This window comes from Natrarchaeobius chitinivorans (assembly GCF_003841505.1).
Taxonomy (GTDB): Archaea; Halobacteriota; Halobacteria; order Halobacteriales; family Natrialbaceae; genus Natrarchaeobius; species Natrarchaeobius chitinivorans.
This window is the reverse complement of sequence record NZ_REGA01000016.1, coordinates 1-55,218: the sequence shown is the minus strand read 5'-3', so window position 1 is coordinate 55,218 and position 55,218 is coordinate 1. Positions and strand designations below refer to the sequence as shown.

At 63.4% G+C, this 55,218-nt stretch carries 59 protein-coding genes and 2 pseudogenes (1 of these 61 only partly in view); 31 read left to right on the top strand and 30 right to left on the bottom strand.

Translation table 11 applies throughout. The features are described from left to right. Positions 1-170 carry the final stretch of a DUF7097 family protein gene (locus EA473_RS16270; protein WP_124196707.1) on the top strand. The gene continues 418 nt to the left of window position 1, outside the view, so the window shows 170 of its 588 coding nt (coding positions 419-588); the start codon falls outside the window, past its left edge; it ends in the stop codon at positions 168-170. A gap of 112 nt (positions 171-282) precedes the next feature. Next, positions 283-845 (top strand): annotated as a pseudogene (locus tag EA473_RS16265) (saccharopine dehydrogenase family protein); the annotation flags it as partial. Between the two features lie 36 nt (positions 846-881). Here EA473_RS16265 and EA473_RS16260 read toward each other — a convergent pair. After that, the gene (locus tag EA473_RS16260; protein ID WP_124196706.1) at positions 882-1,079 is read right to left on the bottom strand and encodes a DUF5800 family protein; all 198 of its coding nucleotides are present in this window, start codon (positions 1,077-1,079) and stop codon (positions 882-884) included. A 242-nt stretch (positions 1,080-1,321) separates the two neighbouring features. Between EA473_RS16260 and EA473_RS16255 the strand changes: the two genes are divergently transcribed. Continuing rightward, positions 1,322-2,179, top strand: coding sequence for a polymer-forming cytoskeletal protein (locus EA473_RS16255; protein ID WP_124196705.1), 858 nt, complete (start codon positions 1,322-1,324; stop codon positions 2,177-2,179). Positions 2,180-2,410: 231 nt separating this feature from the next. Here the strand turns inward: EA473_RS16255 and EA473_RS16250 are convergent, their stop codons facing one another. After that, positions 2,411-3,565 carry a mechanosensitive ion channel family protein gene (locus EA473_RS16250; RefSeq protein ID WP_124196762.1) on the bottom strand — a complete coding sequence of 385 codons (1,155 nt, stop codon included), beginning with the start codon at positions 3,563-3,565 and terminating at the stop codon, positions 2,411-2,413. A gap of 246 nt (positions 3,566-3,811) precedes the next feature. Between EA473_RS16250 and EA473_RS16245 the strand changes: the two genes are divergently transcribed. From EA473_RS16245 to EA473_RS16220, 6 genes are all read left to right on the top strand, one after another. After that, positions 3,812-4,678, top strand: a complete 867-nt coding sequence (locus EA473_RS16245) for an electron transfer flavoprotein subunit beta/FixA family protein (RefSeq protein WP_124196704.1) — start codon at positions 3,812-3,814, stop codon at positions 4,676-4,678. Between the two features lie 2 nt (positions 4,679-4,680). Next, entirely contained in the window at positions 4,681-6,321 is a 1,641-nt protein-coding gene (locus EA473_RS16240; protein ID WP_124196703.1) for an electron transfer flavoprotein subunit alpha/FixB family protein, read from the top strand. After that, a complete protein-coding gene (locus tag EA473_RS16235) occupies positions 6,318-7,997 on the top strand; it encodes an FAD-dependent monooxygenase (RefSeq protein WP_124196702.1) in 1,680 nt (559 codons plus the stop codon). The genes EA473_RS16240 and EA473_RS16235 overlap by 4 nt, the downstream gene beginning before the upstream one ends. A 15-nt stretch (positions 7,998-8,012) precedes the next feature. Next, positions 8,013-8,375 (top strand): hypothetical protein, encoded by a 363-nt coding sequence (locus EA473_RS16230; RefSeq protein WP_124196701.1) that lies wholly within the window; start codon positions 8,013-8,015, stop codon positions 8,373-8,375. An 81-nt stretch (positions 8,376-8,456) separates the two neighbouring features. Then, entirely contained in the window at positions 8,457-9,101 is a 645-nt protein-coding gene (locus tag EA473_RS16225; protein WP_124196700.1) for a helix-turn-helix domain-containing protein, read from the top strand. A gap of 107 nt (positions 9,102-9,208) precedes the next feature. Further along, positions 9,209-9,568 carry a HalOD1 output domain-containing protein gene (locus EA473_RS16220; protein ID WP_124196699.1) on the top strand — a complete coding sequence of 120 codons (360 nt, stop codon included), beginning with the start codon at positions 9,209-9,211 and terminating at the stop codon, positions 9,566-9,568. A 67-nt stretch (positions 9,569-9,635) separates the two neighbouring features. Here EA473_RS16220 and phoU read toward each other — a convergent pair whose 3' ends face one another. From phoU to EA473_RS16190, 6 genes are all read right to left on the bottom strand, one after another. After that, on the bottom strand, positions 9,636-10,307 hold the full coding sequence (gene phoU, locus EA473_RS16215) for a phosphate signaling complex protein PhoU (protein WP_124196698.1): 672 nt from the start codon (positions 10,305-10,307) through the stop codon (positions 9,636-9,638). Between the two features lie 109 nt (positions 10,308-10,416). After that, the gene (locus tag EA473_RS16210) at positions 10,417-11,934 is read right to left on the bottom strand and encodes a replication factor C large subunit (protein WP_124196697.1); all 1,518 of its coding nucleotides are present in this window, start codon (positions 11,932-11,934) and stop codon (positions 10,417-10,419) included. 43 nt (positions 11,935-11,977) lie between these two features. Continuing rightward, entirely contained in the window at positions 11,978-12,352 is a 375-nt protein-coding gene (locus EA473_RS16205; protein WP_124196696.1) for a type II toxin-antitoxin system VapC family toxin, read from the bottom strand. Then, positions 12,353-12,583 carry an AbrB/MazE/SpoVT family DNA-binding domain-containing protein gene (locus EA473_RS16200; protein ID WP_124196695.1) on the bottom strand — a complete coding sequence of 77 codons (231 nt, stop codon included), beginning with the start codon at positions 12,581-12,583 and terminating at the stop codon, positions 12,353-12,355. A 202-nt stretch (positions 12,584-12,785) separates the two neighbouring features. Further along, the gene (locus tag EA473_RS16195) at positions 12,786-13,058 is read right to left on the bottom strand and encodes a DUF7521 family protein (protein WP_124196694.1); all 273 of its coding nucleotides are present in this window, start codon (positions 13,056-13,058) and stop codon (positions 12,786-12,788) included. Positions 13,059-13,091: 33 nt separating this feature from the next. Next, the gene (locus tag EA473_RS16190; RefSeq protein WP_124196693.1) at positions 13,092-13,442 is read right to left on the bottom strand and encodes a winged helix-turn-helix domain-containing protein; all 351 of its coding nucleotides are present in this window, start codon (positions 13,440-13,442) and stop codon (positions 13,092-13,094) included. A 260-nt stretch (positions 13,443-13,702) separates the two neighbouring features. On the opposite strand from EA473_RS16190, the gene EA473_RS16185 reads away from it, so the two are divergent. Then, the gene (locus EA473_RS16185; protein ID WP_124196692.1) at positions 13,703-13,903 is read left to right on the top strand and encodes a DUF7835 family putative zinc beta-ribbon protein; all 201 of its coding nucleotides are present in this window, start codon (positions 13,703-13,705) and stop codon (positions 13,901-13,903) included. 807 nt (positions 13,904-14,710) lie between these two features. Here EA473_RS16185 and EA473_RS16180 read toward each other — a convergent pair. Beyond that, positions 14,711-15,262, bottom strand: a complete 552-nt coding sequence (locus tag EA473_RS16180) for a hypothetical protein (protein ID WP_124196691.1) — start codon at positions 15,260-15,262, stop codon at positions 14,711-14,713. A gap of 131 nt (positions 15,263-15,393) precedes the next feature. Between EA473_RS16180 and EA473_RS16175 the strand changes: the two genes are divergently transcribed. Then, positions 15,394-16,611, top strand: coding sequence for an RNA-guided endonuclease InsQ/TnpB family protein (locus EA473_RS16175; protein ID WP_124196690.1), 1,218 nt, complete (start codon positions 15,394-15,396; stop codon positions 16,609-16,611). Positions 16,612-16,758: 147 nt separating this feature from the next. Here EA473_RS16175 and EA473_RS16170 read toward each other — a convergent pair whose 3' ends face one another. Together EA473_RS16170 and EA473_RS22835 are read right to left on the bottom strand one after the other, a co-directional pair. Further along, complete coding sequence (locus EA473_RS16170) at positions 16,759-17,412, bottom strand: metal-dependent hydrolase (protein WP_124196689.1); 654 nt, start codon at positions 17,410-17,412, stop codon at positions 16,759-16,761. Between the two features lie 252 nt (positions 17,413-17,664). Next, positions 17,665-18,018 carry a hypothetical protein gene (locus EA473_RS22835; protein ID WP_243645281.1) on the bottom strand — a complete coding sequence of 118 codons (354 nt, stop codon included), beginning with the start codon at positions 18,016-18,018 and terminating at the stop codon, positions 17,665-17,667. Between the two features lie 245 nt (positions 18,019-18,263). On the opposite strand from EA473_RS22835, the gene EA473_RS16160 reads away from it, so the two are divergent. Both EA473_RS16160 and EA473_RS16155 read left to right on the top strand, forming a co-directional pair. Further along, positions 18,264-18,974 (top strand): helix-turn-helix domain-containing protein, encoded by a 711-nt coding sequence (locus EA473_RS16160; protein WP_124196688.1) that lies wholly within the window; start codon positions 18,264-18,266, stop codon positions 18,972-18,974. A gap of 27 nt (positions 18,975-19,001) precedes the next feature. After that, entirely contained in the window at positions 19,002-19,199 is a 198-nt protein-coding gene (locus EA473_RS16155) for a hypothetical protein (protein WP_124196687.1), read from the top strand. 114 nt (positions 19,200-19,313) lie between these two features. On the opposite strand, the gene gcvH is transcribed toward EA473_RS16155, so the two are convergent. The 4 genes from gcvH to EA473_RS16135 all read right to left on the bottom strand — a co-directional run bounded on the left by gcvH (position 19,314) and on the right by EA473_RS16135 (position 25,117). Continuing rightward, positions 19,314-19,697, bottom strand: a complete 384-nt coding sequence (gene gcvH, locus EA473_RS16150) for a glycine cleavage system protein GcvH (RefSeq protein ID WP_124196686.1) — start codon at positions 19,695-19,697, stop codon at positions 19,314-19,316. 1 nt (position 19,698) lies between these two features. Then, positions 19,699-20,796, bottom strand: a complete 1,098-nt coding sequence (gene gcvT / locus EA473_RS16145) for a glycine cleavage system aminomethyltransferase GcvT (RefSeq protein WP_124196685.1) — start codon at positions 20,794-20,796, stop codon at positions 19,699-19,701. Positions 20,797-21,085: 289 nt separating this feature from the next. Beyond that, positions 21,086-23,488, bottom strand: a complete 2,403-nt coding sequence (locus EA473_RS16140; RefSeq protein ID WP_165875306.1) for a S8 family peptidase — start codon at positions 23,486-23,488, stop codon at positions 21,086-21,088. A gap of 693 nt (positions 23,489-24,181) precedes the next feature. Beyond that, the gene (locus EA473_RS16135; protein WP_124196684.1) at positions 24,182-25,117 is read right to left on the bottom strand and encodes an isoaspartyl peptidase/L-asparaginase; all 936 of its coding nucleotides are present in this window, start codon (positions 25,115-25,117) and stop codon (positions 24,182-24,184) included. Between the two features lie 102 nt (positions 25,118-25,219). On the opposite strand from EA473_RS16135, the gene EA473_RS16130 reads away from it, so the two are divergent. Beyond that, positions 25,220-25,561, top strand: a complete 342-nt coding sequence (locus tag EA473_RS16130) for a hypothetical protein (RefSeq protein ID WP_207890202.1) — start codon at positions 25,220-25,222, stop codon at positions 25,559-25,561. 226 nt (positions 25,562-25,787) lie between these two features. After that, positions 25,788-27,143, top strand: a complete 1,356-nt coding sequence (locus tag EA473_RS16125) for a TIGR00341 family protein (RefSeq protein WP_124196683.1) — start codon at positions 25,788-25,790, stop codon at positions 27,141-27,143. A 90-nt stretch (positions 27,144-27,233) separates the two neighbouring features. Here the strand turns inward: EA473_RS16125 and EA473_RS16120 are convergent, their stop codons facing one another. Next, complete coding sequence (locus tag EA473_RS16120; RefSeq protein WP_124196682.1) at positions 27,234-27,431, bottom strand: zinc ribbon domain-containing protein; 198 nt, start codon at positions 27,429-27,431, stop codon at positions 27,234-27,236. A gap of 240 nt (positions 27,432-27,671) precedes the next feature. Here EA473_RS16120 and EA473_RS16115 point away from each other — a divergent pair, with 240 nt between their 5' ends. Further along, positions 27,672-29,645: a DUF460 domain-containing protein gene (locus tag EA473_RS16115; protein ID WP_124196681.1), complete on the top strand. Its 1,974-nt coding sequence runs from the start codon at positions 27,672-27,674 to the stop codon at positions 29,643-29,645. A gap of 135 nt (positions 29,646-29,780) precedes the next feature. Here the strand turns inward: EA473_RS16115 and EA473_RS16105 are convergent, their stop codons facing one another. Next, positions 29,781-29,960 (bottom strand): DUF7470 family protein, encoded by a 180-nt coding sequence (locus tag EA473_RS16105; protein ID WP_124196679.1) that lies wholly within the window; start codon positions 29,958-29,960, stop codon positions 29,781-29,783. Between the two features lie 125 nt (positions 29,961-30,085). Here EA473_RS16105 and eif1A point away from each other — a divergent pair, with 125 nt between their 5' ends. Both eif1A and EA473_RS16095 read left to right on the top strand, forming a co-directional pair. Next, positions 30,086-30,376 (top strand): translation initiation factor eIF-1A, encoded by a 291-nt coding sequence (gene eif1A, locus EA473_RS16100; protein WP_124196678.1) that lies wholly within the window; start codon positions 30,086-30,088, stop codon positions 30,374-30,376. Between the two features lie 415 nt (positions 30,377-30,791). Beyond that, positions 30,792-31,037, top strand: a complete 246-nt coding sequence (locus EA473_RS16095; protein ID WP_124196677.1) for a hypothetical protein — start codon at positions 30,792-30,794, stop codon at positions 31,035-31,037. 208 nt (positions 31,038-31,245) lie between these two features. Here the strand turns inward: EA473_RS16095 and EA473_RS16090 are convergent, their stop codons facing one another. Continuing rightward, on the bottom strand, positions 31,246-31,659 hold the full coding sequence (locus tag EA473_RS16090; RefSeq protein WP_124196676.1) for an Lrp/AsnC family transcriptional regulator: 414 nt from the start codon (positions 31,657-31,659) through the stop codon (positions 31,246-31,248). A gap of 102 nt (positions 31,660-31,761) precedes the next feature. On the opposite strand from EA473_RS16090, the gene carA reads away from it, so the two are divergent. Beyond that, complete coding sequence (gene carA / locus EA473_RS16085) at positions 31,762-32,838, top strand: glutamine-hydrolyzing carbamoyl-phosphate synthase small subunit (protein ID WP_124196675.1); 1,077 nt, start codon at positions 31,762-31,764, stop codon at positions 32,836-32,838. Positions 32,839-33,160: 322 nt separating this feature from the next. On the opposite strand, the gene EA473_RS16080 is transcribed toward carA, so the two are convergent. Beyond that, on the bottom strand, positions 33,161-33,928 hold the full coding sequence (locus EA473_RS16080) for an SIMPL domain-containing protein (RefSeq protein ID WP_124196674.1): 768 nt from the start codon (positions 33,926-33,928) through the stop codon (positions 33,161-33,163). Between the two features lie 161 nt (positions 33,929-34,089). Between EA473_RS16080 and EA473_RS16075 the strand changes: the two genes are divergently transcribed. Continuing rightward, positions 34,090-34,962: a universal stress protein gene (locus tag EA473_RS16075; RefSeq protein ID WP_124196673.1), complete on the top strand. Its 873-nt coding sequence runs from the start codon at positions 34,090-34,092 to the stop codon at positions 34,960-34,962. An 80-nt stretch (positions 34,963-35,042) separates the two neighbouring features. Here the strand turns inward: EA473_RS16075 and EA473_RS16070 are convergent, their stop codons facing one another. Beyond that, positions 35,043-36,668 (bottom strand): hydroxysqualene dehydroxylase, encoded by a 1,626-nt coding sequence (locus EA473_RS16070; RefSeq protein WP_124196672.1) that lies wholly within the window; start codon positions 36,666-36,668, stop codon positions 35,043-35,045. A gap of 213 nt (positions 36,669-36,881) precedes the next feature. Between EA473_RS16070 and EA473_RS16065 the strand changes: the two genes are divergently transcribed. Both EA473_RS16065 and EA473_RS22600 read left to right on the top strand, forming a co-directional pair. After that, positions 36,882-37,169, top strand: a complete 288-nt coding sequence (locus tag EA473_RS16065; RefSeq protein WP_124196671.1) for a PadR family transcriptional regulator — start codon at positions 36,882-36,884, stop codon at positions 37,167-37,169. A 212-nt stretch (positions 37,170-37,381) separates the two neighbouring features. Then, on the top strand, positions 37,382-37,789 hold the full coding sequence (locus EA473_RS22600; protein WP_207890201.1) for a hypothetical protein: 408 nt from the start codon (positions 37,382-37,384) through the stop codon (positions 37,787-37,789). 78 nt (positions 37,790-37,867) lie between these two features. Here the strand turns inward: EA473_RS22600 and purH are convergent, their stop codons facing one another. After that, positions 37,868-39,505, bottom strand: coding sequence for a bifunctional phosphoribosylaminoimidazolecarboxamide formyltransferase/IMP cyclohydrolase (purH, locus tag EA473_RS16055; protein ID WP_124196670.1), 1,638 nt, complete (start codon positions 39,503-39,505; stop codon positions 37,868-37,870). Between the two features lie 176 nt (positions 39,506-39,681). On the opposite strand from purH, the gene purB reads away from it, so the two are divergent. After that, the gene (gene purB, locus EA473_RS16050) at positions 39,682-41,067 is read left to right on the top strand and encodes an adenylosuccinate lyase (RefSeq protein ID WP_124196669.1); all 1,386 of its coding nucleotides are present in this window, start codon (positions 39,682-39,684) and stop codon (positions 41,065-41,067) included. A gap of 201 nt (positions 41,068-41,268) precedes the next feature. Here purB and EA473_RS16045 read toward each other — a convergent pair whose 3' ends face one another. The 3 genes from EA473_RS16045 to lysA form a co-directional block, all read right to left on the bottom strand. Next, positions 41,269-41,670 (bottom strand): PPOX class F420-dependent oxidoreductase, encoded by a 402-nt coding sequence (locus EA473_RS16045; protein WP_124196668.1) that lies wholly within the window; start codon positions 41,668-41,670, stop codon positions 41,269-41,271. Between the two features lie 145 nt (positions 41,671-41,815). Beyond that, positions 41,816-42,889 (bottom strand): M20 family metallopeptidase, encoded by a 1,074-nt coding sequence (locus EA473_RS16040; protein ID WP_124196667.1) that lies wholly within the window; start codon positions 42,887-42,889, stop codon positions 41,816-41,818. 4 nt (positions 42,890-42,893) lie between these two features. Then, on the bottom strand, positions 42,894-44,129 hold the full coding sequence (gene lysA, locus EA473_RS16035; protein WP_124196666.1) for a diaminopimelate decarboxylase: 1,236 nt from the start codon (positions 44,127-44,129) through the stop codon (positions 42,894-42,896). A 241-nt stretch (positions 44,130-44,370) separates the two neighbouring features. Here lysA and EA473_RS16030 point away from each other — a divergent pair, with 241 nt between their 5' ends. From EA473_RS16030 to EA473_RS16010, 5 genes are all read left to right on the top strand, one after another. Beyond that, the gene (locus EA473_RS16030) at positions 44,371-44,802 is read left to right on the top strand and encodes a methylated-DNA--[protein]-cysteine S-methyltransferase (RefSeq protein ID WP_124196665.1); all 432 of its coding nucleotides are present in this window, start codon (positions 44,371-44,373) and stop codon (positions 44,800-44,802) included. A gap of 48 nt (positions 44,803-44,850) precedes the next feature. Further along, positions 44,851-45,135 (top strand): hypothetical protein, encoded by a 285-nt coding sequence (locus EA473_RS16025; protein WP_124196664.1) that lies wholly within the window; start codon positions 44,851-44,853, stop codon positions 45,133-45,135. 269 nt (positions 45,136-45,404) lie between these two features. Then, positions 45,405-45,656 carry a transcriptional regulator gene (locus EA473_RS16020; RefSeq protein ID WP_124196761.1) on the top strand — a complete coding sequence of 84 codons (252 nt, stop codon included), beginning with the start codon at positions 45,405-45,407 and terminating at the stop codon, positions 45,654-45,656. Positions 45,657-45,982: 326 nt separating this feature from the next. Beyond that, on the top strand, positions 45,983-46,291 hold the full coding sequence (locus tag EA473_RS16015; protein WP_124196663.1) for an AbrB/MazE/SpoVT family DNA-binding domain-containing protein: 309 nt from the start codon (positions 45,983-45,985) through the stop codon (positions 46,289-46,291). Next, entirely contained in the window at positions 46,288-46,701 is a 414-nt protein-coding gene (locus EA473_RS16010) for a type II toxin-antitoxin system VapC family toxin (RefSeq protein ID WP_124196662.1), read from the top strand. The genes EA473_RS16015 and EA473_RS16010 overlap by 4 nt, the downstream gene beginning before the upstream one ends. A 94-nt stretch (positions 46,702-46,795) precedes the next feature. On the opposite strand, the gene EA473_RS16005 is transcribed toward EA473_RS16010, so the two are convergent. The 3 genes from EA473_RS16005 to dapA all read right to left on the bottom strand — a co-directional run bounded on the left by EA473_RS16005 (position 46,796) and on the right by dapA (position 49,592). After that, positions 46,796-47,632, bottom strand: a complete 837-nt coding sequence (locus tag EA473_RS16005; protein ID WP_124196661.1) for a 2,3,4,5-tetrahydropyridine-2,6-dicarboxylate N-succinyltransferase — start codon at positions 47,630-47,632, stop codon at positions 46,796-46,798. Positions 47,633-47,859: 227 nt separating this feature from the next. Then, positions 47,860-48,627: a 4-hydroxy-tetrahydrodipicolinate reductase gene (dapB, locus tag EA473_RS16000; protein ID WP_124196660.1), complete on the bottom strand. Its 768-nt coding sequence runs from the start codon at positions 48,625-48,627 to the stop codon at positions 47,860-47,862. Continuing rightward, positions 48,624-49,592: a 4-hydroxy-tetrahydrodipicolinate synthase gene (gene dapA / locus EA473_RS15995; RefSeq protein WP_124196659.1), complete on the bottom strand. Its 969-nt coding sequence runs from the start codon at positions 49,590-49,592 to the stop codon at positions 48,624-48,626. The genes dapB and dapA overlap by 4 nt, the downstream gene beginning before the upstream one ends. A gap of 319 nt (positions 49,593-49,911) precedes the next feature. On the opposite strand from dapA, the gene EA473_RS15990 reads away from it, so the two are divergent. Together EA473_RS15990 and EA473_RS15985 are read left to right on the top strand one after the other, a co-directional pair. After that, positions 49,912-50,745: a M48 family metallopeptidase gene (locus EA473_RS15990; protein ID WP_124196658.1), complete on the top strand. Its 834-nt coding sequence runs from the start codon at positions 49,912-49,914 to the stop codon at positions 50,743-50,745. Positions 50,746-50,843: 98 nt separating this feature from the next. Continuing rightward, on the top strand, positions 50,844-51,341 hold the full coding sequence (locus EA473_RS15985; protein ID WP_124196657.1) for a LabA-like NYN domain-containing protein: 498 nt from the start codon (positions 50,844-50,846) through the stop codon (positions 51,339-51,341). A 104-nt stretch (positions 51,342-51,445) separates the two neighbouring features. Here EA473_RS15985 and EA473_RS15980 read toward each other — a convergent pair. Continuing rightward, positions 51,446-52,345, bottom strand: a pseudogene (locus EA473_RS15980) (RNA-guided endonuclease InsQ/TnpB family protein); the annotation flags it as partial. Between the two features lie 120 nt (positions 52,346-52,465). Continuing rightward, on the bottom strand, positions 52,466-53,269 hold the full coding sequence (locus EA473_RS15975; protein ID WP_124196656.1) for an alpha/beta fold hydrolase: 804 nt from the start codon (positions 53,267-53,269) through the stop codon (positions 52,466-52,468). Positions 53,270-53,611: 342 nt separating this feature from the next. Here EA473_RS15975 and EA473_RS15970 point away from each other — a divergent pair, with 342 nt between their 5' ends. After that, positions 53,612-54,421 carry a class I SAM-dependent methyltransferase gene (locus tag EA473_RS15970; RefSeq protein ID WP_124196655.1) on the top strand — a complete coding sequence of 270 codons (810 nt, stop codon included), beginning with the start codon at positions 53,612-53,614 and terminating at the stop codon, positions 54,419-54,421. 556 nt (positions 54,422-54,977) lie between these two features. On the opposite strand, the gene EA473_RS22595 is transcribed toward EA473_RS15970, so the two are convergent. Further along, positions 54,978-55,218: hypothetical protein (locus EA473_RS22595; protein ID WP_207890200.1), on the bottom strand; the 241-nt coding region annotated here is incomplete at its 5' end.

Below are 55,218 nucleotides of genomic sequence, written 5' to 3'. Positions count from 1 at the left end.
TCTACCTCTGTCGGTGGTGTCACGCCAAGGTCCACAACTCGTGGGCCCGGATCACCGACGACGCCGCGCCGGATCCCGAGGCGATCGCCGCGCTCGAGGAGCGACGGGGGCGCGAGTACGACGAACTGGGATTCGAGTCGGCCGCAGACCGCTACGGCGACGATCAGTAACGCGTCGGTCCGAACTCGCGTTCGATCCCGAACGGTCGGGGTCCGGAGTGGCACGCGCTGGGAGTGGAGTGGCACGCGCCGCGACCGGAGTGGCACGCGCTGGCAGGGGTCTTACCGGAACGGCCGCCTCGAGCACGTACCCGCCGCCTGGCAGACGCACTCCATCGACTTCGGCCGCGGCGAGCGACCCGCGGTGACGATGCCGATGGGCGACGTCTCGACGGCCCACTACACGACCGGGGTTCCGGACGTCTCCGTCTACGCCGTGATGCCCCAGCCGGGCGGCTGGCGCTGAAATCCCACCGGTACCTCGCGCCGGTGCTCGAGACGATTCCCGTTCGGCAGGGCCTGAAACGGATCGCGGGCATCGTTCGCGAGGGTCCCGCCTCCTGGTCGCGAAAGCGCGGTTCGGCGTACGTCTGGGGCGAGGCTCGAGCCGACGCCGAGGACGAACGGGTCGTCTCGCGGCTGCAGACCCCCGACCCGTACGTCGTAACCGTCGACGCGGCCGTGGCGGCGACCGAGCGCGTCCTCGAGGGGGAGGCGGGCGACGGGTTCCGGACGCCCGCCGGCGCGCTCGGGAGCGGATTCGTCCTCGACCTCGAGGGGGTCTCCGGCTTCTTCGACGAATCGCGTCCGGACTCCGAGTCCCCCAGAGTCGACGTCGCGTCGTAGGCGCAGTCGCGCGGTCTGCCAATCGGACGACCCTCGTTAATCGAGGATGTCGCCGATGCGCCGCGGTTCGCCCTGCAGGTTCGGCTGTTCGGCGACGATCTTCAGCACCTCGTGGTCGGTCACGTCGTGGTAGGACTTCTCGGTCGCTTCCTCGATGAGGTCCTTCTCGAGGCGGAACTCGGTGCCTTCGTAGACGACGTCGACGCCGTCGTCGTCGAACGCGAGGGTAGTCATGTCCGATCCGTATGCGGTGTGGCCCTAAAAGGGAGACGCTACGCGTCGGGACCCTCTCGAGTCGGGGTGACGGCCGGAACCGTCCGTCATCGATGGTGCTCGGGTGACCGGTGGCCCCGACGATTCACGAAACGCGATCGGAACTCGTCGACAGCCGAACGAGATGCTACCGTCAGACGGGCGACAGACAGCGCAGGGCCAACGACGAAGTTTATTATCAGGGGGTCACATTGGAGCCGAGTGTGGCCGTACGCAGGGATCCGCTCGACGAACTCGTCGTCCCCGACGGGACCGAAGCCAAGGAAGTCGCCCTCGAGACCGACGGAGACGTGCTCGTCGGCGCTCGGTCGTCCATCGAGTTCGGCGTGCGCGGTCGGAACGTCCTCGCCGGCGAGAGCGTCGAGTTCGCGGGCGAGATCGAAGCCGACGGAGACTGTCGACTCGACATGTGGTGTGACGTCGCGAAGAACGTACTGGTCGGCCAGGACGCCTACATCGGCGAACGGGTCCACATCGGCGGGAAACTGAAAGTCGCCGGCGACCTCGACATCGGCGACGACGTCGACATCGAAGAAGGGTTCGAGGCCAACGGCTGGATCGTCATCCGGAACCCGATGCCGACGATCGTCTTCTTGTTCGTCTACCTCAAGCACCTGCTTCTCATCGGCGAGGAGGATACCGCCCAGCGTCTCATCTCCGAACTCGTCGACGAGGAGGACGGGGAACCCGAGACGGAACCGCTCGTTATCCCCCGGAACGCAACGGTGGGCGACGACGCGTGGCGGGTGTCGACGCCCGCGACGATCGGCGACGACTGTCGCCTCCACGGCAACGTGAGAGCCGAGACGATCGACGTCGGCGACGACTGCAACGTCTTCGGGAGTCTCCGCGCTCGAGGCGCGGTCGACGTTGGCGACGGCACCCGGATCCACGGCGATCTGACGACTCGAGACGGGGACGTCGTCGTCGGCGAAGACGCTCGAATCCTCGGCGACGTCTCCTGTAACGACCTCGAGCTCGGGCCGGGTGCGGAGATCGACGGTACGATCCGGGCCGACGGCGAGATCACGATGGGGACGACCGAACGCGAGCGGGAGTGATCGGATTACGGTACAGCGACGACGGCGTATCACGGAGCCGACAGCACGTCACGGAGCCGACGCTCGCTCGAGAGACGCGATCGGCGTCGGCACCGATCGGCGTTTCGAACTACGCCAGCATCGACCGACGTTTCCCACTCCGTCGGCACCGTCAGCGGTTCTACCTACGCCAGACTCATCGGCGTTTCACACTTCGTCGGTGCCGATCGGCCCGTTGCACCTCGAGATTCGTCACTCCGATTCGTCGTAGGTGAGTTCGGCTTCGCCGGCCGTATCCTCGGTGGAACGAGAGCGCTCGCCCGGTTCGACCGTGAACCCGCCGTTCGCTCTCGAGCTGAGCTCTCGTTGTGGGTACGGGATGGCGATACGTTCTCGCTCGAACGCCGTTTTGAGTTCGTAGACGACCGCCCGTATCGTCGTCCACTTCTTGTGGGCGTTCGGCTGTCGGATCCAGAACCGACACTCGAGCGTGATGGCCGAGTCGCCGAACCCGGTCGGGATGATCTGGGGTTTCGGTGCCGGCGCGACGTCGTCGACGTTCTCGATCGCCTCGACTGCGACCGACTCCGCGTGCTCGAGGTCGGTCTCGTAGTCGACGCCGACTTCGAGCGTGAGTCGGAGTCGGTTTCGTTTGCTGCGGTTGACGACCGTGCTGCTCGAGACCTGATCGTTCGGGAGGACGACGGTTTCGCCGTCGAAGCTCCGCAGGTGCGTGTTGACGATGGTGATGTCGACGACCATTCCCTCGTGGTCGCCGACGACGACCCAGTCGCCGATCTCGAACGGTCGGGAGAACATCAGGACGAAACCGGCGATCAGCGAGCCGAGCGTCTGCCGGGCGGCCATCCCAAGGACGATCCCGACGAATCCCGCCCCGACGAGCAACCCGCCGAGTTCGACGTGCCACAAAGACAGCGACGCGAGCCCCGCGGCCACGAAAACCGTCACCTGCAGGACGCGAAAGACGACTCCCTCCTGATGTGCCGTGACGTACTTCGCGTCCGCCAGCCACTCGTCCAGGCGGTGCTCGAGATACCGCGTTCCGACGACCGCCCCGAACAGGAGTCCGACCGTCAGGACGAGTCGAACGGCGTACGGCAGGACGGTCGCGGTCGCCCCGAGGACGTCCGTCGCTAGCTGTGCGTATCCCCAGACGACCAGCAACAGGAGTCCCGTTGTGCCGACGACGACCGTCTGCAACGTCCGGACGACCGCCCGCATCGGGAACGGAACGCCGGTCACCTCGTCGATCGTCTCGAGGAGCGTCCCGGCTTCGCTCTCCTCGAGTTTCCGGTCGGCGAACTCGACCGCTCTCCGGACGGCAAACGGCGCGACGAGAAATCCGATCACCAGCGCCAGAGCCACCGTTCCGGCGCTGATCGCCATTCGCGCCTCGGTCGACGAAATCGTCTCGAGGGCCACTCGAACTGCGTGCGCGCGTTCGAACACTGCCAACGTATCGGTAATTCCGACAGTTAACGGTTGTTGCCGAATCGGTTCGGTTTCCGAGCGTGCGACCCCCGAAGTCGCCGCCGTATGCGACCATCGCCGACCCCTATTCTTAATAGTTCTTGTACGTTAGGGAAAAGCAGGCATGAGAATAAGAGACATAGTTCGACGACGGAGGTGTCCATGCGATCGATCGCTCTGACGAAGGGTGTACCGGACTTCTCGGAGGGGGCGGTCTCGTTCAACGAAGAGGGCCACTTAGAACGGGGGAAGACGCCGACCGTGATGAACCCGAACGACGCGTTCGCCCTCGAGGCCGCACTCCAGACGAGGGTCCGCCACGGCGGCCACGTCAGCGCGATGAGCATGGGGCCGCCCGGCTACGCATCCGTTCTCGAGGAGGCGATGGAGTCGGTGTACGCCGACGACACGTACCTGCTATCAGACCGCGAACTGGCGGCGTCGGACACGTGGGCGACGGCGATCACGCTCAGCGCCGGACTCGAGAAGTACCAGGAGGAAGTCGGCGATATCGACCTCGTCTTCGCCGGCTTCAAGACGGCCGACGGCGAGACGGGCCAGACGGGCCCCCAGACCAGCTGGGCGATGGACTGGCCGATCGTCACGCACGTGATCGCCCTCGACATCGACCCCGACGAACGAATCTTGCGAGCGAAGCGACTGGTCGAAGGGGACGTCGACGAAATCGAGACGGTCGAGGCACCGCTGCCCTGTTTCGTCGTCACGGACCCGGAGTTCGAACCGAGATACCGGAAGGCCTCCCACCGGCTGACACACAAACGACTCCGCGCAGAGACCCAGCGGCGGGCCGACGATCACGAGGAGCAACTGACGACGTGGGATCACGAAGCGCTGAATCTGGATCCCGACTACATCGGGCTCGACGGCTCCCCGACGATCGTCTCCTCGGTCGATCCGATCCCCAAAGCGCCCTCGGAGCGCGAGGCGACGATGATCGATTTCGACGACGGCGAGGCGATGGGCGAGGTACTCGAGGAGATGCAACCGTACGCGGCTGGAGGTGACTGAACGTGTCCGAATTCGATCCAAACGAACACACGGTCGACGAACTGGACGACCACCTCGAGACGGTCGACGACGAGGACGTCCTGCAGACGATCCTCGAGGCCGAACAGGCGGGGCAGGACCGCAAGACCGCCCGCGAGGCGGTCCACCGACGCCTCGAGGCGATCGGCGCGATCGACGACGATCGCGACGGCGTCGAAGAGGGAACCGAGACGGAAGGCGAGTACGAGGCGACGAAAGAAGACGTCGGCGAGGAGGCCGACGGCGAAGACGTGGACGACGTCGAGGCGGGCGACGGTGAGGAGGCAGATGCAGACGACGGGGACGAGGAGGCCGTGAGCGACGAGAGCGAGGATGCGGACGACGGAACCGACGACGACGCGAGCGCCGAGGAAGAAGACGACGGACTCTCCCAGCCCACTCGAGACAAGAAACACGTTCGCGCCCTCGACGGCGGCGACTACGCGGACATGTGGGTCTTCTGTGAGACCCAGCAGGGCGAGTTGCTCGAGGTTTCCCAAGAGATGCTCGGCAAGGCCCGCGAGTTGATGGACGGGTTCGAAGCGGAGTACGGCGACGACGAGCGGGTCGTCGCGTTCCTGATGGGCGACGACTGCGAGGAACTGGCCGAGGAGTGTATCGCTTACGGGGCGGACGTCGCGGTGTACCACGACGACGAACGCCTCGAGCGGTTCCTGCACAAGCCCTACACCGAGATCTCGGCGCACATGGCTCGTGGCCAGGGGACCGTCGAGAGTACGGACTGGCGCGACTACGACGAGCCCCGCTATATTCTGTTCCCGGCGACGAACAACGGCCGGGACCTCTCGGCGAAGGTGCAGGCGGAACTCGACTCCGGGCTGGCCTCTGACTGTTCTGACCTCTTTATCCAGGAAGAGGAGGTGTCGAACCCGGTCAAGACGGGCGAACCCGGCGTCAAGAAGACCTTCGAGAAGGTGTTGCACATGAAGCGGCCGGACTTCTCCGGGTTCGAGTACTCGACGATCCTCTGTCTGGACAACCCCAGTCGGGACTTCCACCCGCAGGGCGCGTCGATCATTCCGGGCAGTTTCGAGCCGATCGAACGCGACGACGACCGGGATGGCCTCGTGATCGAACACGACATGGATCTCGAGGACGACTGGTTCCGCGTCGAGATCACCGAGTACGACCAGCTCGAGGCCGGCATCGATCTGACCGACCACGACGTGATCGTCTGTCTCGGACGCGGTATCGCCGACGATCCGACCGAAGGGATGGAGCTCGGACTCGATCTGGTCGACGCCTTCGAGGACGCCAAACTCGGCATCACGCGGGGGATCGTCACGTCCTCCTACCAGTTCGAGGGACACGTCGAGGAGTACGCGAAAGAGGAGCGCCAGATCGGCGAAACCGGACAGGTCGTCGCTCCCGACCTCTACATCGCCGCGGGCGTCTCCGGAGCGGTCCAGCACAAGGTCGGCATGGACGAATCCGACACGATCGTCGCGATCAACACCGACACGGACGCACGAATTCGGGACTTCTCGGATTACTTCGTCGAAGGGGATCTCTTCGAGGTCTTACCTCGGCTGACCGATGTGGTCGAATCGGGCGAGATGACGCCAGAAGCGATCGCCGACGGCCGCGGAGGTGACGACGAATGAGCGACGAGTCGGAGTACGAACACTACGAGGCGATCGTCGTCGGCTGTGGCCCCGGCGGAGCGGCCGCAGCCGCTCGACTCGCCGACCACGGCGTCGAGACGCTCGTCTTGGAGCGCGGCACGAAATCGGGATCGAAGAACGTCTCCGGCGGGCTGATCTACGCCGAAGAGTCGGCACCCTACACCGTCGACGACCTCTTCGACGGGTTCCGCGAGGAGGCCGCAGAGCGGCCGGTAACCGACTATCGGATCCACAACGTGGCGGGCAACAGCGTCAAGACGTACGACCTCACCGATCTCCACGAACACGACACCGACTGGTGTGACGCCGTGCTCCGCCGGCGCATGGACTCCTGGCTCGAGGACCAGGTCCACGAGAAGACGAGCGAGACCGGCGGCGGCGTGCTGACCGACGTTCGCGTCAACGGCCTTCTCCGGGAGGACGGCGAGATCGTCGGCGTCACCTGCGACGAACTGGATCCGATCACGGCCGACCTCGTCGTCGCCGCGGACGGCGTCAACTCCGAACTCGCCCGCGACGCGGGACTGATGGACTGGGAGGAGCCCGACGAGTGGTTCCAGGGCGTCAAAGCCGTCGTCGACATGGACCCCGACGTGATCGACGACCGGTTCGACCTCGAGCCCGACGAGGGCGTCGCCCACCTCTTTTCGGGCGACCTCTTCTCCGACGTCCGCGGCGGCGGCTTCCTCTATACGAACGAGGATTCGCTGTCGATCGGGACCGTCTTCCACCTGGACAGCCTCGTCGAACAGCAGGCTGAGCCACACCAACTGCTCGACGCCTTGCTCACCCATCCGCTGCTCGCGACGTGGCTCGGCGACGAGTACGACGAACGCGAGTACGCCGCGAAACTCGTCCCCGACTCGAAGAAGGTCGCCCACCGCGAACCGTACGAGGATCGACTCGTTCTCGTCGGCGACGCCGGCGGCCAGATGCAGGCCCAGGGGCCGATCATCAAGGGGATGAACCACGCCGTCACCGCCGGCGCGCTCGCGGCCGACGCCTTCGCCGTCACGAAGGGCAACGCCGATCCCGCCGCGGCCGGTCGCCGGTACGCGAAGATGCTCGAGGACTCCGGTACGATGGACAAACTCAGGCCTCGTCGGTACGACGTCGCACGCGCCGTCGGCGAGCGCGACCTGGTGACGAACGTCGTCGATACGGTCCTCGAGTCGCCGATCGGCTCGGTCGCGGTCGGCAATCCGATCTCGAATCGCTTGCTGCAGCGGGCGTACAACTCGCCGTTTCTCGTCTCGATGCTGCCCGATACGAGTACCGGCTACGTCACGCTGCCCTCCGTCATCGGCGAGACCCACGGCAAGACGATCCACTGGGAAAACGAGATCGAACCGCCGTCGCTCGAGGAGCGGATCGGCGATCTCACCTACGACACCGACGTCGGCAATCCTCACATCGAACTACTCGACGAATCGTTCGACGCCAGCGGGGCGGCGGTCTACGCCTGCCCGGTCAGCGCCGAGGAGTTCGGCGGCGGCTGTTATCGCTCGGAGACCGTCCAGACGAACGGCACCGAGGAGACGCTCGTCAGCCTCGACACCCAGCCCTGCGTCGAGTGTGGCACCTGTGCGATCGTCGCCGACACCGAGTGGGAACACCCCCGCGGCGGCAAGGGCGTCGAGTACCGTGAGGGGTAGCGCGATCGACCGACCGTGAACCGGTACGGTCCGCGCATCGCCGCCTTGCAACGTCGCGCCGAACGCGACCGCGAGCGCATAGAGCGCGGCGACCGGGAGATCGGCCCCGACGACGCTTCCACCTACCTCCGGGAGGGTGTCGGGCCGTCGATCTGGCTCTACGTCGAGGGGCGAACGGGCGGGCGGATGGTGCAGTTCTCGCCCGCGGAACTGGCGGCCTTAGAGCGTGCGATGAACGCCTGGCTCGAGTGTTACACCCGGTGTTACGGCGTCGAACTCGAGGCGAACTTCTCGATTCGCGAGGCGGCCGAACTGTTGCTCGAGACGCGAAACGTAGACGACGTCGGCCAGTTGCTTACCGGTGTCCCCTTGCGGTGATCCACGAAATATCTCTTCGTTCCAGGGCGGGTCACCGTCGATAGGCGAAACAGTCAACGACCTGGCCGAGGTATCAAACCCGTGACTCTCATCGTCGAGTTCGAACTGGATACGCCGATTCTCCGTACCGCCGCAGAGGGGACCGACGAGATCCGGATCGAGGAGGTGTACGAAACCGAATCCGGCGAGTCGAAGCTGTTGTTCTGTGCGTACGGCGACGATTTCGAACGGTTCGAATCGGCACTCGAGGAGGATTCGACCGTCAGCACAGCCACCACACTCGACGACGCCGTCGATCGACGGCTGTACAGCATCGTCCTGTCCGACCGGGCCGCGAGCCGGCTCACGTATCCCATCGCAGCCGAGTACGACGTTTCGGTCCTGGAGATCTCCATCACCGACGAAACCGTCTTACGCGTACGAGTCCCCTCCCGCGAGACGCTCGCCGCGTATCGACAACGGTGTCTCGAGCGCGTTTCCGGATTCCGCGTTCGTAGACTGTACCCCGAACAGAAGTCCGAAACGGGACAGTACGGCGTCACGGAGGCACAGTACGACGCGCTTCTGGCCGCGCTCGAGGCGGGATACTTCGACGTGCCGCGAAAGACGACGCTGTCTTCGGTCGCGACCGACCTCGACGTCTCCGATCAGGCGCTTTCGGCGCGACTCCGCCGTGGGCAGACGAACCTCCTCGAGCACACGCTGGCGGAGGATCAGCCATCTTGACGCGCCAAACACCGGCCTGCCATCCTGACACGTCAAACACCGGCCCCGATGTAAAACGTTGGTCAATCAATGCGGCTCCTTTCCAGGTCGCGAGGCGTCCATTCGGTATGGATACTGAACCAACGACGCCGAGCTTGTCGGCCGACGGGCAGGAACGCGATCATGGCACTGACGGCGGCCCGTTCGTCCACCAGGCCGAACCGGGACAACCGCTCAGTGAAGCCATCACGGTCGCCGTTTCGAAACGGGAAGAACTGGACGATCCCGTCGCCGTCGCTCGCGAGTTCGGACCGCTGTACGAATCGATCGATCCGTCCGCACTCGATGCGCTGTTCGATTCGTCCGGCACCCTCGAGCGCTCCGCCGGGACGGTGTCGTTCGCCTACGCCGGCTATCGCGTGACGGTCGATACGACCGGCCGGGTCGAACTCTCCGACCTCGATCGCCTGGGCTTACGCGAGGGGTAACGCTGCCACCTCGAGACGTCCGGCCGAAAATGAGCCGTTGCGGGTCAGTTTATCAGGTCGTCGCGGATCAGTAGATCAGTTCGTCGTCGTTTTCGACCATGTACAGCGTCCGGGCCGCGATGTTCACGGCGTGATCGCCGACGCGCTCGAGATCCCGGATCGTCAACAGGAGCCGAGAGACGTCCTGTAGCAGTCGCTCGACCTCGTTCGGAGAGTCGAGTTCGCGTTCGATCAGGTCCCGGACGACGATTTCGCTCGCCCGCTCGGCGAAGTGATCGAGGTCGTCGTCGCGAGCCGCGAGTTCTCGACAGGCGTCGACGTCTTCGGTGTCGTAGGCTTGCATCGCGTCGTCGATCATCGCAAGCGTCAACGACCCCATCTCCTGGACGTCGACGTCCGGGAAGCGGTCGTGCTCGGCCTCGAGGGTGTACTCGCCGAGGTTGACCGCGAGGTCGCCGATCCGTTCCAGATCGGTGATGATCTTGAACGAGGCGGCGATAAACCGCAGATCCGAAGCCACGGGCTGTTGGAGCGCGAGCAACTCGATGCAGTCCTGCTCTAAGTCGAGGTACATCTGGTTGATCTCGTCGTCGCTCGTGATGACCTCTCGAGCGAGATTCTGGTCTTTCTGCTCGAGAGCGTCGAGCCCCAGTCGAAGTCGCTCCATCACGACTTCGCTCATGTAGAGGATATCCTCGCGGAGTTCCGCGAGTTTCTCCTGGTAGGATTTCCGCGCCATAGTTCAGCCACCCGTGCGTGCGGGGATATAGCTTGTGCTCACCGTGATTCACACCGACATCGGTACCCCTTCCATCGGTCGAACGACTCCGTAAATACGGTCGCCGACCTCACATGAAGTCGGTCAGCCCGGACTGACCGTCGTCCGTCTCGTCGGTTTCGTCCGCCGACTCCGTCGATCCCGTGCCGTTTTCCTCCTCGCTTCCGTCCGATTCGTCGGCCGCGGAGACGAGCGTTTCCTGTTCGTCCCTCGGCGCTCCGCCCGTGGCGTCGACTTTCTCGTCCGAACTCGAGTCGGTGTCGCCGTCGGTGTCGCTCGTTCCGAAAAACGCGGATCCGGAGTGTTCGACGGTCTGTTCGGTCTGGAGTTCCTCGGCGTCTTCGACGATCGACTGGACCTTGTTGGTGTCTTTGCCGCTTTCAGTGACGAACGAGACCTCCGACTCGTCGAGTTCGTAAGTCGCCGCCATCCGAACGGTGAGGTCCCGATTTCGGCAGTGGTGGGTCATCGCTGAGAGATACGGGAGGATCTCCCGCCGTGCAGTCGAGACGCTCGTCCCCTCGCGTTCGGCCACTCGCTCCGCGATCGAGTCGCGCGTGTTCCGGGTGCCTTTCGTCCGGCCGAGTTTCGACCAGTAACTCGGCGGACCGTAGCGCGTCCAGCCGCCTTTGTCCTCCCGACGCGAGGCTGCGACGCCGGCGGTCATGTTGTCCGTCGCGTACCGCCAGAACGAGTAGTCCTGGGTCGCCCGAACGCGGCCGAGCCACCGATCGGCGTTCGAGAGATAGCCGTAGGCGTCCGCGAGTTCGGCTCCCGCGTAATCTTTCGGCACGTTGTCCTCGATCCAGTTGAGTAACTCGTCGGGCGTCTCGTCGACGTCGTAAGACGCTCGGAGTGCTCCCTCGGCGTCCTCTTCTTTGATGAGCGCGTCGAGAAAGTCGAATATGCCCTCGGTTCGATCGCGTTCGCTCGTGACGACGTCGTCGACGGTCAGCCGTTCGGCCTCCTCGGCGACCGCCTGCAGGTCGTTGACCGCCGAACGAAGGTCGCCGCTGGTCGATTCCGCGATCTTCTCTAAGGCGGTCTCCTCGAATTCGACACCCTCGCGACGACAGATGTCACGCAACACCGGGACGATCGAGCGCTTCGAGACATCACGAAACTCGATCGTCTCGCAGGCGTTTCGAAGCGAGTTGCTCATCTCGTAGAACTCGTTTGCCACGAGGACGACCGGCTGGTTGGCCTCCTTGACGACTCGAGTGACTTCCCGAGAGCCGCCGTAGTCCGCACTGCCGTGGAAGTTGTCCGCCTCGTCGAGGATGACGAGCCGACGGCCACTGCCGCCGGCCGTAAGCGTCCCGCTTTTCGAGGCCTCGCCTGCGACTCGCTGGATCACGTCGGCCTGGCGATCGTCGCTGGCGTTGAGCTCCATCACCGGCCAGCCCATGTCGTTTGCCAGCGCGTGAGCCGCGGACGTCTTTCCCACCCCGGGACTCCCGTGGACGATCACCGATTTCCGGTGGTCGTCCCACGTCTTCGCCCACTCCTCGAGTTTGTCGCGGGCCTTGTTGTTCCCACGTACCTCCGACAGCGTCGTCGGTCGGTACGTTTCGGTCCAGTCGCTCATTGGACACTGGTTGGGGCGAGTCGTGTTTAGGGATTGCGGAGCGTCACTCCTCGGCGACCGTCTTCAGGTCCAGACGGGAGGTGACGTCCGCATACGTCTCGTCACTCGAGACGATGGTATCGCCGTTCGATTCGACGAGGTGAAGTGCATCGAACGGTGTGAACCCGTGGTCTTCCACGTACGTCGCCGCCGTCACGACCGTCTCCACGTCACCGCGTACCTCGACGAGACTGGCGGCGTTCGAGACGACGCGTTCGGTATCACGCTCCTCGCGGTAGGCGACCATCAGGAGTTCGATGAGCGTGAACTGCGACGTCCATAACTCGTCGCGATGCTCTCGGTATACCGTTTCGGCGGTGGTGCCGAGCCAGTCGTCGTCCTTGATTAGTGCGAGAAGGAAATCTGTTTCCGCATACATTTACCGTCCAGCCTCGTCGAGCGCTGCGTCACGCGCTTCTTCACGAAGTTCGTCGGCTGGCGTCTGGACATCCTCGAACTCGTCCCTGAGTGCCTCGAGCGGGTCGTCGGCGACCGGGACCAGTTTAACTCCATCGGGGAGTTGAACGACGTGATATCGGTCCCCGTATCGCTCTCTGACCTCCTTCGGGAGCGTGAGACGGCCACGGTCGTCAAGCGCTACGTCTGCCATACCTCGGTGTACGGTGGGAGAAAGTAAAAGCGTTCCCCGATATATGCGAATACCCACACCCCACGTATCCGAGCGTGGCTCTGCGTTCACGAACGGCCGACGACGCACAGTCGGCGTTCTCGGTACACCGGGTCCACATCGGATTCGTTCGACTGCCCGGACCAGTCGTTCACCGAAAAAGCGTCTCGTCCTGTCGCGCCGGTCACCGGTAGAGCGACAGGTAGAGCATGCCGAACCCGACGATGAACGGGACGGTTTCGGCGATGTAGAAGGCGGTCAACGGCTCGGATAGCTGCGAGACGATCGTGGTAAGCCCCACGCCCATGCTGAGAAACGCGAACCCGATAAACGCGCTTTCCAGGCGCTTCGACGGATTCATTCGGTATGACTGGAAGCTAATGAGGGTAAGCCCCAGCGCGAGGGCGAAGACGACCATCTGCAGTAACATCAGCAATACTTCGAGTAGTTCGTTCATACTGGTGCCCGTTCTCTGGCGTTCGAACCCACTCTACTTAACACCAAGCTCGTCCCAGAGTTGAGTGAACCGGTCCGGCAGGTTTTCCTTTCGAAAGATTCGGACGTCGTATTCGTCGTCCTCGAGGGAGATGACCGTACTATCGAAGTTACACCGATACTCTTTGTAGTGGTTTCCGTCGTCTGCAACCAGCGTCCGTTCTTTGATAAGATCGTGTTCCTGGAGAACGTCGAGTCGTCGATAGATCGTCGGTTGAGAGAGATCAAGCCGGTCGGCCAGCTCCTTTGCGGATCCGGATTTCCGGCTAACCGAGGCGAGTACGGTACGAGCGTGCTCGTCCCCGATTGTGTTGAGGATCTCTTCGATGGGGGTTTCATCCGCCATGTATGTGTGCTACGGGAATCCTCATGCAAAAGGTTTTCTGGGTTAGTGAAATACTCGACCTGTATTGTAATTTTGTTGAATGGTTACGCGCCTATACCTCTCAGAAGAGGTCGTACAGGTCGCGAGTAAATGTAAATAGTACGACTAAAACACGCCGGCGAGACCGGTGTTATCACGACGAGAAAATACCTTTATATACCGATTATCGGGAAACGAGGCTACTGTCGATGATATATGGTATAGAGGTGTGAGAGTCAGGTATGGCAACGACTAATGACGTCTCGAATGGGATGACCGAACCGTGCGAAGAGTGCGAAACGGATACGTTACACGAGGTTTCCGTCCAACTCGTAACCGAGGGCGGTGAAGGCGAAAACGCGCGATACTCTCGAGAACCGTACCGGGTTCGGGAGTGTCAACGCTGTGGGAACCGCGAGAGTCAGCGGATGAACAACGCCTGATACGGACCCCTGTCAGCGTGACGTCGGACAATCCCTGTCGACGGCCCCGTTTCGATACCGTCGGTGCGTCCGAAACGCTCTATTGCATCCATTGGCCGACTCATCTCGTGGGGTTGGCCGTTTTCAAATTCATCGAGAAGAGTCGGTGAAACGGTCTGTGCGGACTGCTGTCGGTCAGTACCGGTCGGACCGCAAACGGTATGTGGGTACACCGGACACCGTGACTGCGGTCCGTGTCGATGTCCGATCCGATCGGATTTGACCGGAACACTGATTCCAGGCTAATCGAAATTTCCACCGGGATTCACCGTGCGGAAATCAACAGCCGACTGGCTGAGAACTGTGGCTCGAGACGCCGCTGGGCGGGTCAGGTCGATGCTGGTAGCGGTGACGCTGGGACTGTTTGCGATCGTCTTCTTCCGAGTCCAACCGGCGTTCTCGCTTCTGGCCGGTGTGGTCGCCGTCCTGTCGGTCGCGACGGCCATATCCGGCCGATTTCGAGCGTTCGTCGACGACAATCGGTGGGCGGTTTTCGGTTCGCTCTTGGTGTTTATGGGGATCGTTCTCGCCGCCTTCGCTATCTCATACGGTTTACTGTCAGTCCTCACCGGCGCACCCGCGACCAGAGCGGCGGGTGCGCCGGTACACAGTGACAGTAATCTGTATCAAACAGTACCGTCTAATCGGGCAGTAACGGCGAGGTGACGACTCGAGGCTCGACCTGTTGAGTATCGACCCGACGACGAATCACCGCGAACAGGACCCGAAGCGCGGAAAAAGATCCAGTGAACGACGCGGGTAACGTCCTCAGCCGTCGCGCTGGTGAATCCAGTACCGGTGGACGACGACCGGAAGACCGGCCGTGTACTGGTTTCCGTCGGACGAGACGGTGACCGTAACGGTCCGCGGAAGCGCCTCGAGAAGCGTCTCGAGGTCGACCGGTTCCGGACGGGTGCGTAACTCACCGTTGGGGCCGTAGACGTACCGCTGGTTGACCACCGTCGCGAGCGGAATCGCTCGTTCGAATTCGTCCGACGCGACGTCGTCGTCGATTCCGTCGGCGGCGATTCGGTCGATCCCGAGGAAAACGCCCGCTCCGAGTAGTTCGCGATCTGCGAGTATCGATCCGATGCGGTCGTGGACGCGAACGTTCGCGCGTCTCGTCGCGTCCTCCTCGAAGTCGCTGGAATCGTCGCTCGAGACGGTTATCTCGTCGGAAAGCGAGACGGAGTCGTCGGTTCCGAGTCGAATCGTCTCGGAAACGTCCGGCTCGAACGGCTCCCCGTCGCTTCCGGTACAGCCGGCGAGCGCGCCGGTACCTGCGCCGGCTACCGCCGCGATCAGTCTCCGTCGGTTCACAGAAGAAGCGAGGCGGATGCCACGGGGCTTGACCCCGTGGAGGAAGCCGACCCTCGATGACACAAACCACGTTCTAGTGATAGGCCGACCCCCAAATGTATAAGTAATACTAACTACATATGTGAAATAAAGTGGGATACCGTCGCACCGCCGTCATCAAACTCGACACTCCTGAAGGGGCCGACGACTCCCTTCGAGAGACTGTCGAGCAGTTCAAACACTGCGCCAACACCGCGAGCGAATGGTGCTGGTACGGCGACGACGGCTACCACGTCACTTCCAAAGCCAAAGCCGAACGCGCCCTCTACGACCGACTCCGCGACGAAACCGACCTTACCGCGAACCTCGTCCAGAAAGGGATTCGCAGAGCGGTCGAAGCCGTGAAAAGCGGCGTCGAACGCCTCAAACGTGGTGAGAACACGTCGAAACCGCACATTTCTGCTGATAGCGCAGCCTACGACAAGCGAAGCGCGACGTTCCACCGCAACCACGTTTCTCTTTCGACCGTAGACGGGCGCGTTGAGTGCGAGTACATCCTTCCCGACGACTCGGAGACACCACCGACAAAGTACGTCTCCGACGAGGATTTCGAGTTTCGGATGGCCCACCTCCAGTATCGCGACGGTGACTGGTACCTCCACGCTTCGATGCGGAAGGTCGAAGCAAACGAGGAATCGCCTGAATCCGAGTCCAAGCACAGAACAGTCCTTGGTGTGGATTTGGGCGTGAACAACCTCGCCGTCGCTTCGACTGGCCGATTCTGGTCGGCAGACGAGTTCAACCACTGGCGTCGAGAGTACGAGAAGCGTCGTGCATCCCTCCAGCAGTGTGGGTCTCGCCACGCCCACGACAACATCGAGAGCGTTGGACAGAAAGAGTGCGGACGGTTCGAGATCTACCTGCACACTGTAGCGAACGAGCTTATCGAAGAGGCTATGGAGAACGACTGTTCGCACATCGTGTTCGAGGACTTGACCCACATTCGGGAGAACATCCCCGAGGCGACGTGGCAACACGTCTGGGCGTTTCGACGCCTCTACGAGTACGTCGAATACAAAGCCGAAGAACACGGCGTCGAAGCCGTACAGGTTGACCCGCGCAACACGTCGAAGCGTTGTTCGACGTGCGGGTTTACCCACGACGATAACCGGAACGGAGAGTCGTTCGAGTGTCAGAAGTGCGGGTACGAGAACCATGCCGACTACAACGCTTCCAAGAACATTGGTTTGCAGTATCTCCGTCGCAGGCAAAATGCAGACGACGGAGGCGCACCCGTAGATGTGCGCTTGAATCGTGGGACGTTGAACGTGAGTGGGGAGTACGTCCCCCCTGCCTCGGTTGAGGCATAGAACGGGAGTCCACGCGAAAGCCTCGGGGTCGTACGGAAATCTTTTATTTCCGTGATGATGAAAGGTCTTCGACCTTTCGAACCACTTGACCCCGAGGCGATTTACATCGCCACTGGATCTGTCATCGACATAAATCTTCTTCGAGCGTTAGTCGTCACTGCGCAGATCTTCGGCGATCCGGAAGAGCACCGTGCCGAAACCGGCGACCGTGAGGACGAACCGCTCGCCGGACCCCGCGATCGGGAAGATGCGCTCGACGTCCGCCGGCGGTTCGTCCCGCGTCGGGTCGAATCCGGTCGAGTAGTGCGTGTCCGCGGTCGTTCCCCGCGTCGTCGACTCGTCGAGTTCGCCAGTGCTCGAGTCGAATTCGACGAACGTCTGGACGAGGCCGCGCTGGTCAGTGACGAGGAGCCGTCCCGAGAGATCGTAGAACCGGTCGTGGACCGGCCAGAAGAGGTTGACGCCGTTGAAGAACGCGTCGAGCAGTATGTGCGCGAACAGGACGGTCACGAGAGTTACCCACGCGACCCGGTAGCCGTACTCGCCCCAGCGGTTCAGGACGTACGACTCCTCGCGAAGCTTGACGTCCCAGACGAGGATCGCTGCCGGAATCAGGACGACCCACACGTTGTGAAGCGCCGCTCGGTGTGTGCCCGGAACGTAGATTCCGATCAGCGTATCGAGGTCGATCAGCGCCGTTGCTCCCATGACGACGAGAATCGCTTTCGTGTCGAACCGATCACCCAGCAGGGCGACCCCCATCATGCCCGCGATCGCGACGTGAACCACAGTCGACGGCATATACGCCGTCTCGAATCGACGCTGCTTGACTGTTGTCCTCACGGGCTCACCGCGCGGCGATCGCACGCCGGGGCCGCCGATCGAGACGGAACTGGACCGGGGATCGAACTCGAGGCGACAGGACGACCGCCGACACAGGAGCCGGCCAACAGTGATGCGAAGAGCGTGGGCTGGCACCGACACAAGCGCTCTACGGCGCGGGGTGGGGAACTGGAGGTGAAGCGTTCGAACGGGACCGGCGATCGGAACCGCTCACAGACACGTCCGGTTTCGACAGGACGGACAGTACATCGAATCGGACTGCTGAATCGTGTACGACGCTTCACACTGCGAACAGAGACAGCCGGTCGAGAAGCCCATCTCGCGTGCGACGCCACGGACCGTCGTTTCGAGCCGCCGTTGGTCCCGTTCGAGATCGTTGAGCCTCGCCTCGAGGTCCCGATCCCGGTCTGAACCGTCTTCGTCTCGGTCAGAACCGTCTTCGTCACGCTCCGAACTGACCTCGTCTCGGTCAGAACCGTCTTTGTCTCGATCCGAACCGACCACGTCTCGGTCCGTACCGTCGTCGCCGCGGCGAACTGTCGGTTCCGCGTTGAGGGGAATCATTGTACGGTTCAGATCGCGAACGGGCAAAAGGACGCTTCCAACGTGTGATGGCCTCGAGAGCGGCGGGTCAACGCAGCGTCACCGCGTCGGGCAAAGACGGCTCCCGAACGGTACTCTCCTCGTCGCGGGAGTCCGGACCGCCCACCGACGGAAACGGACGCGGGACGTGCGGCGATCGTCGAATCGTTCCAGCCGACGGCGAGAGGGTCCGGTAGCTACTTGGGTCGACCGCGTGACCGACGCGTATGGGCGGACGTGGACCGAAACGAGAACTCGCCGAAAAGATCGCCGGCGAGATCACCCTCAGCGACGACCCCGGGGCGACGCTGCGCAAGTGGCGGACCGACTTCGACGTATCACAGACCGACCTCGCGTCGGAACTCGAGGTCTCGTCGTCGGTGATCTCTGACTACGAGAGCGGCCGCCGGGAGAGCCCCGGCATCGTCGTCGTCAAACGGCTCGTCCAGGGATTGCTCTCGATCGACGAACGCCGCGGCGGCGATCGCATTCGCCAGTACGGGCGCGTCCTCTCGGCGGGGTTCGAAAGCGACGTCGTCCTCGACCTGCGCGAGTACGCGACGTCGATCCGTCTCTCGCAGTTGTACGACGAAATCGACGCGACCGAGGTCACCTCCGGGAGCACCGACCGGATCAGCGGCCACACCGTCATCGACAGCATCGAGGCGATCACCCGCCTCTCGAGCGAGGAGTTCTTCCGATTGTACGGCCAGAGTACGAACCGCGTCCTCGTGTTCACCAACGTCACCCGCGGTGAGGGCGTCGGCATCGCGCTTCGGGTTCTCAACCCGACGCCGAACGCCGTGATCCTTCACGGTCTCGAGAAAGAGGAACTGTGGGAACACGCCCGCGATCTCGCGCGAATCGACGACTACTCGCTCGCCGTCACGACCGAACCGCTCGAGGACGTCCTCGAGCAACTCGCCACGCTCGAGTGAGCCGGGCCGCGTCGTGTTTCCAAACCGATGACACCGATCGACACCGTCTCCCGACTGGATCGAACGGAGCGCTTGACGCTCGGATTACTGATCGGTTACGTCGCAACGCTGACGGGCGTCTACGTCGTCGACGATCCGGTCGTCTGGCTCGCGTGGGCGGTCGGTGCGGTCCTCGTCGCCGGATGGACGATGATCGCCTACAACCGGTCGGCGACGGCCGAGTGACGTCTCGCGTCGCGGCGTCGAACGCTACGAGTCACTGTACACGGACAACACCGGTGCAAGCCAGCTCGGAAAACGGCGTGTGAGTACATCGAACCACAGCGACTGCGGTCCGTGTCAGGCGATCTGCTCCTCGTACTCCTCGGGCGAGAGCAGGTCCTCGAGTTGGCTCTCGTCCTCGGGATCGATCTCGATCATCCACCCGTCCTCGAACGGTTCGTCGTTGACGAGTTCCGGCGAGTCGAACAGGTCCTCGTTGACCCCGACAATCTCGCCGCTTACCGGTGCGTAGAGATCCGAGACGGCCTTGATCGACTCGATGACGCCGAACTCGTCGTCCTGGGCGATCGAGTCGCCCTCGTCGGGGAGTTCGACGAACACGACGTCGCCCAGTTCGTCCTGGGCGAAGTCGGAGATACCGACGCGAACACCGTCTTCTGTCTCGAGCGCCCACTCGTGCGATTCCATGTACTGTCTGTCTTCGGGGATGTCGAACGTCATGTTATACTGTGTCGACGAAGGGTGTGGTTTCAACTCTTGCCTTTTTCGATCGGCCGCGGACGACGACCTGCAGCGTCGTTCCGGGTTCTGCGTACTCGACCGGCACGTAGCCGAGGCCGATCGGCTGCTCGAGCGACGGACTCATCGTCCCGCTGGAAACGGTCCCGACGACGCGGCCCTCGGTGTTCGTGATGTCGTAGCCGTGGCGGGGAACGCCGCGGTCGATCAGCTGGAAGCCGACGAGCTGTTCTTCGAGACCGTCGGCTTCGACGCGGGCGAGCGCGTCTCGCCCGACGAACTCGGTGTCGAGGTCGACCGCGAAGTCGATGCCGACCTCGAACGGATTTCGCGGGTTCGACTCGCGGTCGAACTCCTGGCCGGCGAGGACGAAGCCGGCCTCGATCCGGAGGGTGTCCCGAGCACCGAGTCCGCAGGGCTGACAGTCGATGGCCGACCAGATCCGTTCGGCCTCGTCGGCCGGAACGATCAGCTCGAAGCCGTCCTCGCCGGTGTAACCGGTCCGGGCGGTCCAGCACTCCACGCCGTCGACGGTCGCTTCCATCGCTTCGAACCGACCGAGATCCAGGACGTCCTCGCGACAGGCCGCATCGACGAGCTCGGGTGCGTTCGGCCCCTGGACCGCGAACATGGCGTACTCGTCCGTTCGGTTGTCGACGGTCGCCTCGAGGTCCCACTCGTTTCGGTGGTCGACCCAGCGTTCGTGAGTCGCCTCGTCGGTTCCGGCGTTTGGCACGAACAGATACGTGTTGTGCCCGTCCTCGTCGGGCAGCCGGTAGATGACCGTGTCGTCGATGACGAGTCCATCCTCGTCGGTGATCGCCGCGTACTGGGAGCCGCCGACCGCGACCCGACTCACGTCGTTCGTGGTGAGCCGTTGCATCAGCGCCGTCGCGTCCGGGCCGGTGACGTGGATCTGTCCCATGTGGGAGACGTCGAAGATTCCGGCGTCTTCACGGACGGCCATGTGCTCCGTCTGGATCGAGTCGAACTCGACGGGCATATCCCAGCCACCGAACTCGGTAAACTTCGCACCACGCTCGTCGTGGATCCCACGCAACGGCGGCGTCTGAAGCGGCATATCCGGACCCACACTCCGTACACAGTAATGTCTTTTCGTCGCTTCCGGTCGGATTCCTCGGGTGGTGCGCGCTCGAGGTTTCCGATTCGTATCCGTCGTCGAACCGACACTCTCTGTGATACGGTTTACTGTAACTCATTACCGGCCCACCCGCGACCCGGCTGACGGGTGCGCCAGTACACAGGTACAGTAATCCGTATGAGGACTTCGACACCGCCTCGATCGAATTCATGGGAGAGGTCGAGCCCCATTATCGACGGTCGGAAGCGCAACCGACTCGAACTGCCGGTTACCGTCCGCGCTCCTCGATGGTCAGCGTGTAGTTCCCGCTCCCGTCGACAGCACGGACGAGGATACGAATCGTTTCGCCGCCCGAGAGGTCGACGGTGGCTTCCTCGTCGCTCCCGTCGCCAGTCGACGCCTCGTCGTAACTCGTCCGTGACGGTCGACTCCCGTCGGTGGTCACGTAGAGGTCGAAGTCGGCGTCCGACGGCCCGTCGATCGTTATCGTTGCACCACAGGGGGACGACGTTCGCAAGGCGTAGCTCCACCTGTCGCTTCCACCCCACCAGCTCGCACGGAGGCTGCTTTCGACGCTCGCAGTCTCCGTTTCGGCCCCGCATCGATCGGGCTCGTCTTCGTCCTCGTCACCGTCGTTTTCGTCGCCATCGTCGTCGCCGTCGTTTTCGTCGTCACTGCCGTCGCCACCCGTCGCATCGATGACCTCCTCGGGGGAGAGCCGCTCGCGGTTGAGCTCGAGCCACATGCCGTCGGGTTGCTCGAGGTCGATCGAGGTGACGGGGCCGTCGACCCAGAAGGCGTCGCCGTGACCGCCGCCGGTGACGCCGCCGGCGTGCCACGTCCCGTCGTCCTCTTCGACGAAGTCCTCGGACGTGTAGGTTCCACCCTCGATGCTGCCGCCGGAAGGGGTCTCGTACGGCGCGTCGGCGAACTCGACGGGGCCTTCGGCGGTGAACTCGTACCCCGCACCCCTGGTATCCGACTCGGTGATGAACGCGAGGAGGTCCGCTTCGGTCTCGTCTTCTTCGTCGTCCTCCTCGTCTTCCTCGCCGCCGGTTTCCGCGATGACCTCTTCGGGGGAGAGTTCCTCGCGATCGAGTTCGAGCCACATGCCGTCGGGTTGCTCGAGGTCGATCGAGGTGACGGGGCCGTCGACCCAGAAGGCGTCGCCGTGACCGCCGCCGGTGACGCCGCCGGCGTGCCACGTCCCATCGTCCTCCTCGACGAAGTCCTCGGAGGTGTAGGTGCCGCCCTCGATGCTGCCGCCGGAGGGGCTCTCGTACGGCGCGTCGGCGAACTCGACCGGTCCGTCGGCCGTGAACTCGTAACCCGCGGACCGTGCGTCGGGTTCGGTGATGAACGCCAGAAGGCGTCCCGCCGGCTCCTCTTCGTCGTCTTCGTCGTCTTCGGTCTCGTCCTCGTCTTCACCATCCCCGTCGTCCGGTTCGTATCCGTCGGGAACCGTGTTCACCGCGGCGTTCGCATCCACCCGGCCGTACCCCTGTGCGTGACTCGAGAGGCCGACGTCGGTCGCCGTCTTCCGGAGGTGCTCGCGCAGCGTCTCGACCGGGAGATCCGGATACGCGGACAGCACCAGACCGGCGACGCCCGAGACGACCGGCGTGGACATCGACGTTCCCGACGCGCGCGTGTAGCTGTCGTTCAGGTCGGTCGAGACGAGGCTGGTTCCGGGTGCCGCGAGTTCGATCGCCGACCCGCGGTTCGAAAACGACGCGAGTCGGTCGCTCGAGGTGAGCGCCGAGACGGCGATCACGGAGTCGTAAGCGGCGGGGTAGAGGACGGAACCGCCGTCGTTTCCAGCACCGCCGACGAGAAGACAGCCCTGTTCGACGGCGTACTCACAGGCGTTTTCGAGCGTCCGCCAGTCACTCGAGCTGGCGAGTGAGAGGTTGATCACGTCCGCGCCGTTGTCGGCCGACCACTGGATGGCGTCGGCGACGTCCGAAAGCGAGCCGCTGCCGCGTTCGTCGAGCGCGCGGGCACTCAGGAACGTACAGTTACTGATGCCGGCGTGCCCGGTCCCGTTATCGGTCGCCCCGGCCGCGATGCCGGCGACGATCGTTCCGTGGGTTTCGTTCGACGTGGCGGGATAGGGCGTGTTCATCCGACCGACGAAGACCTCGCCGATGCGGTCGTCGACGTTCGGCTCGAGGTTCTCGTGATCGTACTGGACGGCCTGATCGACGACCGAGATGACGACGTCGTCGTCGCCGAGCGTTCGCTCCCACGCCCCCTCGCAGTTGACCTGTTGTGGCGCGTGTTGAGAGCCGTAATGGGGATCGTTCGGCGTGTGAAGCGCCTCGATCGTCGCGTTTTCTTCGACGTACTCGATTTCGTCGATCCGCTCGAGCGCTTCTTTAACGCGTTCTTTCGCCTCTTCGGGCGTCTGTGCGGGAAACGTAATGGAGACGTAGTTTATGACCTCGTTCGAGTGAACGACGTCCGCATCACTGGTAAGTCCGGACTGGACCGTTCGTTCGATGTCCGAAGCCGAGGGGGAGACGCCGACGAGCAATTCTTCTTTCTTAGGACCGGGAGCACGTTCTGGCGTCGCGCTGGCGACGCCGGACGACCCAAAGAGTGCGCCGAGCGCACCGGCGGCTTTGAGAACCGATCGTCGATCGTGCTCCGAGAAGTCGGTAGATGGCATACGACGACAGTCAGGTTCTCGTGAAATTAACAAAAATCTTCGCGAACTGGGGATGATTTATTCGAATATCATTCCATACATATCCTGTCACTCAAAACACGGTTCGAATATAAACGGTGAACTGCTGAAGTTCGTCGTTGACAACCGGCAACGAAGTGTGATAAACCGACCCGCTGTTTCCGACCCACTGCAACGGGTCGTTCGAAGAACAGTATCGCTCAGTGGGATACGGAGTACCGTAGCCAACCGGAGATACCGGGCCCAGTCTCCGTCGTCGCGTCCCGGTTCGTCGGAGAACCGACGAACGGCTCCGAGATTCGCCCTCACACGGTTTACTGTACGTCGTTGCCGGCGCACCCGCGATCCGGGCGGCGGGTGCGCCCGTAAACGGTTACAGTTAGGGATTATCGTAGCCTCCCGGAGATCTCGAAACCGGGCCTCCGACACTGTGTCTCGGTTCTTTAGCGGCAAACTATGAACTCCTACGATAATCCCTAAGTACTCCGTATCAGTTCGTCCGACTCCCGACCCAGTCACACTCGAGACAGGCGTCGATTCCCTGAACGTTAGTGAGCGTCGCTTCACAGCGGGGACAGTGTCTCGTCCCGCAGTGGCGCGGTTGTAGCATACCGGACCGATCGAAGTCGACGATTATAAAGATATCTGACGACAATCGTCGAACTCACCTCGAGGCTACGGAGATCGATCCGACGCTCGAGCGGTCTGCATCGCTCGGCTGTTGTACGCCGAGCCGACCTCCCCCCGCGAGTCGAGGGCGATCACGCCGGCGCTCGAGCCCGTGAGTTCCGCGAACTCCTCGATCGCGAGGTCGGCGGCCGCCTGGGCCCCGAGGCCGCGTTCGACGTGGCTCGCGACGCGACGGGAGAGAGTCACGCGGGCGATGTCCTCGCCGGCACCCGTGGCGCTGACGGCGGCCGCCGGCGAGCAGTAAAAGCCACAGCCGACCTGCGGAACGTCACCGACCCGTCCCGCGAGTGCGAGCCAGCGGCCGCCGGTCGACGTCGCCGCCGCGAGACGGTCGCCGTCGAGCGCGACCGCGCCGACGGTGTCGTGGTCGTGGTCGTCCCATCGGCCGTCGTCGTCGGTATCGCGCTGTGGACGATCGTTTCCGTCCGGATCCGATCGGCCGTACCGCCCGCGGATCCACTCGAGTTCCGACCGAACTCCACCCTTTCCTCGCTCGGATGAGTCGTCGCTCCACTTCTCGCGAGTGCGGTCGGTCCAGAGATCGACGTCCGTTTCGACCCCGTAGGCGTCGGCCAGCGAGACGGCGTGTTCGCCGGAGACGAACCCGTGTGGGGTCTCCTTCATGACGATCCGCGCGACGCGAACGGCGTGCTCGACGTTCGGCATCGAACAGGCCGCACCGACCGCTCGGTCGTCGGTCATGATCCCCGCGTCGGTCCGGATGGTCCCGTCGCTCTGGACCGCGCTTCCGACGCCGGCGTTGAACCGCGGTGAGGACTCGAGGACGGCCACTGCAGCCTCGACGGCGTCGACCGGGTTGGACTGATCAACGCCGGCGTCGGCCGCCCGCTCGAGGACGGCGCGTCTCGGTTCGGGTTCGTCGGGAACGGTTCCGGCACCGCCGTGGACGAGTACCTGCATGCACCCACCTCTGGGCTGATCGGTATAATGCCTGGCGAGTGACCGGTCGGATGAGACAAAACCCCCACACTTACGACGAGGCGTTGTGAATCATCGGCGACGATGTCGCCGGTCGCTCTGCTCGTTGCATTCTGTGTGACGATGTCGGTTATCGCAGTCGGGCGACTGGTGACAACCGACGACCGGGACCCCGTCGACGTCGGAACGACGATCGTCGTCGTCGCGATTTCGCTGCTCGCCGCGTGGTGGGTTGGAATTGGCGAATCGTGGTTCCCCGCTCCCGTGGGTGGGCTAACACTGGCTGTCGGTGTGTTGCTGGGTGCTATCGGAATGTTCGCGATCGCTCGCCACTGGAATCAGCCGAACCCGAACCCGCACACAGAACGCGGAGTTGCGGATGGAGACGGGGACGTGGCGGCCGAGGACGAACGGGTCGAGCAGTAGTTCGACGAGCGGTCTCCTCCGTTGAGCAGTTGTCCGTCATTACCCTCCGTTGAGCAGTCGTCCGTCATTGTCCTCCGTTGAGCAGTTGTCCGTCCGAGTGTTCCCCGCCCATTAGAGTAATCGTTGAACCAATTCGATCCGCTTACAGAGAACGACGAGCGGCTGTCTTCGTAGCCACGCACTTTCTGCCCCAGTCGTTTTCGCCCCGCAGGCCCACGTACTGAGGATGCGGCACATCCAGGTCACGGTTCCCGTCGGGAAACGGGAGGCGGTACTCGACCTGCTGGACGAGGAGGGAATCGATTACGTCGTGACCGACGAGACCAGTACTCGCGAGTACGATTCGATCGTCACGTTTCCGGTCCCGACGAACGCCGTCGAATCGATCCTCGATTCGCTCCAGGACGCCGGAATCGACGAGGAGTCGTACACCGTCGTCGTCGACGCGGAGACGGTTATCTCACAGAAATTCGACGCCCTTCAAGAGGAGTACGCGACCGAAACCGTCGAAGAGGAACAGATCTCGAGACAGGAACTGCTCACCCGGGCGGACGAACTGACGCCGACGTTCAGCGTGTTCCTCGCGATGACGGTGATCAGTGCAGTCGTCGCGACCGTCGGACTTCTGCTGGACTCGCCGGCTGTCGTCGTCGGCTCGATGGTCATCGCACCGTTGATCGGTCCGGCGCTTTCCGCGGCGATCGGGACCGTCGTCAACGATCGGGAGGTGTTTGCTACCGGGATGCGCTATCAGTTTACCGGCGTGTTCAGCGGTATCGCCGCCGCAGCGCTCGTCGCCTGGCTGTTCCAGGCGCTGTTTCTTGTTCCGCCCGGTGCCGAGATTACCGAGATAGACGAGATCGTCGAACGGATCGCACCGGAACTGCTTTTGTTACCCGTCGCGCTCGGGGCCGGCGCTGCGGGGATTCTCAGCCTCGCGACCGGCTTTTCGATCGCGATCGTTGGCGTGATGATCGCCGCTGCACTCGTCCCGCCGATGGCTGCGGCCGGCATCGCCATCGCCTACGGCCTCCCCGTCGCCGCGCTCGGATCGACGGTACTCGTCCTGGTGAACCTCCTCGGTGTCAACCTCGCCGGCCTCCTGACGCTTCGATACATGGGGTATCGGCCCGGCAGCGTGTTCGAGGTTTCGACGGCCCAGCGTCAGTTTTTCAAGCAGGTGGCCGTCTTCGTCGTCATCATCTTCCTCCTCTCGTTGTTTCTCACCGGGATGACGTACTCCTCCTATCAGATCTCGGAGTTCGAAGGAACGGCGACCCAGGAGACCGAGGACGTCCTCGCCGAGTACGACGACATGTCGCTTCTCGAGCTCGAGGTCGAAGTTCGCGAGCAGGGACTGCCGTTCGACGCCTCCCTCGACGCCACACAGCAGATCGACGTCGTGGTAATCGAAATCGGCGGCCCACCGGGCGTGTACGACGCCGTCGCCGTCGAGACGCTCGAGGAACGGATAAACGCCCACACGGCCGGCGAAACCGACGTCCAGGTCCGGTTCGTCACGATCGGTGGGGCCGAACTCGAGACGCCGACGGAGACCGACGAGCCGGTCACGGGAACGTAGTCACGCCTCGGACGGATCCCTGTAGGACGTACCGGTGGGTTAGCGTCGACGTATGGGAGCAAATCAACACGCGAGGTCGTACGAACGGCACTACCCCGATCGAACCAGTTCGACCTCGTCGGACCCACAGCGAGGGCAGTGCTGGTGTGGGGAGTCGCTGTAACTCGACCCACAGCCCGGACACCGCTTGCGATCCGTCTCGAGCCCGGGCGTCCCGCAAACGCCACAGAGCACTCGAGACGCCCTGAAGTAGGCCGTACAGGACGTACATCTGTATGTCCCCCGCATACGTCTCCAACGGGGGGCGCAGTGAAATGAATTTGGCCGACGAAAACGAATCTGGCCGGCGAAAGCGGATTCGGCCGGCGATTCGATATCCGCGCGTGTCAAACGGACGGTCTCGTGGAGTCTTCCTGTCGATCGATTTACTCGAGATCGGGTGGCCCGTCGGTGACTACCCAGAGTACGAACTGGTCCCGTACTCACGGCCGCGTCGGATTTATACCCGACTCGTCCCTAGGACCGTCCGTGAGTACGCGAACGAGTGCGCTCGATGCGGTCGTCTTCGGAGTCGACGTCCAGAGCGGTGACGTGCGTGGTGATGCGCCCTCCTACGCACTGGTCGAGTACGACGGCGACGAAATCGATCGCGACGTCGTCTCCCACCGAAAACTCCGGCGATTGATCGACGACGTGGAGCCGGCGATCGTCGCGACGGACAATATGTACGAACTGGCGGCGGACAAAGACCAGCTCGTTCACTTTCTCGGCTCGCTTCCTGCAGGGACCAGGCTGGTTCAGGTGACGGGAGACGAGCGGCCGGAGCCCCTCTCTCGGGTCGCGAAACGTCACGGCATTCCCTACGGGAAAGAGCCGATGAAAGAAGCGGAGGCCGCGGCTCGACTGGCCGCCCACAACGTCGGCTACGAGGTGTCCGCGTTTACCGACACGACCGAAGTCAAGGTCTCGAGGGGGCGGTCGACCGGCAGCGGCGGCTGGAGCGAGGACCGGTACACCCGTCGCATCCACGGTTCGGTCAAGCGCCGCTCCCGCGAAGTCGAGTCCGATCTCGAGGAGGCGAACCTCGAGTACGAGAAAGACGTTCGCGAGTCCTACGGCGGCTACGCGAACGCGGTGTTCACCGTCGAGGCGCGTCCGAGCGACATCCCCGTCTCCCGGGAGCGCTCGGGCGACGTTCGCGTCGAGATCGAACGGACGCGCCGGGACGGCATCGAGTTTCGCCCGCTCGCGAAGCGGCGGGATCACGTCATCGTCGGCATCGATCCCGGAACGACGACCGCCGTCGCGATCGTCTCGCTCGAGGGGGAGGTACTCGACGTCTGGAGTTCGCGAACGAGCGACGCCGCCGACGTGATCGAGTGGATCGTCGAACGCGGTCGGCCGATCGTCGTCGCCGCGGACGTGACGCCGATGCCCGAGACGGTCGAGAAGTTCCGGCGCAGTTTCGACGCCGCGGGGTGGAAGCCGACCCGCGACCTTCCGATCGACGAGAAACAACACCGGACCCGGGACCACGCCTACGAGGACGACCACCAGCGCGACGCGATGGCGGCCGCGCTGTACGCGTTCGACGCCCACGAGGACCAGTTCGAACGCATCTCGACGAAGCTCCCGCCGGGAATCGACCGGGGCGACGTCATCGCCCGCGTCGTCGCCGGCGAGGAGAGCGTCGAAGCCGTCCTCGCCGATCTGAACGACGACGAGGACTCCGAGGAGGACTCGACCGGCCACGAACCCAGAGAGCTCACCGAGGAAGAACGCCGGATCAAGGATCTCGAGCGACAGGTCGAGCGCCTCCAGTCACACGTCGAAACCCTCGAGGGTCGCATCGAGGAGAAAGACGACCGGATCGACGAACTCGAGGGCGAACTCGACGCCGCTCGCCGGGAAGAACGCAAGGAGGTCCGACGGAACCGCGAGGTAACGCGCCACCGGCGCAAGGCCGAGCGCCTCGAGTACGAACGCGACGAGGCCCGCGAGAGAGTCGAGGCGCTCGAGGACAAAGTCGACCGGATGAAGGCGCTGTGGAAGCTGGATCACTCGAATTTCAGCGACGTCTCCGCGGAGAAAGAGGGTCTCGTTCCGGTCAAGGTCGTCGAGAAGTTCACCAAAGGCGCAATTCGCGAAGCAGACGACCAGTACGGAATCGCGGTCGACGACGTCGTCTACCTGCGCGATGCGAGCGGCGCGGGCCGGTCGACGGCCGAACTGCTCGCGGAGTTCGACCCTCGAGTCGTCCTGAAAGACGGCGGGCTCTCCGACGTCGCCGACGAGATTCTCTTCGAAGCCGACATCCCGGTGGGGCCGGCCGGCGACGTCGCGATGCAGGAAGTCGACGAACTCGCCGTCGCCCGCGAAGACGACGTCGAAGCGGTCATCGACGACTGGCACGAACTGGCAGAGGAACGCGAGCTAGATCGGAAAGCGGCGATGGTCGACCAGCTCATCAGCGAACACCGGGCCGGAAGCGACGAAGTGTGATACGGATCGGTGTCGCGTTTGCCGATTCGTATACTGTCGGACAGAAGTCAGTGAGGTCGCGGAATCACGGCCGTCAGCCTCGGGGACGGCCGCAGTAGCGCGACCGATCTTCAAATAGTTCCATCCGACAGTATATCAGAACATTCCGAAGCTCTGGAGCATGCTCGTGATTAGCGATTTCACGACCAGTCCCATCCCCGCGAGTATCAACGCGATCCCCGCAGCGATGATCCAGTTTGCGTACGCCACAACCGCAATGCCGGCGAGCAAGACGAGGATACCGACGATTCCGAGCGGACCGATAGTATCGAGCATGTCGGAGGACTCGAGGGAAGGGACGTAAAACGCGTGGTTTCGTCGATCCGAACCGACACGATAGCGTGACGTTCTCTCGAGCGGATCGATAAAGGGTTAAACGGCTCGGACGTAAATCTCGAGCCATGAGCGACGACGGCGAGGGCGGTCGGAAGAACCTTCGGATGCCCGAAGACGACGAGGTCTTCGCGACCGTCACCAACATGCTCGGGGCGAATCGAGTGAAAGTACGGTGTGCGGACGGGACAGAGCGGACCGCACGCATTCCCGGCAAGATGCAAAAGCGCATCTGGATCCGCGAGGACGACGTCGTACTCGTCGAACCCTGGGACTGGCAAGACGAGAAGGCCGACATCACCTGGCGCTACGAGAAGAGCGACGCCGACCAGCTTCGCCGAGAAGGCCACATTCAATAGTTGACGCGGTTGAACGTTCGTTTTCGCACGCGTACTCGAGTCCGAGCCGTGGCTCCGCGCTCGAGGTCCGGGTAACACACCGGTTTCGTCTCGGAGCCCGCCACTCCGATTTCTTCACTGCACACCAAAAATTATATTATTTCTCGTCTGAATCATCGTGATGGAAGCCACGCGCTCCAGAATGCGGACGCGGGGGCGTGCGTACGAAACGCCCCGGGTGCGAGCACACCCGAGACGGGTGGCTTCCAAGCGGACACTTGGCTGCCATGCTTTCGTTACTGCCACCGAGACAAAAAGCTCTCGCACGACGACGGCGTATCGGCATCGATCGACCTGCGGCTCCGGACGGCGGCCACCGCGCCGGGAGCCACACCGACCGACGACGCTCGAGGCGACGAGCGGGGAGGCGTCCCCGATGAGTCACGGACGAGACGTCGCCGACGGGACGGGCGTCGACGGTTCGTCCGAAACCGACTGCGATCGCTGTGGGAAACGCGTTCGGGACGACCGGGTGATCCGCCTCTCGAGCGATCCGTGTTTCGAACTCTCCGGGCGGTACGAAGCCGTCACCGAGACGTGCTGTTCCGACTGCATCGCCGGCATCGGGCTGCTGGCGTTTACGGCCGAGGCTCGCGCGTACTCGCCGTCCGGGTCGGAGTGACGGCCGCTCGAGGCGCTGTTCTCTCGAGCAACTGGCCGAGACGGTCAGTTTCGCGTCTCGAAGCGCCTGCTGACGCTCGAACGTCCGTTCGAAGACCGGGCTCATACGGGATGAGACAGTGATACAGCGGCGAGATCGGGGTTGGTTTCGCCCGCCCGGCAATGGACGGTCCGTCTCACTCGGCGAGTTGCGGTCCCGCGAGGCCGACCTAGCCGAGTTCCTCGTCGAGGATCAGTCGGGTCTTCGTACTGACGACCTCCTCCTGGTCTCGAGCCTGCGTGATGAGGTCGTTGACCCCGCGCGTGTCGGCGGCGTCGACGACGAGAACGATGTCCTGTTCGCCCGAGACCATCCAGACGAAGTCGACTTCCTCCCAGGTCGCCATCCGTTCCGAGATAGCTTTCGTATCGACGTCGACGGCAACGCTGATCTCGACCATCGCCTTGACGTTCCCCGTCCGCGTCGAGATCGTAAAGCGCTCGATGATCTCGTCGTCCATCATCCGCTCGACGCGGTTGCGAACGGTTCCCTCGCTCGTCCCGACTTCGTCCGCGATCTCGGTGTACGGCGTCCGGGCGTCTCGGCGGAGAATATCGAGGATCTGTCGGTCCAGGTCGTCCATAGAGATTCGAGACTACGATCAGGCCCCACTTACCGATTACGAATTTCGTAACTCAGCTTCGAAGACAACACTTATGGAGGTGTGCCCGATACGTAGATCGTAATGACAGCGGCCTACGTTGCACTGGAAGGTGGCCACGTACTCGAGGGACGTGGTCGTTCTCCGGGCACGGCTCGCGGAGAACTGGTTTTCACGACGGCGTACACAGGATACGAGGAGAGCCTGACCGATCCCTCCTACGAGGAGCAGGTGCTCACCTTCTCGTACCCGTTGATCGGCAACTACGGCGTCCGGGAAGAGCGGTTCGAGGACGACCGCGTCCACCCCCGCGCGGTGCTCGCCAAAGAACTCACCACCGACGTCGTCGACTGGCTCGAGAGCGAGGGCGTTCCCTCCGTCGACCACCTCGACACGCGCGAGGTCGTCACCGACATCCGCGACGGCGGCGCGATGAAGTGTGGCATCGCCGTCGGCGAGGACGTCACCGAAGAGGACGCACTCGAGCAACTCGGGCAGTGTAAGGGGATGAGCGAACACACCGACATCGGCGCGCAGGTCAGCGTCGACGAACCGGTCGTCCACGGCGCGGACAACGCCGGTCCCGACGTCGCGCTCGTCGACTGCGGAGCGAAGGGCTCGATCGTCGACTCGCTGGTCGCTCGCGACGCGACCGTCCACGTCCTGCCCTACGACGTGAGCGAGGCGGACGTCGCCGCGATCGACCCGGACGTCCTGTTCATCTCGAACGGCCCCGGCGACCCCGCCAACTACGAAGAAGCGATCTCGCTCGTCCGGGCGTTCGTCGAGGACACCCCCGTCGCGGGCATCTGTCTCGGCCAGCAGATCGTCGCCGAGGCGCTCGGTGGCACCACCGAGAAGATGGCCTTCGGCCACCGCGGCGTCAACCAGCCCGTCCTCGACCTCGAGTCCGGACAGGTCGTGATGACCACCCAGAATCACGGCTACACCGTCGCCGAACCGGGCGATCACCTCGAGATCACCCAGATCAACGTCAACGACGACACGCCGGAGGGTCTCGACGGCCTCGAGTACGACGTCCTCACCCGTCAGTACCACCCCGAAGCGAATCCGGGGCCGGAGGACACCCTCGACTTTTTCGACGACGTCCTCGCGATGGCACCCGCGAAGACGACCACGGCCGTTCCAGCCGACGACTGATACGGTTTACTGTCGGTCATTTCCGGCGCACCCGCGACCCGAGGTCGGGTGTGCCGGCACATCGTGACAGGAACCCGTCCGATGCGATCTGCTGACGACTGATTGCTCTGCTGTCCGTCAGTTCCCGGGCCGTTCAGTGGGTTCACCTGGCGTGATACTGGAAGTTGCGTGACGGAACGAGGCGTTACCGGGGTCGATCGCCGAGATGCGTACGGTCTGTTGGCACGATATACCGGAGAACCTCGACTCGCCTGGGGCCGTACGGCAATGACTTACAGCGGACCGTATCGATCAGTGAGTCCGAGCGGCTCGCCGAGCATACTCACCCGGTGTCCTCGAAGCCGTAGACGACCTCCACGGAGGCGGTCACGGTGACGAGTCCGGAGTCGATCTCGGTGCTCGGCCCCGCGTCGTCGGCGACGTCCGCTTCCGCCGCGAGATAACTGGTGTCCGCTCGAACGGGAACGACGTCGACGTTTCTGGTCGACACGGACTTCGTGCCGGTGATCGAGACGCCGCGGTTGTCCGCGATGTACTGGGCCTCCTGGTCGGCGTTCTCGAGGGCGTGCTCGAGCGCTTCGTTTCGGAGTTCGGCCCGTTTCTCGTCGCTCAGGCCGAAGTTGATTCGGCCGACGTTGTCGGCTCCAGCCTCGGCGGCTGCGTCGACGACGTCACCGACACTGTCGACGTCGTCGAGGCGAATCCGGAACGTGTGTGTCCCCTCGTATCGGCTGCCGTTTCGCTCGGGTCGGATACTGTACCGCCCCGATTCGACGTCGTCGTCGGGAATTCCGAGTTCGTCGAACGCGTCTCGCAACGTCTCGGCCCGTTCGGCGAGTTCGGTTTCGACGTCTTCGGCGCTCTCGCCGGTCACCTCGACGCCGACCCGGAGTCGGGCTTCGTCCGGCTCGGTTTCGACTTCGCCGTTCGCGCTCACCTCGATCGTTCGCTCCATCGACCCGTCGGCCGCGCCGTCGATTCGGGCCTCGGGGCCCGCACTCGAGTCGCTTCCGAGAACGCTATCCATGCAGCCGGCGGTCGCAGCGGCGATGCCGACCGTCGATGCGGCGAGGAACTGTCGTCGATCCATACCTCGAGTATCGGTCGAGGATGACATACCCCTTCGCCAAACTAAAACGTCTCTTTCACCGGTTTCGACGGCCGGTATCGTACTTCCTTCGACGGCCGGCACAGCACTTCCTTCGACAGCCGGCATCGCACTTATGTCCGCTCGCGTGATAGTCCGCGTCTATGGCTGGTGATCGCCTCCTCGTTCCGGTCGCGAATCCGGAGACTGCCGACCGGCTCCTCGATACGGCCGTCGACCTCGCAGCGGATCGCGATCTCGAGATCGTGGTCCTCACCGTCGTCACCGTCCCGATGCAACTCTCGCTCGTCCAGGCACGACAGTCACTCGACGTCGAGGACGAGGAGGAACTCGTAAGCGACGCGGTCGAGCGCGTTCGCGGGTACGACGTCGACGCGTCCGGACGCGTGCGGTTCGGCCGAAGCGTCGCGAGCGGGATCTGTGGCGTCGCGGCGGACGTCGACGCCGAGGCGGTTCTGCTCGGGTGGCGCGGACGACCGCGTCGGCGTGACGTCGTCCTCGGGAGTTACATCGACGCCGTGCTGGCCGACGCGCCGTGTGACGTGCTGGTCGAACGCATCGATCGGGATCGAACCAGCGTGTCGTCCGTTCTCGTCCCCGTCGCCGGCGGGCCGCACACGGCGCTCGCTTCGTCGGTCGCCGGTTCGCTCGCTCGCGCGTACGACGCCCGCGTCGAACTTCTCACGGTCGTTCCCGACCGCACCGAGGAGGCCGTCTCCAGCGCTCGAGACATGTTGACGCGGACGTCACCGACGCTCGGGGCCGTCGAATCGGTCGAAGAAACCGTCCTCGAGGGACCGGTCGTCGACACCATCGTCGACCGGAGCGAGCTCCACGACGTCACGGTCGTCGGCGCTGCCGAGGGTGGGCTCTACCGGCGCGTTCTCGTCGGTGACGTTCCCGAGACCGTCGCTCGCGAAGCCGACGGCTCCGTCGTCATGGTCAAACGAAACGATCCCGTCTCGACCGCGCTGTGGCGGCGGGTTCGTGACCGCGTTGGCTCGGTGTTTCGCTAAGTACCCTCCAAGCGTCGACTGATGAGCGAAATCGGACCATACTGCTTGATCTCGCTCATCAGTTCAGGCCTGGGACGCCCCTAAGACCGTCCGCCGAGCCGCGCCGTCACCGAACGCAGCGACTGCGTCACTTCCGCCGGATGCGGGAGCCCGAGGCGGTAGCGGAACCGATCCTCCCGCTTGAACGGCTCGAAGACGACGGGTTCCTCGAGGGCCCAGACCCGGGCGCTCGAGCGGATTCCGTGGCGTCGACAGATCGCGTTCGCGGCCCGACGGCCGGCCTCGTTCGCCGACTCCATCGATGCCAGATCGGCGTTCGTCCGGACGTAGTCGCCCGCGATGGTAAGGTTCTCGACGCCGACGTCGGCCGGTGGCCGGTTGCGAAGCGAGCCGACGGTGTTGATCAAAAGCGGCGAGCGGTTCTCGACGCCGCCGTCGGTTTCGACGATCGCGGGATCGAGAAACCAGTCGACGAGCACGTCGTCGGTGAGTTGCGGTTCCGCGGCGTGGAGGTGTGCCCGGAGCTGGGCCCAGATCTCCGCCGCGATCTCCTCGCGGGTGCACTCCCGGGCCGGTTTGTCGTACAGGACCCCCGGCGTCGTCCAGTCGGAGGCGATCACCGAGAGGACGCCGGCGACGTCGTCCGGTCCCCGCTCTTCGAGATCGTAGTCGGTCCAGAACTGTCGCTGTGAGATCGACGTCAGCGCCCACGGCGAGTCGGTGTAGACCTGGTGGCCGGGACTCAACTCGAGGTCCACGGAGAGGTAAAACTGGATGCCGTTCATCCAGGCGGTCTCGAGGCGCTCGATCCGGCGGAGTTCCGGCGCGGCGCGAGCCAGTTCCGGTGTGACGAACGCCGGTGCGACGTCGACCGGAACCGCGAGGACGTACTCGTCGGCCGTCATCGCCGTCCCGTCGGTGAGTTCGACGCCGTCGATCCGCCGGCCATCGAACGAGATCGATCGGGCGGCGGTGTTCGGACGCAGGTCCACGCCGAGGCCCTCGAGGTGATCGAGCCAGGGGTCGATCCAGGCTTCGTTCGTCGGCGCGTTCAGGATCCGCTCGGTCGGTCTGGAGGGGTCGAGCTGTCCGAACAGCAACTGGAGGTAGATCGTCCCCATCGTCCGCGCGCTGGCAACCTGCGGTCTGAGCGCGACGAGCGACTGGGTCGTCGACGCGAGCCGATTCCGAAACGCCGGCGAGCGGTTCTCGGCGTCGGCGAACTCCCACCAGGAGACGTCGTCGAGTTCCTCCTCCCGGCGGCGCTCGCAAGAGGTCAGGAGGTACGCCAGCCGCTCGAGCAGGAAGTGTACGTCCCGGGCCGGCAACTCGTCGGAAAACGCCGGCCGGAGCGCCTCGAGCCAGCCGCGAACCGAGTCGGGCGTCCGCGTCTCGGCGACTCGATCGGGCCCGGTGGTGCTCGCGAGCAGCGTCGCCTCGGTCTCGACGAGGTTGTCCGCGACGGTACCGTTTCCGTCCGGAATTCGTGCCATCGTCTCGACGACGTGGCGGTAAAACGCGGGGAAGAACCGAAAGCCGTGCTCGCCGTGGAGCGGGGCGGGGCCGTCGTCGATCGGCATCGATCGCGCCTTCCCGCCGAAGCGGTCGTTGGCCTCGAGGACGGTAACGTCGACGCCGCACTCGGCGAGTTCGTGTGCCGCCGTGAGGCCGCCGATCCCCCCGCCGATTACGAGGGACGTGGTCATTATCACGCTCTACGGTAGCCAGCGAATTAACCGCCACCCCTAACGAGCTGGTTTCGACCGGATATCTCGGCTGCAAAACCGGTTTCGTGACTACGGTGAGTCGGGTAAACCGATCAGATCTCTCGGTGGGTGGCCGATACGTGGGTCTGCTTATCGACCGATTGGAGTTCTCTCATCCACTATTCTTAAGCCGAAACAGACACGAGTTCTTATATGTACGATCTGACCGGCTTTCAGCGCGACCTGCTGTACGTCAGTGCAGGCCTCGAGGAACCACACGGCTTAGCGATCAAGGATGAACTCGAGGACTACTACGAGAAGGAAATCCACCACGGCCGACTCTACCCGAACCTCGACACGCTAGTCGACAAGGGTCTCCTCGAGAAGGGAGAGGCCGATCGCCGTACGAACGTCTACTCGGTGACCCGACGCGGCAGCCGCGAGATCGAGGCCCGGCGTGACTGGGAACAGCAATACGTCGACGATCTGTTCGCTGACTAACCGCTATCGTACCAACTGCAACGATTTACACGCCCATCACCGATCCGTCTGGCGATCAGGTGTGCGATGTCTTGCAGTGGCTACTTTCGGCTCCGTTCCAGCTGGGCGACTGTCGGAGAACGCGTCTGGATTCGAGGGAGCTGTCTCCACCAGCGGTTGCGAGGAGGCCCACCATCCCATGACTTACCTGTGTGGGGGCATGCGGATACACGATGGCAGCACCAGATGTCCAGCAGCCGCTGTCGACTATCGGATGTGATGCGTGCCGTTCTGCCGTCCAGTCTGACGGGCACCAAGAGGTGTCGTTTCTCCTCCTGGACCAACTCACGATCCCCGTCCTCAGCTGTGACGAGCATCTCGAGGAGTTCTCGTCGGTCTGTGGATTAACCTCCGAGGACACAGCGGATCTCCTGCATCATCGACCGGCCGGCGGGGTACCGTGTCCCGGTTGCCGCCTCGCCCCGTACAATTCCTCCCATCCCCTGGTCCAGGTCCAGGACGGGGTGATCATCCCGATGGCGTGTCCGAAGCACCAGTCCGAGATCGTTCAGCGGTTCCACACGGGGATTCAGACGCACCACCAGTTGACAGCCGGCCTCGATACCACCACCTCCCTGTAAGGCTCGAGAGTTCGTTGGATCCGGAGCGACCGGGTGCCGTCCCACGTTCGCGCCGGTACCGACGTACAGTAACCCGTCTCAGTCGTGTCGGAACGACCGCTGGCCCGTAAACGCCATCGTCATGTCGTATTCCTCGGCCGCCGCGATCACGTCGTCGTCGTTGACCGAGCCGCCGGGCTGGACGACGGCCTCGATGCCCGCCTTCGCGGCCTCCTCGAGGCCGTCGGGGAACGGGAAGAAGGCGTCGGAGGCCATCACCGCGCCCTCGGCGTCCTTGCCCTCGGCGTGTTCCTCGGCTTTCATCGCCGCGAGCCGCACGGCGTCGACGCGTGACACCTGCCCCATGCCGATGCCGACCGTCTCGGTGCCGTCGGCGAAGAGGATGCCGTTCGATTTGACGTGCTTGAGCGTCTGCCAGGCGAAGACCATCGACTCGAGTTGCTCCTCGGTCGGCTCGCGTTCGGTGACGACCTCGAGGTCGTCGACCGAGATCGACTGGAGGTCCCGCTCCTGGACGAGTCGGCCGCCGACGAGCGGTTTCTCGGTGAATCGATCCGTCCGCTCGCCGAGTTCGCCGACGTCGAGTACGCGCAGGTTCTCCTTTTGACAGAGCACCTCGAGGGCGTCCTCGGCGTAGCCGGGCGCGACGACGACCTCCTTGAACGAGTCGACGATCGCCTCGGCGGTGGCCGCGTCACACTCGCGGTTGAGCGCGACGATGCCGCCGAATGCGCTCATCGGGTCCGTCGACAGGGCCTTCTCGTAGGCTTCCGCGAGCGAATCCGCCGTCGCACAGCCGGCCGGATTCGTGTGCTTGATCACCGCGGCGGCTGGCTCGTCGAACTCCTTGATCAGATTCAGCGCGCCGTCGGCGTCGTTGTAGTTGTTGTACGAGAGGTCCTTCGCGCCCTCGTTTAGCTGCTCGGCGTGGACGACGCTGGCTTCGTCGCAGGTGTAATCGGCGTACACCGCGGCGTCCTGGTGTGGGTTCTCCCCGTAACGCAGCGTATCGAGTCGGTCGCTCGAGGCGACGCGTCGGGACGGGAGGCCGTCGTGGTCGGCTCCGTCGGCGCTCGAGACGTCCGAACCGACCGTCACCTCGCCCTCGGCCGCGTTCACTTCGACCGCTCCCTCGGCGAACCACTTCACCGCACGCGGATACGCCCGGAACTCGCCCTCGTAGAGGACGCGCTCTTTCAGCGAATCGGCGTCGTCGCCCTCGTAGACCGCCACCGGCTCCTGGGTGACGATCGGTCCGGCGTCGATCTCTGCCTCGATTACGTCGCCGTTCTCGTCGGTCGCGTCCGTCACGACGTGGATCGTACAGCCGGTCACCGAGACGTCAGCGGAGAGCGCGTCGCCCCAGGCGTCGGCTCCCGGGAACGACGGCAGCAAGGACGGGTGGACGTTCAGCGTCGTCGGGGCCGACTCGAGGAACGTATCCGAGAGGATGCGCATGTAGCCGTCGAGACAGACCAGTTCGAACTCGTAGTCCGACAGCGCCTCGAGGACCGCTTCCTCGTGGTCGCCGCGGCTCATCTCCGCTTCGGGTTGGACGACTTCGGTCGGAATCCCCCGCTCGGCGGCGGCCTCGAGCACCGGCGCGTCCTCGCTCGTCGCGACGATTACTGCGAGTTCCGCTCCGCCCGGTCGTCGATCGGCGATGTTCAACAGGTTGCGCCCTCGGTTGCCGGCCATCCCGGCGATTCGCGTCATGGATAGATCGCCGCCCGCGAGGGGCAAAGTGGTTGCGGTCTCGAGCCCACCGATACCCACGATCGTGTATCGTTCGAGCCAAGATCGGTGAACAGTACGCTCGAGTATGCACGCTCGTGACTCTCACCGGGACGGGTTTCGACACGCTTTTGCACCGCGCTGGAAAGTGTCGGACGATGACCGACACCCACGCGCTGTACGCCGTCTCGCCGCTGGACGGGCGATACGGCGGCCGGACCGCGCCGCTGTCGCCGTACGCGAGCGAGGCCGCGCTCATGCGCGCCCGCGTTCGCGTCGAAGTCGAGTACCTGATCGCGCTCGCCAACCTCGAGGCCACGCCCCTCGAGTTCGACCTCGAGGAGCGAGCCCACCTTCGCGAGCTGTACGAGAGCTTCGCGGAGGAGGACGCCCAGTTGATCAAGACCCTCGAGACGGAGGGCTACGCCGAGTTCGACGCGACCAACCACGACGTCAAGGCCGTCGAGTACTTCGTTCGCCACCGTCTGCCCGAGGGCAGCGACGCCTCCCCCTGGATCCACTTCGGGCTGACCAGCGAGGACGTGAACAACCTCGCCCACCGGCTGCTCGTCCGCGAGGCCGTCGACGAGGTGCTGCTCCCGGCGCTGTACGAGGTCCGGGATTCGCTCGCGGAGATGGCCCGCGACCACCGCGACCTCCCGATGCTCGCGCGCACCCACGGCCAGCCCGCGACGCCGACCACCTTCGGCAAGGAGATGGCAGTCTACGCCGCTCGTCTGGCTCGCGCCACCGGCCGGATTCGCGAGGCCACGGACGACCTCCGCGGCAAACTCGGCGGCGCGTCGGGCACCTACGCCGCCCACCACGCCGCCTACCCGGACGTCGACTGGCCGGCGTTCGCCGAGGCGTTCGTCACGGACCTCGGCCTCGAGTTCGAGTCGCTGACGACGCAGGTCAACCCCTGTGACGACCTCGCGGCGCTGTTCGACGCCGTCCGCGGCGCGAACGACGTCCTGCTCGACCTCGATCTGGACGTCTGGCTATACGTCTCCGACCGCTACCTCGGCCAGGAGGCCGTTTCCGGCGAAACAGGCTCGTCGACGATGCCCCACAAGGTCAACCCGATCGACTTCGAAAACAGCGAGGGCAACCTCTCGAAGGCGAACTCCGATCTCACCTTCCTCGCCGACTACGTCACCACCTCGAGGCTCCAGCGCGACCTCTCGGATTCGACGGTCAAACGCAACATCGGCGCGGCGTTCGCTCACTGCCTGATCGGCTACGACAAGACCGCCGCCGGCCTCGAGAAGGTCGTCCCCACCGAGGCCGTCATGCGCGAGGACCTCGAGTCGACCCCCGAGATCATCGGCGAGGCCGTCCAGACGATCCTCCGTCGCGAAGGGCAAGAAGACGCCTACGAGCAGGTCAAAGACCTCACGCGGGGCAAGGACGTCACGCTCGCGGACTTCCGCGAGCTGTTCGACGACCTCGCGGTCGATGAGTCGGTCCGCGAGGAGTTACGCGAGCTGACCCCGACGGGCTACACCGGCGTCGCGGACGAGCTGGTCGACGACCTCGAGTGATCGGAAGGCGTTGTGTCGCTAAGGCAACCGGCGACGACGCCCGCCCGATCGAATGCGTGAGTTCGCCCGTATGGGTTTGGCCCGCTCGTATGGGGTCGTCCGGATTCCGTTCGTGTCGCCTTTTCTCGACGAGCTTTCACTTCAATTTTTGAAGTAACTTCGAAAACCGAAGTATAGGAATAGGCGGCTCGAGGACGACGATTACCCCTCGAACGCGCTCACCCGATCGGGTTCGATCGAGATGATAACGCGTTCGGTCTCGATCGGATTCGGATACTCGTCCTCGCCGGTGTACCGCTGGGCCAGTTCGTCGATGTGCTCGCGGGCGTTCGCCGTCGTTATCTCGTCGACGTCGCCCGTCACCGAGAGCATTCGGTAGGGGTTGTCGGGATCGGTCATGCTCACGGCGACCCGCGGATCGTTTCGGGCGTTTTTCTCCTTGCGCCGATCGCGCTCGGTGTTGACGAGGGGCCGGTTTTTGTCGGCGTCGTAGTCGATCCACACCGGCGTTACGTGGGGCGACCCGTCCGGGAGCAGGGTAGAGACGTGCGCGAACGTCTCTTTCTCGAACAGGTCCTGAAAGTCGTCGGGAATCGAGGCCATACGAGAACTCCGCCGTCGTGACACTAAATTGAATCCCCTTCCGTTGCAGTTCCGGAGCACGGTCGGTCGACCGCTCGTCGAGTTCGCCCGTCACCGCTCGAGCGTGAGCCACCGTAATTTCACTCGAGCGTGAGCCGCCACGATTTCACACGAGTAGCGACCCGAGGGTCTCACGGAGCGCCTCGGCCGCCCGTTCGACGTCCGACAGTCGGACGTACTCGCGCTCGGCGTGGGCGACCGCGCCCTCGTCGTCGGCGAGGACGCCCGGGCCGAAGACGACGGTCGGCGCGTCGGCCGCGAAGAAGCCGGCCTCGGTCGCGGCTCCGAACGGGCGGACGTCGCCGTCGCTTGCCTCCTCGAGCGTCCGGACCAGCGCCGCGTCCTCGTCGGTGACGAACGCCCGTGGAAACGGCGTGTCGGGACGGATGAGGTCGACTGAGACCGAAAGCGGTTCGGGAATCCGCGCCTCGAGGTACCGCTCGAGGTCCGCGCGAAACGAGTCTCCCGTCTCCGGCGGGACGCTCCGGCGGTCGAACGTGAGCCGACAGCGCCCGGGGACGCGGTTGGGCGCGCCGCCGGCCTCGAGGCCCGTCGCCGTCAGTTTCGGCTCGCCGAGCACGGCGTCCGCGCCCGGTCCCGCCTCGTCGTCGTACTCGCGAAGCGCCTCGAGGACGGACTCGAGGCCGAAAACGGGGTTTCGCTCGGCGGGGACGCTCGCGGCGTGGCCGCTCTCGCCCTCGACGGTGATCGTTCCCTCGCACTGTCCGCGGGCGGCGATACAGACGTCGAGATCGGTCGGTTCGCCGACGATGTAGCCGTCGGCATCGAGTCGATTCTGCAGGCCGGCAGCGCCGGTCATCAGCGTCTCCTCGTCGGGCGTGATCGCGAGCGTCAGTTTGCCAGCCGTGGGCTCGACTCGAAGGAACGCCGCGAGCAGCGCCGCGAGCGGCCCCTTCGCGTCGCAGGCACCCCGTCCGCGGACGACGTCGCCGTCGCGTTCGTAGGCGACGTGGGGTGCGACGGTGTCGATGTGGGTGTTGAGCACGACGTGCGGTTCGCCGGTTCCCTTGCTCGCCAGTACGTTTCCCAGGTCGTCGACTTCGGGCTCGAGACCGGCGTCTTCGAGCGTCTCGAGCAACAACTCCCGCATTTCCGAGACGTCCTCGTGGGAGGGGGTCCTCACAGCGTCGGCGTGAAAGTCGACGGGATCGAAACTCATCGAATCACCGCTCGAGTCGCGTCACGTCCTCGAGCGTCTCGCGCCGTCGGGCGACGCGGACCTCGCCGTCCTCGAGTGCGACCTCCGCGGGTTTGGGCTGGGAGTGAAACTGGTTTGCCAGTTCGTAGCCGTAGGAGCCGGCGTTCCCGATGGCGATCACGTCGCCGCGTTCGGGTTCGGCGATCGGCCGGTCGTGGGCGAAGACGTCCGCGCTGGTACAGACCGGACCGCCGACGGTCGCCTCGATCGGCCCGCGCTCGGGCGCGCTGACGTTGAGCATCGGGTGATAGGAGCCGAACATCGCGGGCCGGATCATCGTCGAGAGACTGGCGTCGACGCCGACGACCGTCGTGTCGGGCGCTTCCTTGATCGTGTTGACCTCGGTCAGGATCACCTCGGCGTCGGCGACGACGTACCGGCCGGGCTCGAGTTTGAGTTGTGCGTCCAGTTCGCCGACGGCGTCCCGGACCATCTCCGAGGTCTTCTCGAGGTCCAGGGGCTGTTCCTCTTCGCGGTAGGGGACGCCGTAGCCGCCGCCGACGTCGACGAACTCGAGATGCTCGTCGCCGACGCGGCGGGCCATCTCGCCGACTCGAGAGATGGCGCGACAGTGTTCCTCGAGTCCGTCGGTCAGGACGCCGCTGCCGGCGTGGGCGTGGAGACCCACGAGATCGAACTCCTCGCGGACGCGGTCGGCGACCTCGGGGACCTGCTCGTAGGGGATCCCGAACTTCGCGTCCGCGCCGGTCGCGACCTTCTCGTGGTGGCCCGTCCCGATGCCGGGATTGATCCGGATGGCGATCCGGCCGTCGTAACCCCGCTCGGCGAGGCGGTCGAGCGTGTCCGTCGCGCCGATCGTGATCGTCAGCCCCGGCGCGTCCGCCGCGAGGTCGACCGCGTAATCGAGGTCGTGATCGGGCGGGTTGACCGCGGTGTACTGGAGCGTGTTCGGCTCCGCACCGGCGTCGATCGCACGCTGGAGTTCCCCCCACGCGGCGCACTCGATCGTCCCGCCGACCTCGAGGACCGCCTCGAGGACCGCCTTCCCCGTGTGGGCCTTCGCGGCGTACATCACGTCGGCGTCAGGGAACGCGGCCGCAAAGCGGGCGTAGTTCTCCTTGACGCGATCGAGGTCGATCACGTAAAGCGGCGTGTCGTGTTCGTCTGCCAGCCGCTCGAGTCGCTCGAGATTCCAGTCTGCGGGCCGGCGAACGGCCGGCGAGTCGGCGAAATCGGTCATTATCCACTTCAATTATCCGCAAGGCTTCAAGGGTTTGGGTTCGATACGGTGTGCTGCCCGTCAGTTCCCGCGAACCCGTGAGCCGGGCGGCGGGGGTGTCGGTACATCGGCACAGCAATCCGTATGAGCGCACCGCCCTCGTCGGGTCTCCTCCCTGGCGGTACTGGATCAGTTCCACCGTGGGGCTATCGTTTATATACTCTCGACCAAACGTTCGGAGAATGGAGGGAAGACTCGAGTCGTGAACGTCGAAATCGTGGGCTCGTCGATCGAGGTCGACGAGTCGCTCGTCGCCGAACCGGTCGACGAGATCCGATCGCAGGTCGCCGACTACGCCTCCGGCGACCGCCGGACGTTCGACCTGACCGTCGCATTTCCCGACGGGACGACCGGCGACGTGATGCGAGCGATGTGTGAGATTCCCTACGGCGAGACGCGTTCGTACGGCGAACTCGCCGCCGAACTCGAGACCGCTCCCGTCGCCGTCGGCGGCGCGTGCGGTCGAAATCCGGTGCCGGTGATCGTGCCCTGTCACCGCGTGGTCGGGAGCGACGGTGGCCTTCGGGGGTATTCGGGGGCCGACGGCGTGCGGACGAAGCGCCGGCTACTCGACCTCGAGGCGAGCACGCGCGGAACGCGGCCGGTCCAATCCCGGTTGTCGTCGGAGTGGTGAGGCCGGATCGTAAACTGTGTCCTCGAGGCAACTTCACGGTCCCACACAGTGACTACCGAGTCGGCCGGAGCGGCCATCGAACTGGACGGCGAGATCCGAAATCGGTTGACGGCCGGTTTTTCGCCATTCACCATCGCGGCGCTCGTGGGTGATCCGCCGGGCGTCGTCCACGCCCCGGACGAACGTGACGCGCTGGCGACGACCGTCCATCGTCGTGTACTCGAGGGTGAGTACGAACCGGTCAGGTGCCATGTCCCGGCCGCCATCGGTGACGGGTTGTGCGCGATTCTCGAGCGATTCATCTCGTCGTTCGGGACCTTCAAGGTCCCGTGAAGTGTCGTCGAACATGGCTTCCGTACCGCGGATACGGGAGCCACCGCGGACTCGGTGTCTCTATCACCGATCCGCGTTTTCAAACCAAACGTGACCGTAGTTTGGTTCACACGGAACTCCCGTCATTCAACCGTTCTTCTTTTTCTACTATAAATTTTCACATCCATTAATGAGGTTATCCACACACATCCATTATCCAAATCTGATATATCCCAGCAGCGATGATACCGGTTCAGGTGGCAAGAAGAGTGCGAAAGCCTGCATCTTGGATGCAGTTACCTATTGATGATCGGATTCTTGAGACGTTAGACTCCTCGGGACTGATCTTATCTCCTGCAGTACTCGCGATCAATATCGACAAATCCAGAGACGAGGTCAACAGACGCTTATCGGTTCTCGTCGACTACGGGGTAGTACGTCGGGTGAAGCGTGGGTACTACGAAATCACCGATCTGGGTGAGCAATACCTCGAGGGAGAACTCGACGCAAGCGAGTTAGAGGAGCCAGCAGACCAGCGCTGATTCGTACGTTTACTGTCGCCATTTCCGGTCCAGGCGCGACCCGGGCGGCGGGTGCACTGGTACACCGGTACAGCAATCCGTATCAGAAGTATAGTGACAACTGAAACGATTGACGCACTGATCGCCGATCCGTCCCGCGATCGGGTGTGCATTGACTTCCAGTGGCTACTATATCGTTCCTGGATCTCGCCTCGCGGCCGATTCTGTTCTTTGTCGCCACGATTGACGCCTATCGGACCGGCCCCGGCTACGGTACTCACCAGAACGTCGATATGAATCGGTGAGCCGAGGACAGAACTAAGTAATTCTACAAGGGTGTATTACTTATGTCGAGTAATACATCTAGTGGCGAGGAGCGGATCGTCTCTGTCACCGAAAAGGGGCAGGCCACGATTCCCAAGCAACTCCGGGAGAAACACGGGATCCCTGCACCAGGACGGGTCAAATTCGTCGAGAACGAGGACGGAGAAATCGTCGTCCGCCCAGTGGGTTCGATGCGAGAGTTCCGCGGGCTCGAACGCGACAGCGACGAGGACCGCCCTGCGACAGCAACCCTTCGTGAAGAACGCGAACGCGACACACAGCGAACTGATGATGTCGTCGACCGATTTGCCAGCGATACGGGTGACGAATGACGGATCCAATCGTCTTCGATACGGAACCACTCGTCGCCTATCTGGACGACGAACCTGGTTCCGATACTGTCGAAGCGTGGATCGACCGCGTCGCGTCTGGCGAGATCACGGGCTACATCAGTCCAGTGACGAAAACAGAGGTCCTCTACGTTGGCTCTCGGGTCGGGTTTCGTCCTGCTGACGTCCGAGCGAGCCTCGAGCGACTCGAAGAATTGGGCGTCATAGTCTACGATCCTCGAGCGTGTTGGGACGATGCGGCTGCCCTCAAAGAAGCGTATCCGATGGCGCTCGGCGATGCATATGCACTTGCGACAGCTGACGCTGTCGATGGGACACTTCTCGTCGGAGCAGACGATGATTTCGACGAGCTAGAAGCCGACATCGTGAGGTTCCGCGACGAACCAGCTTGATACGGGTTACTGTACGTCGGTGCCGGAGTGACCGCGGGATGGCGCCCGGTCGCTTCGGTACACGGTTACAGCAATCCACATGAGTTACTGCCGGTCACTCCCGCAGTGCGTCCTCGCGCTCGGTCGCCTCGAGGGTCTCCTCGGCGAGGTCGGTCGCGACGACGGCGGGTTTGTACGCGCCGCCCTCGAAGAGGTCGTGGTCGCTGACCGAGGACTCGACGAACCGCGTGAACGCGCGCCGGTTCGCTGGCAGCTCGCCGTAGACGATCTCCTCCTCGACGAGGTCGTAAACGGGAATGCGCGGCGTCAACAGCGTGTTCTCGCCGACGACGCTGTTCTCGCCGACGACGAACCCCGAGGTGACCCGACAGCCAGCGCCGAGCGAGACGTTATCCTCGACGACGACCGGCGCGTCCTCGACGGGCTCGAGCACGCCGCCGATCAGCGTGTTCGCGCCGAGTTTGACGTTCTCGCCGATCTGGGCACAGGAGCCGACCGTATCACAGGAGTCGACGAGCGTGCCGTCGCCGACGTGCGCGCCGACGTTGACGAACGCGGGGCTCATCAGGATGCAATCGGAGCCGACGTGTGCGCCCTGCCGGACGACGGTCCCGTCGGGCGTGTTCCGCGAGCCGCGGTCGCCGTACGCGCTCGTGTCCGCGAGCGGGAGCACGTCGTTGTACGTGACGCCGCCGTACTCCCGGGGCTTCGTCTCGCGAAGCCCGAAGTTGAGCAAGATCCCCTGCTTGACCCACTCGTTCGCTTCCCACTCGTCTCCCCGCTTTTCGGCCGCGCGAACGTCGCCGGCCTCGAGGGCCGCGAGGAACTCGTCGAGGGTCGCGAGGTCGTCCTCGCCCGCCGACGCGGCGTCGACGTCGCCGCTTTCCTTTCGCTCCCACAGTTCGCGTACGTCCGTCTCGAGCGTGCTCATTGTCGTCCGACAGTGTCGAGTGCAGGGCCAAAAGGTCACCTGTTCGGCGCGGCTTCCGATCGGACAGTTGCCAACGGTCAGCGCGGCTTCCGATCGGACAGTTGCCAACGGTCAGCGCGGCTTCCGACCGGACAGACGCCGACGATCGGCATAATTCGCCATCGGACAGTCACCGACGATCGACACACGCTAGTTGCCAGAAAGACGACGCCGAGCGGTTTCGCGAATCAGTCGGCGACGACGTCGCCGAACTCGTACAGTCCCGCGTCGCGACCGGCGAGCCAGACCGCCGCGTCGACCGCGCCGGCGGCGAACACGCCCCGGTCCTCGGCGCGGTGGGTCAATCGCACCTCCTCGTGGTTGTTCGCGATAATGATTTCGTGTTCGCCCGTGACGTCGCCCGCCCGGAGCGCGTGAACGCCGATCTCTCCCGCCTCTCGAGGCTGGTCTCCCTCGCGGCCGTGGGTTCGGCCGGCGAAGTCGCCGGACGCTTCGATCTCCGAGAGCAGCCGCTTTGCCGTCCCGCTCGGCGCGTCGACCTTGTCGTTGTGGTGGGTCTCGACGAGTTCGACGTCGTATCCGGGGAGGTTCCCGATCGCTTCGCCGACGACGTTCACGAGCGCCTCCACGCCGCGGGCGAAGTTCGGCGCGCGAAGCACCGGAACGTCCTCAGCCGCGTCCGCGAGCGCCTCGAATCCCTCGTCGTCGAATCCCGTCGTTCCGGTGACGAACGCGACGCCCGCGCCGGCACACGAACGAGCGTAGTCGACCGCCGATCCGGGTGCCGTGAAGTCGACGACGACCGTCGGCTCGCGCTCGACGACGAGCGAGTCGAACTCGCCGTCGGGTTCGACTTCGATTCCGCCGACGGACCGTCCGTCCGGATCGCGGGTGACCGCGAAGACGACCTCGCAGTCCTCGCGGTCGCCGACGGCGTCGATCACCTCCCGCCCCATGCGACCGGTCGCGCCGGTGACGCCGATTCGGACCGTCATCGCTCGACCTCGCGGTCCGCGTTTCCGTCCGTCCCGGACGCGGCCGTTTCGTTCGTATCGTCGGCGACCGCCACCCGCTCGTCCTCGAGATCTGCGAGGATCGCCTCGAGTTCGTCGCGGTACTCCTCGGAGAGCCGCGAGAGCGGGGGACGGAGCCGCCCCGGTCCGTAGCCGCGGATCGCCATCGCTTCCTTGACCGGGATGGGGTTGGTCTCGACGAACAGCGTCCGGAAGAGCGGGCCGAGTTCGTGGTGGAGCGCTCGAGCCCGTTCGTAGTCGCCGTCGAGGGCAGCGCCGACCATCGCACAGGTTCGCTCGGGTTCGACGTTGGCGGCGACGCTGATCGTGCCGTTTCCGCCCATCGAAATCGTCGGGAGCGTCAGGGCATCGTCGCCGGACAACACGGCAAACTCTTCCTCACGCGTTCGCTCGATCACTTCACCGATCTGGCCGAGGTCGCCGCTTGCGGCCTTGTAGCCGGCGATATTCTCGTGGCTCGCGAGGGAAACGGCGGTGTCCGGCTCGACGTTCTGCCCGGTTCGGGAGGGGACGTTGTAGACGATCTGTGGCAGGTCGACAGCGTCCGCGACGGTTCGGAAGTGCTCGACGAGCCCGCGCTGTTCGGGCTTGTTGTAGTACGGCGAGATGAGCAACAGGCCGTCGGCACCCGCGTCGGCCGCGCGCTCGGAGAGTTCGAGCGCCTCGCGCGTGTTGTTCGATCCCGTCCCCGCGATCACCGGGACGTCGTCGACGGCGTCGATCACGGCTCCGACGACCCGGACGTGTTCGTCGTGGGTGAGCGTCGCCGATTCGCCGGTCGAGCCGACGGGAACGAGCCCGTCGACGCCCGCTGTCTCGAGTCGCTTGGCGTCGGCTCGCAACGTTTCGTAGTCGATCCGCTCGTCGCCGTCGAAGGGCGTACACATCGCCGGGAAGACGCCCGTGAAGTCGATTTCTGAACTCATGATTTCGTGGTGTTGGTGGTCGATACGACGTGTCGGTCGACACGTCGGAACTGTCGTTTTTGTGTGTCGGTGCGTCGAACCGTGCCCGGGACGGGGTGCCACTCCCGCCGCGAGCACACTCAGACACGTTTGCGTTTCGGAAAACCAGGACGGGCGTCGCTCACGGCGGGACGAACTGGTGGACGAGCGACGCAGCGCATACTCGAGTACGTGACCCGGACGAACTTATCGGTTGTGACTTCTCTCGCTCCGTGTCAATCAGTCAATATTCGATACCGGTTCCAACGATATTTATACGATCGAAGCCTAATGGCCGACCATGAATAAGACCGGCTTGCAACTGCGGATGGCCTTCGTCGGCAGCCTCCTGTTCGGACTCTATCTGGCTGCAGCGTGGTTTTTCGTCATGGTATTCGGTGTTTCGATGGCACCGCTGGTCGTCCTGGGCGTCGTCCTGTTGCCGATCGGCCAGTACAAACTCGGCAAGTGGCTCGCGATCAGAAGCGCCGGCGCGGAGGACATGCCGGACCAGGGACAGTACGCCCGCGTTCACCGGATGACCGAGTCGCTCTCCCGGGACATGAAACTCGAGAAACCGCGACTGATGGTCGCCGACATGGGTGTTCCCAACGCCTTCGCGACGGGACGGAAGGGAGCCGGAGTCGTCGTCGTCTCGACCGAACTCATGCGCCTGCTCGAGGACGACGAACTCGAGGGCGTCGTCGCCCACGAACTCGCCCACCTCAAAAACCGCGACACGGTCATGATGGTCCTCGGTCAGTCGATCGCGACCATCGTCGGCTACGCCGTGTTCTTCGTCGTCCGGGCGATCGGCGAGAACAACCCCGCGAGTTTCGTCCTCGCGTGGGTCGCCTCGATCGTCGCGAACTTCCTCGTGATGATCCTCGTGATGGCAATCTCGCGGTACCGCGAGTACGTCGCCGACGACACCGCCCGCCAGTACATCGGCCGCGGCGACCCCCTCGCCCGCGCACTCGAGAAGATCTCCCGCGGTGCGGAAGGACGCGAGTCCCGCATCGAGGACAGCGGCGTCAACGCGCTGTGTATCTTCAACGCCGACCGAAGCCTGCTCCAGCAGGTGTTCTCGACACACCCACCGACCGAAAAGCGAATCGAGAAGCTCCGAAACTGATCGCCGAGCGATTCCGGGCCGACGGCCGAGACGCGACGCGCGGATCGGCGTGCGGTCGAACGCGGTGATTTTTACCCTAGCCCGTTCGAGTATCGGTCGTGACCGAAATTCACTCGGGGCAGCGGGTCGCCGTTCTGGCTGACGCCCAGAACCTTTATCACACCGCCCAGAGCCTCCATACCCGGAATATCGATTACTCGGCGTTGCTCGAGAAGGCAGTACAGGATCGCCAGCTAACACGCGCGATCGCCTACGTCATCAGAGCCGAATCGCCCGAAGAGGAGAGCTTTTTCGACGCACTCGTCGACATCGGTTTCGAGACGAAGATCAAAGACATCAAGACGTTTTCCGACGGGACGAAAAAGGCCGACTGGGACGTCGGCATGAGCCTGGACGCGGTGACGCTCGCGAATCACGTCGACACCATCGTCCTCTGTACGGGCGACGGGGACTTCTCGAGGCTGTGTTCCCACCTCCGTCACGAGGGCGTCCGGGTCGAGGTGATGGCGTTCGAATCGTCGACAGCCGAGGAACTGATCGACGAAGCCGACACGTTCCTCGATCTGAACGATCGGCCCGACACCTTCCTGCTCTGATCGAGCATCTCACAGACGGAGAGCGTCTCATAGACGGATTTGCAGTATATTGACATCCTCCACACGGCTGAAGCCGTGGGATTCCCACGTTGGGATATTACGGTCTACGACGTGACCTGTTCTCGAGGTGCGAACGCACCAGTTTCCTTGTCAAACAGGTACGTCGAAGGCTGTGCCAACCAGCCGTTACTCCTATTCACCGACGGACTCGGTGAACTCGGAGATACGTTTTGCCGAATATTTTCAGCACCGTTCACATCCGCGTTCGCTACCGTTCCGCACTCATCGCAGACGTACAGTCCGCGTTCAACACGATTCCCGTCACGGTTGCGACCACAGCACGAACACGACTTCGCGGTATTCCGCTCAGACACCTGCTCGACCGAGATGCCTTCCACCTTGGCTTTGTATTCGAGGAGGTCGATGAAGCGGTCGAAGGCCCACGAGTGCAGATCGAGGTTACCGTGCGTGCCCCAGTCCTTCGACTCGCTGTTCTGCTCGTTCTCACGGATACCGGAGAGGTCCCCCACCACAATTGTTCCAACATCTTCCTCGACACATCGTTCAACGATGTGTTTGGAGAGCGTATGGAAGTAGTGGGTTCGGCGAGCCGACTTCTTCTGGTTCAACCGCGTGGCTTGCTCGGAGCCCGAGTCGTCACAGCGAGCGATTCGCTTGCTGAAGTAGTAGTCGTCCTGCTTCAGGCAGTTCAACGGGTACAATTCGCTGTAGCCGTCCTCGTAGGCGAGCGCGGCAAAGGTGGTAATACCAAGATCGATGTCGACGGTTTTCTCACCGGCGGCTTCAGCAACTTCGATCTCGACGTTGCAGACGAAGTGGAGTTCCCACTCGGTATCAGTCCAGACCGCTCGAACCTGCTGGACGTTTTTGACCTCGGAGAGGTCAACGTCAGGTCGTGTCTGGTACTCACAAAGGATGTAGTCGGCGGCGTACAGTGACGGTTTCATGTTCCGACCTTTGCTGAGACGGACACGGTTGTACTCCACTTTGTTTCAGGATAACGACTATACGGAATTACGTAAACAGTCAAACGAAGCTCTCGTCGCTGTCAGGATGGGAGTCACTGACTCTCTCGTCCTGCTTTGATAGAAGGCACGCACCAGTCACAGTGTTTCGATGAACTGGCTCACTACCCGATTGAACCGCCCGGGTTGCTCTATAGGCGGACAGTGGCCGCAGCCTTCGAATAGTTCGAACGTAGCCTCCGGGACGAGATCTGCGACGTGTCTCACCGCCGCGACGGTTCCCGTTCCCCGTGTTTCATCCGCGCCGGCGCACACTAACATCGGAACATCGATCTTGGGTAGGACTGCTCGATAATCACGCGTGAGCGCATCGAACAAGATGGCGCTTTTGATAGGGGTTGGTGTTCGAGACGTTTCGTCGAACTGTAACGTTCTCATCTCCGTGGTGGGATTTGAGAAGACCTGCTCTGTGAGGCGATTGATGAAGGTCGTTTGGTCTTCTTGGACCAGTGCGAGCGTGTCTTCCAGACCCTCCAGGTCAGTGAGTCCGTAATCGTAGTCATCCCACTGAAATCGGGACGCCTCGATATCGACATTAACCAGTCCCAGTACCCGCTCTGTGTCGAATTGATCCACGTAATCCCATGAAACGAATGCACCCATCGACCACCCCACGAGGACAACATCTTCGAGGTCACGCTGTTTGAGGAACGTGTGAAGGTCACGGGCGTACTGTGCGACTGTGTGTCCGACTTCTATTTTCTCAGAGCGACCGTGCCCCCTGAAATCGACGGCGACTGTGCGATACTCGTTCGAGAGACCGGCTAATTGCGGCTCGAAAAACCTGAGACCGCACATCACACCGTGAAGAAAAATGATCGGAGGGCCCTCACCATGGTCCTCATAGTAGAGGTCTGCCCCGTTACACTGGACGTACGGCATAACGATGATCGTACGCTGCACCCGATAATAAGTCTGCGTCACAGGTTACCGACAGGTGGTGAATACGGCCTCAATATCCCCCACACCAGTTCTACTACGATCCCAGTAGTCCGTCGAGGAACTGCAAGACACCGTGCGTATCTATCACGGGTGTTGGCGTGGGAGCAACCTTACCAGAGATTGGCACACCGGACACTCTACCCGACACTGTTATGCTGTTCGGTAACGTGCGGCTCACTGAGTCTTCTCAAGTGCCTCTCTGGTCGCGTGGGCGACTCACGAGAACGAGAGGGTGTATCCCGACGTGCGATCGAGGTCGCTCGTAAACGTCGCTACGAAATCATGAACGAAATAGACTACACTGACATTACAGAGAACCAGAAGGAGACGTGGACAACTGGCGATTTCAACGAAATTGCTCGCCAAAACGTGGTGATGGCGGAGGCGCTCGTTGAGGCGATCGATCCACACCCCGGACAGCGGGTGCTGGATGTGGCCTGTGGTAGCGGGACGGCAGCCCTGATTGCGGAGCGGCGGTACTGTGACGTCACCGGCATCGACTACGTCCCCGACTTGATCGACCGTGCGACGGCACGTGCACAGGCCAACGGACAATCCATCGATTTCCACGTTGGCGACGCCCAGGATATGCCGTTCCCCGATGACAGCTTCGACGTGGTGCTCTCCGTCTACGGGGTGCAGTTTGCGCCCGATCAGGAGCGGGCGGCACACGAGTTACTTCGGGTGTGTAAACCCGGGGGAAAGATCGGTCTGGCGGGGCCGATCTCCGAAGGGTGGAGCGGAGACTGGTTTGCTGCGCATGCCGAGTACGTGCCGCCACCGCCTGACGTTCAGTCACCCCTTCGCTGGGGGACAAACGAGGGGCTTGAAGAACTACTGGGTCCGGGCGTCCAATCCGTCGAGAGTACCCAACGGACGGCACTCCAGTACTACCGGTCGATCGACCATGCTGTGGAGGTGTTCAGCACGTACTTCGGCCCGACGATCCGGGCGCTTGAAAAGTTGAATTCTGCCAATCGAGAGCGGCTCTTAGATGATCTCACCACCATTATGAGTCGATACAATCGTGCGACTGATGGAACCGCAATCGTCGAGAATCAGTATCTCCAAACGGCCGCAATCAAAGCGTGAGTGTAACTCGAAATATAGTAGCCACTGGAAGTCACTGCACACCTGATCGCACGACGAGAGCGCGGTTCGGAGTGAGTGTAACGAACGAGAACCGCGATATAGCGAACGGGGAACGCAGTGACCCGTGAGCTGTGCGATCAGTGTGTGAATAGTTCCAGTTGTTACTATAGAAATGGTCGACAGGATCTCCCGATTCTGGTTTGTCTAACGCCAGTCAGCGGCCACGGTCGTAGCATATGATACCCGAATGAACGGTCGGTTTGAGTTCAATTAGTGATGAGTTTATGATTTACATTCAACGGACCTCTTGTGACAGAATCTGAGTAGGGGTTCAGTTGCTGCTGAATACTGCGTGCGAATGTTAGACGGGCTGAGGCGGGATCAACGCGGAAAGTCGAACGCGCAGTACAGAAAACTTATTGTACGGTTATAGAATTCGGACTTTATGAAACGTCGTAATATTCTCGCTGCTGTTGGGAGTGGCATCGCAGCACTTAGCGGGGGCACGCTCTATGTTACGTCCCCATCAACCGTTCGAAACAGAAAGGCACGTATTTCATACGAATATTTGAACGGCTACCATCCGTTCTAGCTTAGTGACTGGCTGAGACGGCGACCACGCCGAAATTGCACCGAGTCTGACCGCTATCATACCGAGATAGCTGCTGTTCCACCAAACCAGCCGGTTCTTCGTTATGTCTCCCGTCACAGGCGGCGCACTCGCAGTCGTGAGTGCGCCGCCGTTCCAGAGCCATCGCTGATCAGTCCGGGCGATCCAGCCCGTCTCGTCAGGCGAG

Coding starts and splice junctions, on each gene's coding strand:
- EA473_RS16205 (WP_124196696.1), bottom strand. CDS start 12,352: ATGTATGCGGAAACAGATTTCCTTCTCGCACTAATCAAGGACGACGAC.
- EA473_RS16080 (WP_124196674.1), bottom strand. CDS start 33,928: ATGGATCGACGACAGTTCCTCGCCGCATCGACGGTCGGCATCGCCGCT.
- EA473_RS22835 (WP_243645281.1), bottom strand. CDS start 18,018: ATGATTCCCCTCAACGCGGAACCGACAGTTCGCCGCGGCGACGACGGT.
- EA473_RS16040 (WP_124196667.1), bottom strand. CDS start 42,889: ATGAGTTTCGATCCCGTCGACTTTCACGCCGACGCTGTGAGGACCCCC.
- EA473_RS16140 (WP_165875306.1), bottom strand. CDS start 23,488: ATGCCATCTACCGACTTCTCGGAGCACGATCGACGATCGGTTCTCAAA.
- EA473_RS16220 (WP_124196699.1), top strand. CDS start 9,209: ATGGATACTGAACCAACGACGCCGAGCTTGTCGGCCGACGGGCAGGAA.
- EA473_RS16135 (WP_124196684.1), bottom strand. CDS start 25,117: ATGCAGGTACTCGTCCACGGCGGTGCCGGAACCGTTCCCGACGAACCC.
- EA473_RS16075 (WP_124196673.1), top strand. CDS start 34,090: ATGGCTGGTGATCGCCTCCTCGTTCCGGTCGCGAATCCGGAGACTGCC.
- EA473_RS16210 (WP_124196697.1), bottom strand. CDS start 11,934: ATGAGCGACTGGACCGAAACGTACCGACCGACGACGCTGTCGGAGGTA.
- EA473_RS15975 (WP_124196656.1), bottom strand. CDS start 53,269: ATGCCGTACGTCCAGTGTAACGGGGCAGACCTCTACTATGAGGACCAT.
- EA473_RS16200 (WP_124196695.1), bottom strand. CDS start 12,583: ATGGCAGACGTAGCGCTTGACGACCGTGGCCGTCTCACGCTCCCGAAG.
- EA473_RS16065 (WP_124196671.1), top strand. CDS start 36,882: ATGTACGATCTGACCGGCTTTCAGCGCGACCTGCTGTACGTCAGTGCA.
- purB (WP_124196669.1), top strand. CDS start 39,682: ATGACCGACACCCACGCGCTGTACGCCGTCTCGCCGCTGGACGGGCGA.
- dapA (WP_124196659.1), bottom strand. CDS start 49,592: ATGAGTTCAGAAATCGACTTCACGGGCGTCTTCCCGGCGATGTGTACG.
- phoU (WP_124196698.1), bottom strand. CDS start 10,307: ATGGCGCGGAAATCCTACCAGGAGAAACTCGCGGAACTCCGCGAGGAT.
- EA473_RS16005 (WP_124196661.1), bottom strand. CDS start 47,632: ATGAGCACGCTCGAGACGGACGTACGCGAACTGTGGGAGCGAAAGGAA.
- gcvH (WP_124196686.1), bottom strand. CDS start 19,697: ATGACGTTCGACATCCCCGAAGACAGACAGTACATGGAATCGCACGAG.
- EA473_RS16155 (WP_124196687.1), top strand. CDS start 19,002: ATGACACCGATCGACACCGTCTCCCGACTGGATCGAACGGAGCGCTTG.
- EA473_RS15970 (WP_124196655.1), top strand. CDS start 53,612: ATGAACGAAATAGACTACACTGACATTACAGAGAACCAGAAGGAGACG.
- EA473_RS16170 (WP_124196689.1), bottom strand. CDS start 17,412: ATGCCGTCGACTGTGGTTCACGTCGCGATCGCGGGCATGATGGGGGTC.
- EA473_RS16020 (WP_124196761.1), top strand. CDS start 45,405: ATGCAGTTACCTATTGATGATCGGATTCTTGAGACGTTAGACTCCTCG.
- EA473_RS16095 (WP_124196677.1), top strand. CDS start 30,792: ATGAGTCACGGACGAGACGTCGCCGACGGGACGGGCGTCGACGGTTCG.
- EA473_RS16195 (WP_124196694.1), bottom strand. CDS start 13,058: ATGAACGAACTACTCGAAGTATTGCTGATGTTACTGCAGATGGTCGTC.
- EA473_RS16015 (WP_124196663.1), top strand. CDS start 45,983: ATGTCGAGTAATACATCTAGTGGCGAGGAGCGGATCGTCTCTGTCACC.
- EA473_RS16250 (WP_124196762.1), bottom strand. CDS start 3,565: ATGGCGATCAGCGCCGGAACGGTGGCTCTGGCGCTGGTGATCGGATTT.
- EA473_RS16235 (WP_124196702.1), top strand. CDS start 6,318: ATGAGCGACGAGTCGGAGTACGAACACTACGAGGCGATCGTCGTCGGC.
- EA473_RS16010 (WP_124196662.1), top strand. CDS start 46,288: ATGACGGATCCAATCGTCTTCGATACGGAACCACTCGTCGCCTATCTG.
- EA473_RS16105 (WP_124196679.1), bottom strand. CDS start 29,960: ATGCTCGATACTATCGGTCCGCTCGGAATCGTCGGTATCCTCGTCTTG.
- EA473_RS16160 (WP_124196688.1), top strand. CDS start 18,264: ATGGGCGGACGTGGACCGAAACGAGAACTCGCCGAAAAGATCGCCGGC.
- eif1A (WP_124196678.1), top strand. CDS start 30,086: ATGAGCGACGACGGCGAGGGCGGTCGGAAGAACCTTCGGATGCCCGAA.
- EA473_RS16245 (WP_124196704.1), top strand. CDS start 3,812: ATGCGATCGATCGCTCTGACGAAGGGTGTACCGGACTTCTCGGAGGGG.
- dapB (WP_124196660.1), bottom strand. CDS start 48,627: ATGACGGTCCGAATCGGCGTCACCGGCGCGACCGGTCGCATGGGGCGG.
- EA473_RS16070 (WP_124196672.1), bottom strand. CDS start 36,668: ATGACCACGTCCCTCGTAATCGGCGGGGGGATCGGCGGCCTCACGGCG.
- EA473_RS16190 (WP_124196693.1), bottom strand. CDS start 13,442: ATGGCGGATGAAACCCCCATCGAAGAGATCCTCAACACAATCGGGGAC.
- EA473_RS16090 (WP_124196676.1), bottom strand. CDS start 31,659: ATGGACGACCTGGACCGACAGATCCTCGATATTCTCCGCCGAGACGCC.
- lysA (WP_124196666.1), bottom strand. CDS start 44,129: ATGACCGATTTCGCCGACTCGCCGGCCGTTCGCCGGCCCGCAGACTGG.
- EA473_RS22600 (WP_207890201.1), top strand. CDS start 37,382: ATGGCAGCACCAGATGTCCAGCAGCCGCTGTCGACTATCGGATGTGAT.
- EA473_RS16045 (WP_124196668.1), bottom strand. CDS start 41,670: ATGGCCTCGATTCCCGACGACTTTCAGGACCTGTTCGAGAAAGAGACG.
- purH (WP_124196670.1), bottom strand. CDS start 39,505: ATGACGCGAATCGCCGGGATGGCCGGCAACCGAGGGCGCAACCTGTTG.
- EA473_RS16120 (WP_124196682.1), bottom strand. CDS start 27,431: ATGCGGGGGACATACAGATGTACGTCCTGTACGGCCTACTTCAGGGCG.
- EA473_RS16260 (WP_124196706.1), bottom strand. CDS start 1,079: ATGACTACCCTCGCGTTCGACGACGACGGCGTCGACGTCGTCTACGAA.
- carA (WP_124196675.1), top strand. CDS start 31,762: ATGACAGCGGCCTACGTTGCACTGGAAGGTGGCCACGTACTCGAGGGA.
- EA473_RS16185 (WP_124196692.1), top strand. CDS start 13,703: ATGGCAACGACTAATGACGTCTCGAATGGGATGACCGAACCGTGCGAA.
- EA473_RS16130 (WP_207890202.1), top strand. CDS start 25,220: ATGTCGCCGGTCGCTCTGCTCGTTGCATTCTGTGTGACGATGTCGGTT.
- EA473_RS15990 (WP_124196658.1), top strand. CDS start 49,912: ATGAATAAGACCGGCTTGCAACTGCGGATGGCCTTCGTCGGCAGCCTC.
- gcvT (WP_124196685.1), bottom strand. CDS start 20,796: ATGCCGCTTCAGACGCCGCCGTTGCGTGGGATCCACGACGAGCGTGGT.
- EA473_RS16125 (WP_124196683.1), top strand. CDS start 25,788: ATGCGGCACATCCAGGTCACGGTTCCCGTCGGGAAACGGGAGGCGGTA.